Below are 44476 nucleotides of genomic sequence, written 5' to 3' on the forward strand. Positions count from 1 at the left end.
GCGGGCGCGCTCTGGCCGCGTAGTAGGTGCTCGGGGCGACCTGCAACGCCGCGCAGATCGGCTCGACCCCGAACTTCTCCCGGTTGGCCTCGACGTAAGCGACTACCTGCTATGTGGGCGGTCGAGCTCCGCCGCGAAGAAAGCCGACGCCGACTTCAAGATCGCATTCGCCCGGCGCAGCTCCTTGACCTCACGCTCGAGCTCGGCGAGCCGTTCGGCGTCGCTGGTCGTCGTTCCGGGCCGGGCGCCGGCATCGATCTCCGCCTGCGTCACCCAGTTCCGCAACGTCTCCGGATTGATCCCCAGCTGCTCACCCACCCGCTTGAGCGCCCCCGGCCTCGTCGCCGGATCACGCCGCGCATCGACCCCCATACGGATCGCTCGCTCCCGAAGCTCCTCCGGGTACTTCCTCGGTGCTGCCATGACTCTCATCCTTCCGTGGAATGAAAGCCTCCATCAACCCCGGTACGCGACACTGGTCACAGCCGAACCCATGCGCGAACAAGAGCACCGGCCCGTCGGATCGACCACTTATTCGGACGTTGTGCCGTTCGATGACGTTAGAGGTGCCAGCATGCAAGGCGAAATCACTCTCTGATGGGGGGCAGGAGGCGTATGGCGCACAGCCATCTCCGACTATCGGCAAATACACACCGACTGTGAGCACCTATCCGGTCATCATCGACTCAACGAAGAACAGCGCCGCATGGATGTGGCCGGTGTTGAATATGGGTATCAGCCCGTTGGGATGAAAGCCGCAGCTGCCGTCCGGGATTAATCCCTCGTCTATCCGTCCCGCCGAGGGATTGGAATGGGAAGTATCGGGCATGCGAGGGTCAGTACGCTGGAGCAGAACGCTGATCTGGAGCACGCAGCGCTCACAGCGGCGGATGCGGCCGGATTTTCACCGACCACGGGGTGAGCGGGATGTGGGCGAGTCGGCCCGAGCTGGAAAAGCTCCTTGATCATCTCCGGGCGGGGGATGAGGTGGTGGTGTGGAAGTTGGACCGGTCAGGACGGAAAACTCGGAACCTGTTGGTCCTGATCGATGACCTCGAGCAGCGGGGAGTGTATTTCCGCAGCATCACCGAGGATCAGCACCACCGGTTTCATGGGACGGGCGATGCTCACCATAATGTTCGCGTTCGCGCAGCTCGAGCGCGACCAGCTCGCCGAGCGGACCAGGGCAGGCGTGGCCGCGGCCGCCGAACGCGGGCGAAAGCCGGCCGGCGGGAGACTACCGCCGATCGATGAAGGTGGTGCTGGTGGAACGCGTCTTGGCACTGGTAGTTAAAGAGTATGGCCGTCGATGCGTTCGAACCTCATCCGATCGTCCGTCTGCTCGGCAAGCCGTCGGCGGAGTTCACCGGCGGCGACCTCGTGCGGGCGGTCGAACAATTAGGGCTACACCAGGTGAACCTGCGCTACGTTGGCGGCGACGGGCGCCTTAAGACTCTGGCTTTTCCGATCAATTCGCGTGAGCACCTTATCGAGGTGCTGACACGAGGTGAGCGTGTGGATGGCTCGAGTGTCTTTACCGGCACTGATACCGGTAGCAGTGACGTTTACATCGTTCCGCGTCACCGCACCGCCTTCGTCAATCCCTTCGGGGAGCGGTCCTCGCTGGATGTGTTGTGCTCCTTCTACGACGAATTCGGAAAGCCGCTGCCCTACGCGCGCGAGCAGGTTGTGCGCCGTGCTGCCGAGGTGCTGACGCAGGAGACCGGCATGACGCTCGAGGCCTTCGGCGAGTTGGAGTACTACCTCGTCGACGAGCCCGAGCGCATCTACCCCGTGGAGGAGGAGCGCGGCTATCAGGAGTCGGGACCCTTCTCCAAAGGCGAGAAAATCCGGGAGCAGGTGCTGGGTCACCTCTGCGCCATGGGGGTGTCGTTGAAATACGCCCACGGCGAGGTTGGCAACATCCTCGAGGACGACCGGCAGCTGGTCCAGCACGAGATCGAGCTTCAACCCGTGCCCTTGGAGCAGGCAGCCGACAACCTCGTCCTGGCGAAGTGGGTGGTGCGCGAGGTCGCCCATGCCCACGGGCTCGAGGTGACCTTCGCCCCGTCGGTGAGTGGCAAGGGTGCGGGAAACGGCCTGCACATCCACAGCCGGCTGGTACACGAGGGCGCCAGCGCCATTGTTGGCAAGGAGGAGATCAACGACACGGGGCGTCGGCTGATCGCCGGTTACCTCTCGGCGGCCCGGGCGCTGACCGCGTTCGGTAACACGGTCCCAACGTCCTACCTGCGGTTTACCGACGGTGATGAATCGCCCGAGGGTATCTGCTGGGGTGAGCGAGACCGCACCGGTCTGGTCCGGGTCCCGCTGGCGTGGAGCAGGGATGTGCTGGCCGGAATGGTTGCCCATGCCAACCCTGGCAGCACCGAGCCCGCTCCTGAACCCGCCATGCACCCCCAAACCGTCGAGCTCCGGCTCGGGGACGGCTCGGCCGACGTGCACTTGCTATTGGCGGGGATGGCCGTCGCGGCGAAGCGCGGGCTGACTGATCCGGGCAGCCTGGAGCTGGCCGAGCGGCTCAGCACCGCTAACCACGACGACTTCGAACAACTGCCTACCTCGTGCGCGGAGTCGGCTGACGTGCTCGAGGCAGAGCGCGAAATGTTCGAGGCCAACGGGGTTTTCCCCGGTGCCCTCATCGACGCTTTGCTTGTGGGCTTACGCGACGCCGACGACGCCACGCTGGACGGGGAGCTTGCGAAGGATGAAGCTAGTCGTGAGGAGCTCATTCGCCGTTACTGGCACGTTGGCTGAGCTCGCAGGGCGTCCTACTGAGTAGCGTCAGCAGGCCGTAATCGGTTGTCAGCATGGCCCACGGAGCCATTGCCGCGATGTTGACGCCTCTTGGTCTGTGAATGTTCGGCTTACGAACGGGGCGCGTTATTTATCTACGCAAAGAGGTGGCCACTTATCGCTGCGACCCACACGAGTCCGCCCCCGCGTTGCTAAATCCCGCCATATCGCTGCGACTAGCAGTCCCGTTGTTCAGGTGCGCGTCCGGAACGGGAAGGGTAGACGGTGGAGTGGCTGCGTGTTGCTGAGTGTGCCCGTAAGGTTGCTCCTACCAGCGGTATCCGAGATTACAACGACTTGCAGGAGGCGTTATGCCCAATGTTGAGATGGCCGCGGCGAAGGCCCTGCAGGAAGCCGCGACTACCGATAAGGGCAGGTCCGCCACGATCCTCGTTCATGACGGGCCGCTGCGTCAGACCATTCTTGGGCTTAAGGCGGGCCAGGTTCTCGCCGAGCACAACTCGCCACCTGCTGCGAGTATGTATCTTCTCCATGGACGGGTGCGTGTTACCGGTCAGGACCAATCCGAGGTGGCCACCGGGGAGATCGTCGCTCTGACTCATGTGCGCCACGGCGTGGAGGCGTTGGAGGATTCCGTGTTCCTGCTCACGACGGTCACTAGCCAAGCCGGCGACAGCCACGGGGCCAGCCCCGCCGGGAAGCACTCCTCCTGATCTAGGTGACGTGCGTCGGCTCTGCACGCACTCCGTGCGGTCATCATCGCCCTTCACCGCCTGCTGCACAATGTAGCGACGGACAGGGTGCACACTAGGGGTAGCTAGCTGGTATCGGACGCGGCACGTGAAATCTCACCTAAGCACTGCAGCTACCCGACGTAGGAGTACCCACATGAACACCAGCACTTCACCCAAACCGGTCATCGTCGGATACGACGGCTCCGACGGATCCCAGCGAGCAGTACGCTGGGCGGCCCAGCATGCCTCAGTGACCGGACTACCTCTGCTTGTCGCCCACTGCACACCATGGCCACTCTTCACCGACGACCTCGGCCCAATCGAGGGCATCAAGGACAGCGGTCTGCAGAACGCAGCTGAGAAAATGGTTTCTGAAGGCCTTGAGCTCGCAGCACACGTCGCGCCCCACGTCGAGATGACGCACCGCCTCCTCACCGGCTTCCCGGCCGACGTGCTGACCAAGCTGTCAGCAGATGCATCGTTGCTGGTCACGGGAACCCGCGGTTTGGGCGGTTTCGCGGGATTGCTTGTAGGGTCCGTCAGCCTGCACCTTGCAGCAAGTGCATTCTGCCCGATCATGGTCGTGCGCGAAGATCAACCCGCTGAGGGCAATGTCCTGGTCGCCGTCGATGGATCACCCGAAAGCGACCGCGCCGTGCTTCAGGCTGCGGACCTGGCAGAAACCCTGAATCAGTCCCTTCACCTCCTCCACGTACTCCCCTACCGCAGGCACCTGGCCGATGTCGCCGCGGAGGTCGCCGCCGACTCCGAACGCGACCCCATCATCCAGCAATCCCTGAACCTGCTGCCGACCGACACGAAACTCACCATCGCGGAGGAAGCGACAACAGCCACCTCGACACCAGGGGCGATCGTCGAACGGGCTCGCACCGCGTCCTGCGTCGTGCTCGGGGCAAAAGGCCGCAACACCCTCGGCGCCCGACTCGGCTCCACCGTCCACGCCGTCCTGCACCACGCCACGGGCAACGTCATCATCGTCCGCTAGTTTCCCCGTCGATTCGAGGACAAATTGTCCACTGCTGTGGCGTCGTGACATACATCAGAACCCGTGACGAGCCGCTTCGAGCTCGACCCGTTAGGCAGTTGGACCCTGATTCTCCGGGGTCCCCGTCACCATTCGTGGTGGCGGCGCCAGGGAATCTGTTCTCCTCGCCGCAGAAAATTAGCGGACTTGGTCGACACCACACGGGTACTCACGGCGGCACTACTGACCCGAAACCCACCTCTTTAGGAGCCCGATCATGCTTTCCGACACGTCCCGCCCCGTCATCCAGGCCACCTTGCCCGTCGTGGGTGAGAACATCAAAGACATTGCGGAGCGTTTCTACGCGCACATGTTCGCTGAACGCCCTGAACTCATGGACGGGCTGTTCAACCGGGGTAATCAGGCTGATGGGCGTCAGCAGCAGGCTCTGGCCGGTTCCGTCGCTGCTTTCGCGGGCTTCCTGATCAACACACCGGATGAGATGCCCGATCATCTCCTGGCCCGCATTTCCCACAAGCACGTGTCGCTGGGTTTGCGGCCTGACCAGTACCAGATCGTTCACGATCATCTGATGTGGGCAATCGTTGACGTGCTCGGCGACGCTGTCACGCAAGAGGTCGCGGCAGCCTGGGACGAGGTCTACTGGCTGATGGCTAATGTCCTGATCAACAAGGAACGCGTCATGTACGGGGCGCTCAATCTTGCCCCCGAGACCATTTGGCGGACCTGGCGTGTCGTGGAGAAGATCCAAGAGACGGACGACGTCGTGACCTTCGTGGTCGAACGCACTGACGAGCGTGACGTCAAACCCTCACTGCCCGGCCAGTACGTCACCGTGAAAGTGCTCATGCCCGACGGCATCCACCAGCCGCGCCAGTACAGCCTGACCCGGGCAGATGACGGGCACCACCGCCAGTTCTCCGTCAAACGCGTCCACGGACTGTCGACACCCGACGGGGAAGTCTCCAACCTGCTTCATAAGAGCGTGAACGTTGGCGACGAAATGGTTCTCTCCGTTCCCTCCGGCGACGTCGTCACAACAACCACGGACCGGCCCATCGTCTTCGCCAGCGCCGGCATCGGTATCACACCCATGGCCGGCATGCTCTCTCACCTCGTGCAATCCGGCTCCCAACGACAGGTGATGCTGCTGCATGCCGATAACTCCGCCGACACCTTCGCCCTGCGTGGCCAGGTCCAGGCGGACCTCGCGCAACTCCCCGACGCCTCCATGCTCACCTGGTTCGTCGAACCCTCAGAACCAACCCTGGTCGTTGAGGATGAATTGGTGGGCTTCATGGACGTCAGCACCATGAACCTTCCAGCCGACGCCGAATACTACCTGTGCGGCCCGCTGGTCTTCATGCAAGCCGTCCGCAGCTCCCTCATTGGCCGCGGCATACCCGCCCAGGACATCCAGTACGAAGTGTTCGGACCCGACCTATGGCTCGCGGATTTTCAGTAACGGGACGAGCCGACGGCTCACGGCGGGCTCCACACCACTGCCCGAGTCGTAGGCACCCACCAGGCACACAACAACCTTGCGCATAGCGGAGGTCCTTCCATTGCGAATGATCAAGTCACTTCGACAAACGCAGGAACTCTTCGGGAATCATCCTCGGCCGCCCCCAATGACCCCCGAGAGTCGCGCTGGAGGCTGGAAACAGCCCGTCCTCTCAGAGCCACATGAACCGGACAGAGCCAGGTACGTCGTCCTTGAGTCGTCGACCCCTGATGGGAGACGGGTAGACTCTGACTACTAAGGGTACTGATTATTCTGGTCTCAGCCGCACCTCGCTCGAGGGCCAATGAGATGACGAGGGGGAAGGGTGTGAGGCGCTGATGGATGGGCATGTACAGATCAGGATGATTACTTTCGCCCTGGCAGAAGCGAATCTGAGCATCGATGATCTATGGGTTCGGTATTACGGGCTGGGAGGTGCGACCTCCGCCTTTGAGTTGCACGCCTATCTATCCAGCTTGTTGTCTCTGCCATCGAGTGAGCGGAACCTGGTGGCTGGCGCCACAAATGAGTTACTCGAGCTGACACCGGTGCAGATCCGGGTGCCGGTCGACGTCGACGATGCGGTGGCGCAATCGGGCGGGGACTCCCGGCGCGAGCTCGGCGCTGCCGGTGCGTTCCTGTTCAACGCCGAGGAGCAGGAGGGCGAACGCCTGGCCGCCGTGGAGCGAACCCAGCTGCTCGACTCCCCCCCCTGAGGACCGGTTCGACCGATACACGCAGCAAGCCAGGGACTACTTCCAGGTCAGCTCCTCGACCATCGCCCTGCTCGATGACCGGCACATGTTCCTTAAATCGGTGCTCGGACCGGTGGCGCAGGACCTACCACGGGACGTCACGTTCTGTCATACGACGATCCGCAGCGCCGGGCCTCTGATCATCAAGGACGCACTCAAAGACGATCGGTTCAGCACCAACCCCCTGGTGACCGGCGATCCCTTGATCCGCTTCTACGCCGGCTATCCACTGCGGGGCCCTGGCGGGTGGACCGTCGGCGCGCTCTGCGTCATCGATCAGGAACCACGTGACTTCTCCTCCAAGGACGGGCGGTTCCTGCGCACACTGGCCAGACTCGTGGAGAACGAGATCAACGACTGATTACTATCAGTCCTGCCGGGACGCCCAGCAGGTGCCCCTGGTGCTGCTTCTGCTCCGATTACTGAAGCTGCTCAGGTTACTCTGACTGGGAGTGGGACTGCTCTGGCGGACCGGACGGAGTTGAGGTGAAGTGGGTCCGGATCGGGCCCGTGTGACCGAGGGAGGTTAGGATGCCTTCGGAGAGGTCCTTGAGCTTCACATTTCTGGAGTTTGATGCCCGCCGCAGGATGCCGATGGCTTCGTCCTGCCCGCACCGGTTCTGCGCCATGATCGCGCCGACCGCCATATCAATGGCGGTACGAGACTCCATCGCCGTCTGGCGGTTTCGCGCCTCCTCGCCGAGGTGCGCGATCCGCACCGCAAGGCGCAGCGACCGCGAGGCATCACGGGCGAGTCCTTCCGCGACCGCGATCGCCTTCTCGTCGAAGGTATGCGCTTCGGTGGAGTAGAAATCCAGACCCGCACTGGCTCCCGCATCGAGTCTGATCGGGACACCCAACGCGGAACGGATACCGTTGGCCGCGATGGCCTTCCTGTACTCCGGGAAACGGGTCTCTGTCAGGAAGTCAGCGATATGCACGGTTTCTCCCTCGCGGGCGGCACGCAAACACGGACCGTCATCGAAACCGTACTGGATCTCATCCATCCGCTGAGCTTCCTCGCTGCTGCTGGCGACCGTCACCATGGAGTGCGGCCGGAGCAGCGTCACCCCGCAGAGCACCTCCCCGTACGCGCCGGAGAAAGCTTCGGAGGCGATGGTCACCAGGCCGGTCAGGAACTCCTGGACGTCATCGCTTTCCATCACCAGGTCCTGCAGCAGTGCGGTCACAGTGTCTTGCTCGACTTCGCGGGCAAGCTCCCGTTCATCCGGCACGATAAGCCTCTTAATTCTCCTGGTCCGAAACAACACATGCGGACCCCGCCACCAGAGAGACGGAGCCACCCCAAGGGTACGGGCACGGCATGCCGTGCCGCGTCGCGGTCAAAGAGCTCCACCGTCAGGCCGCGAGTGGGGCCCGAAGGATTGAGTTCACGCAATCCACCAGTAGGCGATGGGCATGCGGGCATAGCTACGTAGTTGCTGAGTGCTTAGAAGTTGAGGCTCTGTGCTTCGGTGGTCCCGTCTGTATAGGTCACGATCACGGGCAGGCCTGCGTCAGCTGTGGTGTCGAATTCGTCGCCAGGCAGCCAGAAGGCGAAGTGACCTTTGGAAACGGTTGCGATGACTTCGTCTCCTTCGATGCTCGTGTAGGTGATGCCGGTGACGTCGGAGCCGGCGCGTCCTGATGCCATCGAGAGCGGGCCATCGTCGGAAACCTGTCCCACACCGAGCTGTGTCGCTTTCAGGGCGCGAGGAGCGGGATCGGCGGCAGTTGGGCGACCGGATGAGCCGACCATGTTTCCGCCGCGGATAAGGGCGGAAGCGTCGGTGATGCAAGTAGCTTCGTAGCCGTCAGCGCCTGTCAGGATGACGGTCACCCAGGCTCCTCGTCGCTCGGCGATGGCGACCTCGACCGTATCGACCACGTCGTCTCCGACGGTTCTCGCAGACCGGCATTCAGCATCCGCTTCTTCCAGGTCGGAGCCGGTCAAAGGGGTAGGCGAGGCAGTCCATGTTGCAAAGGCTGGGTCGCCTGCTGTCAGGGCGGGAACGACGAGAAGGGCAGTGGTTGCAGCGGCTACCAACCCGCCGATCACGAGGCCGCGGTGAGCACGAGATGCCCGGGCAGCCGGCTGCCGGGTCACCTTCGGCGCTGCGGACGGTACGTTGTGCCGGGAACCTGTGGGGCTCTGAGCGATGATGCGCTCGAGGTCCATCTGGGCTCTGTGTGCATTGGCCGGCGGTGCGTCGTGGGCTGCGTCCATGCTCTTGAGCAGCGCGTGGGTGTGGTGGCGGGGTGTCATGATGTGGCCGTCCTTTCAGATATTGGTGCACTAGGACCAGCGGAAGCGGGGAGATGATCGAGGAGCAGCCGTAGCGCCCTACGGGCACGGCTGAGGCGGACGCGGAACGCTACCGGGGAGATGCCAAGTACCGCGGCAGCATGCGGCGCCGCTAGGTCCTCGAAGATGGATAGGCCAAGGACCTCCTGATGTACCTCGGGCAGGCAATGCCACGCACGGTTCAGGTCTACGCGGCTGGCTACCGAGTCATCATGAGAGTCCTCGTGATGGGTGTCGGTGATGCTCGCCAGCCGGACGCCGAGTGCTTCGCGGCGCCGCTCACCACGGTGGGCGTTCAGCAGGATGTTGCGCGCAACCCCGAACACCCATGCCCGGGCGCCATCAATTCCTTGCGGGACGTCGTCGAAGCGACGCCACACAACGACGAACACCTCGGCGGCAACGTCCTCAGCAAGACTGACGTCAGAGCGTCGCTGCACGAACCGGAGAACATCGGGGTACACCGCTTCGTACAGTGCCCGGAACGCATCCGCCCGTTCAGAGGGCGGTGAAGAATCACTCATACCTATACCTGTCCGACACCAACCCAAGTGTGTCGCACAAACACGATCGAATTCCTGCAGGCACGACCCTGAGTAAGACGCGCCCTCAACCGGTCATCCTCGCAACTAAGCCCATGACCCGCAGGAGGATCCTCCAGCGGGCGGCAGTCCCTTATTTGCGATCCGGCAGGAGGAGCGCGAGCCGCTGTTCCGGGGACCATACGTAGGTGTCATCGCAGCAATAGCCTCGCAGCCAGGGCTGCCCGTCCACGACGCGAAGGTAGAACCCCTTGGGGTACTCGACCTTTTCGCTGACAGGCTCGGACGCGATGTGGATTGCTCCGGTTGGGCCGCGACCTGCGGACAGGATGGAGTCAGGTGCGTTCGCCTGATCCATCACCGCCAACCGGAGGTAGGGGCCAGTCACCAAGGGGCAAAGCTCAAGACCCTGATGCCTCGCGGCGGCAAAGATCTGGGATTGGACGCCACCGTGCTCGAAGCCAAGTTGCCCCACGGTTCGTTCCACGATCCGCAGTATCCGACTCGCGGGGGCATCGAAGGCGGGATGGGCAAGCAGCGTCTCCGCATGGGCGTTGAACTGCACGCCCGCATCCTTCAACGACTGCAAGACCTTGGGTCGGGACTGCCCGCCCACCTGGACAGTGAAGGGCTCGATAACCGCTGTGCTCGTCATGAGGCTGATTCTCCAGCACACCCCGGTGGGCCAGCCAGTTGACGACTCGTCGTCGCGACCGGGGCGTTCGATCGACGATCCCTTGCTGGAATCTGCTCAGCGTTCGGTGAACGCCATCGTCAGCTCGGACAGGGACCCGACCCGCAAGTCGGCCAGCTCGGCCTCGGGGCGGTGGGCGTGGAGGTATCCCCATGGACCGCGGCGAAGGAAGGCGGTGCGCATACCGGCTTCCCGCGCGGGCAGGATGTCGTTGTCGAGGCGGTCCCCGACGTACAGGATCTCGCGGGCGTCGAGCTGTGCGGCTTGAACAATCCGGGCGAAGAAGACTGCCGAGGGCTTCGCTACGCCCCAGGCGGCGGAGGAAGCGATGAAGTCCGCAGCGAAGCCGAGCTCGTGGAGCTGGGATTCGACCCCGCGTGGCTGGTTTCCGGCGATCCCCACGACGAGGCCGGTGTCCCTGGCAGCCCGCAGACATTCAAGCGCGTCCGGGTACAGGTCGGCTCGTTCGATGGTTGGAGGCTCCGCGGGGCGCTCGACTCCCAATAGATCCCATACCCGACGGTGGTCCTCGTCCCGGGCAATCAGCGCGCCCAGGAGCCCCATCAACGCGAACGGCGTCACTCCCGCCCGCTTGGCCTGCATCGTCCAGCCGCGGGACTCATCGACCAGTGTCTCGCCGACGTCGAACACCACCCCGCGCACCCCGGCAGGGATCCTCATCGTCCTCGGCTTCCCGTCCAGTCGGCGCGTTTCGTACGGAAGTGCAGGTAGTGACTGTCCTCACCCAGGAACACCCCGTGCCCGCCCTCCCCTGTTTCCTGCATCTGAAGGGAGCGAAGGATCCGCACGGACGCGGTGTTCGCGGCCAGGGCTTCGGCCCAGATACAGTCCAGGCCCAGTTCCTTGAAGCCGTAGGTGAGACCGGCTTCGGCGGCGCGGCGGCCAAGCCCGGCCCCCCAGCGGGGTGAGGGGCCGATGACGAACCCGAGCTCCTTCTCGCCGGGGTTCGAGCCGTGAAGATCCACGTATCCGACCAGGTAACCGTCCGCGTTCTCGACGGCCAACCGGATCAAGCCGGTCGGCGGGTCCTCGACCTGCCGCACCCAGAAATCGTGCAGGGTGGCGGGCGAGGTCGCGGCCCATCCCGCGTGCCGGCAGAAAAGCTCATCCCGGCCCCAGCCGGCCAGGGCATGAGCATCCCCGTGCTGCAGAGGCCGCAGATGCAGCACGGTGGGGGTCATACCCCCAACCTATCGGTCGACCCGACGACCGGCCCATCGGTCCTGGGGGCGCGATGCTGGCAGACTCCGAGGATGGACCTGCCCGATCTCACTGACCTGTGGCCTGCCGTCGACCCGGTCTGCGGGAACGTGACGCTCCGGGCGTTCCGTCCCGAGGACGCACCCATGGCTATGGAACTCTCCCAAGACCCCTACGTCCCCACGACGGGGACGCTGCCCCTGAATGCGACACCGGATCAGGCTCAGCACTGGATTCACCGGCAGCAGACCCGGCCCATGGACGGCGCAGGGTTCTCCTTCGCCGTCGTCGACACCATCGACGGGCGCTGCGCGGGATTCGCCGGTCTGTGGGTGCGCGAGCTGCCCGCCGGCCGCGCGCAGATCGGCTACGGCATCGCCCCGTCTTTCAGGGGCCGGCACCTTGCCGCCGATGCGCTGCGCGCTGTCACGTCCTTCGCCTGGACGATCCCCGAGCTGCACCGGACGGAGCTCTACATCGAGCCGTGGAACACAGCCTCCATCAGGACGGCCGAGCGGGCCGGGTACCTCCGTGAGGGACTGCTCAGATCCCACCAGGAAATCGCCGGCCAGCGACGCGACATGCTCCTGTACTCCACCGTGTGCGACCGAGACGTCAGCTGAGCAGCTCCAGCCCGTTGCGGAGCTGTTGGGCCGGCCCTTCGAGCTGCTGCAGGGGTACGCGCTGCCAGTCGGCGTCGATACGGAACGAATCCCCCTCGAACCGCGGGAACACATGAAGGTGGGAGTGGAACACTTCCTGGAACGCGGCCTCGCCGTCCGCGAGGAACATGTTCACTCCCTCGCATCGCAACCCGCTGCGACGTAGCGCTCGGGCGAGCCGATGGGCGACCCGGAACATCTCGGCCCCCACCTCAACACTGACATCCTCCAGGTAGGCGCAGTGCTCCCGCGGAATGACCAGTACATGCCCCGGCGTGACAGGGCTCGTGTCCATGAAGGCGGCGACAACATCGTTCTCGTAGACCATGTTCGACTTAGTCTCCCCGCGCACGATGTCACAGAAAATGCAGGCATCCGTCTCGGCTCTCATACGACGAGAGCCTAATCCGCTCCGTCCGGCAGGTAGTGGGCGGCTGAAGATCCGCTACGGGGCTGTGTCTTGTTCCAGCATGGTGCCGAGGAGGCCGCCGAAACCTGCGGCGAGCACATGGGCGTTGACCAGTGGCATCCACCAGCAGGTCCAAGTGACGCTCGCTCCACCGTGGGAGGGATCCGTTTCTCCCGCCGTCCACCGCTCTGTTACATCAGCGTCTTCCATGCTCAGGTGGAAGTAGTGCCGTACGGCGATCTCGTCTCGACTCGGCCGTACATCGTAGTGCTGAGTGCCGATCCCTCGTACCAGGTGACCGCGCCGGCCGGTTTCCTCGAAGAGTTCGCGGACCGCGGCTTCCTCCGGGGTCTCGCCGGGTTCGATGGAGCCGGCGGGCACTTGCACGCCGGCATCCGTCATCGGTACTGCGTCATGGGTGAACACCAGGAGGTGCTCCTCCTGCACGACGTAGCAAACAACTTTCCGGACTTTACGGGTCACCGCTTCACTCTACGGACCTCGTGCTGTGCGCCCGCCCGACCCCGTTCAGAAGGCCCCTGCTGGCGCTGCCCGCAGAACCGGATAGCGTCGACCTCATGGGAATGCATGACGATGAGCTGCACATCGATGAGGACATGGCTCGTCGGCTGATCGTCGGTCAGTTCCCCCAGTGGCGTGATGAACGCGTGCAGCACGTGACGACGGACGGAACGGTCAACGCCATCGTCCGGATCGGCACCGGTTTAGCAGCGCGCTTCCCGCTCCGCGCAGCCGACCCATCCGCGGTTCACGACCAGCTCGCACGCGACGCCGCCGCGATGCGCGAGCTCGCAGCGTGTTGTCCCTTCCCCTCACCAGCCCCCGTGGCGATCGGGGCGCCGGGTGACGGCTATCCGCTGCCGTGGTCCGTGCAGACCTGGCTGCCAGGAGACGTCGCAACACCGGACGGGCTGGAGTGCTCTGACCGATTCGCCCACGATCTGGCCACCCTGATCCGTTCCCTTCGCGCCGCTGACACACGAGGTCGGACGTTCACGGGTGCCGGCCGTGGCGGAAACCTGCAGGATTCCGACGGGTGGATGGAGGTCTGCTTCCGTCAGAGTGAAGGGTTGTTGCCCGTCGATCGTCTTCGTGACCTGTGGGCAGCCTTCCGGGTCCTCCCAGCTGCTGATTCCACCGTGATGACCCACGGGGATCTGATACCCGGCAACCTCCTCGTTGAGGGAGACCAGCTGGTCGGCGTGCTCGATGCCGGAGGTTTCGGTCCTGCCGATCGTGCACTGGATCTCGTCGCCGCGTGGCACATGCTCGATCACCCACGCCGAGAACTCCTACGAGGTGAACTGGCGAGCGGTGAGCTGGAATGGCGGCGCGGAGCCGCCTGGGCATTCCAGCAGGCCATGGGATTGGTCTGGTACTACCGGCAAACGAATCCGACGATGAGCGGCCTCGGGCGAACTACCCTGGTTCGGATTACCAACGACCCGCTTTTCTCTGCATCCGCTTTCGCTGGCTTACCTGCCTACTAGCCCACGTCCACCTTCTCTCCGACGCGCTTTGAGGGGGTTACGGTGGATCTCATGATTCCTGGACCGGCTCAACGGGTGCTTTTCCATGGTGTGACCGGCAGTGGGAAGACCTCGGCCGCGCACGCCTACTCGGTCCTTACGGGTGTCCCTGAGTTCTCGGCCGACGACGATCTGGGGTGGCTTCCCGGCTGGAAGGGCCGCCCGATCGAGGACCAGTACCGGATCGCGGCCGGCATCGCCGCCCAGGACCGGTGGGTCCTGGACAGTGCCTACTCGTCCTGGCGGGACATCATCCTCGCCCGCACCGAGCTCATCGTGTTCCTCGACTACCCCCGGTGGCTCTCCCTCGGACGCCTCACCCGCCGGACCGTCCGTCGCATCATCGGCAGGGACCGGGTGTGCAACGGCAACACCGAGACCCTCCGCCGTGTCCTCGCGAGGGACTCCATTATCGGCTGGCACTTCAAGACCTTCACCCGGAAACGGCACGCGATCGAGAGGATCCGGGCTGATCCGTCCATGCCACCGGTCTTGTCGTTCCAGCATCCCCGCGACCTTGATGGCTGGATCGCGGCAGGCGCCCCCGCGCCACCGGCCGTTCGAGGCGCACGCAATGGATGCGACTCTAATGGCTGATCGGTACCGGGACGGCATCACCGTTGAGCCCTACTCACCGGACTGGGCGCGTCAGTACCGCCTCGTCGCTAACGCCCTGGAGACCGCTTTGGCCGGGCTTCGGGTCGCCTCGATTGAGCACGTCGGTTCGACCGCGATCCCCGGCCTGCCGGCGAAACCCGTCCTCGATATCGATGTCATCGTTGCGCGCGACGTCGTGCCTGGCGCCATCGAAGCGCTCGAAAGTGCAGGTTACGCCCACCGCGGGGATCTGGGGCTAACGGACCGTGAAGCCTTCGAGGCACCGGATGGGGCACCGGCCCGCAATGTCTACCTCTGCGTGGCCGGCACTCTGCACGTCCGCAACCATCTGGCCGTCCGGGCGGCACTGCGTGCGCACCCCGCCCTGCGGGATCGGTACGGCGCGGTGAAACAGCGCCTGGCCAGCGAGCCCGGCATGGACATCCGCCGCTATATCGCCGGCAAATCTGCTGTCCTGCAGGACATTCTGGCCGTCTCAGACCTCACCGCCGAGGAGAAACAACAGATCTACGCGCTGAACACGACGATGCCGTAGTTCACGGCGGCCGATCACGGGCTCATGTCAGCGCTCACCTCAGCGCAGTCCGCAGTGATGCAGCGTTCGCGGTCAACCATCTGTCTGCCCGTGGCAGTTTGTCCTTCAACCCTTCGTCCCACCACCGGCGGAAGACAGGGTCCGAGTCCGCTGCTGCTTTCATGGTGATGGCGGAGTTCCTTTGGCGGCGGAGTGCGACGTCGACGATCTGGCTCCTCTGCAGGGCGTTCATCCCGTAAGCGTCGGCGAAGATCCTGACCCGGTGTGGGACATCGACGTCGGCCAGGGCGGGCCCGCGATCCTGCGGGTGACTGAGTGGGGCCCACCAATACAGGGCGTTGACGGTGTCGGCCACCCGCGTCGTAGGTCTCGCCAGGTCGAAGTCGATCAACGCCACGGGCATGCTGTTTCGGAAGACGACATTACCTGGACAGTAGTCCTGGTGAGCTACGAGTTCCGGTTCGTTGAACAATGGCTCGACCCCCGGTTGCGGGGGGCCCGGGATGGCCCCGAAGGTCGCATCGGGGGGAGGATTCCACCCCTCGGCGGCATCATGTGCCCGCCGGATCAGTCGGGCAAGCCCCACGAGCTGTTCGTCCCCCACGGCCCACGCCGGCAGAGGCTCGGTCGGTACGTCGCCCTCGACATAGCTCAGGACCTCCCGGCCCTTCATGTCGTACCCCTGAGGGAGGGGCGCGTCGGTGAAGCCCCGCTCGTGAAGGTGCTCAAGAAACAGATGAAGTGTTGCCGTGTGGGCTCGTACCGGCCGGTGGACAGAGTTCCCCTTCCGGTAAACCTCGGTCCATCCCTGCCCGGCCAGCAGCACCTCATCCGCCAGATCCTGATGCTCCACCACTTTGGCCTCCATTTCGCAGTCACCCATCGTGCATCACCAGGACCTTCCAGAGGCAGCGGTGGTGGAGATATTCGCTGCTGCGGGGTGGGCAGTCAGGTGCACACCCTCGTCATGCCGGCACGAGATCGATGAGTGCCCGGTTGCGCGGTGGGCGATGATCGCTGCGTGCGGCCGCTGGCCGCCGGTCGTCCTGGTGTGGGTTTCGGCGACCTCGAAGCCGGCCGAGATCAGTTCTTCGCTGAGGTCAGTCACCGGCCAGCGGTACGCCGGAGCCACGGCATGAGCAAACTGCTCGACCACAGGGCCCTCGAAGAACCCGATCAGGAGCACGCCACCAGGGCTGAGGACACGGCTGAATTCCTGGAGGGGAATCCTGATCGTGGTTGGCTCGTGGTGGATAAGCGAGTACCAGGCAAGGATCCCGCCGACCGTTGCTGCTGCCACATCCAGGGCCTCGAGGCTGCCGACGTCGAAGGGCACGCCCGGATAGGTGCGGCGTGCACGCTCGATGAACTCGGGCACCAGATCCACGCCGCGCGCATCACGCCCCTGCTGGGCAAGAAAGTTCGTCCACTGGCCCGGACCGCACCCCGCGTCGATGACAGGGCCCTCGATACCCTCAGCCCAGGCGGAGACAAGCTGGCGGTCGGACGGGTGCACCGCGTCCATTGAGCCGAAGAGCTCCCCGTATTCCGTTGCCCGCCCCGAGTACGCGCCGCTGACCACATCCATCATGTGAGCGAGTCTAGGCACGCATCAGATGAGTGCCCGATGGCGAAGCGTCACCGGGAGGATGCCAGGAGCGTTTCCGCCCAGAGGTCGTGGTGACGCTTGGCGTAGTCGGTGACGACCCGCCAGTGCTCGCCGTGACCGTCGGCGTACATCGAGCCCCACGGCTCACGGCCGGACCGGTGGGCCGTTTCCAGGAGGTGATACATGGCTTCGGCGCGTCGGCCCAGTGCCGCGGGCAGTGCTTCGCGCAGACGCTCGTCGGCGTCGTACCCATCGATGAACGCCGCGAGATTCCGTGCGGCTTCCCGCGGGGGCTGCCCGGTGTCGGAGAGCGTGAACGCTTGAGCGGCGTACGCCAGATCCCAGAGCCGGGTGCTGGGCGCGGCCGCGTCCCAATCGATGAAGACCCAGCGATCGCCGATAATCAGATTCCAGGGAGCGAGATCGTTGTGACAGATGAGTTCCGCACCCGGTGCCGGGATAGCCGTCGTCCACCACGCATCAGCGGCCGGAATGTAGGTTTCGCTCGCGTCGTGGATCCGCCGGACCATGGCCCCGACCCGGTGCAGTTCGGCGTGCGTGAGGGGACCGGCGTCGAGGGCGAGTGGCCCCGGCACGAACTCGGTGACCTGCCGACCCTGCTCGTCTCGGCCGAGAACCTGCGGGACGTCGACCCCGGCTCCCCGGATGGCGGCCATGAACTCGACGACGCTCGGTGTCGAGGACGTCCAGGGTTTGCGCACCGTTGCCCCGACACGCACCACGCCGCCGTCGGTCGCGTTGCCGCCCGTAAGGACCTGCTCGTCATCCATCCCTCGAGGCTAGCCCGCGGGATGGATCTCCCCGACCCGCCACGACCACCCGGCGAGCAAACGCGGCCCAGTCCGTCCAACGTGCGTATGCCCCGAGCGCATTCGCCGACGTCAGGCGCGTTCGAGGGCGAAGAAGATGAAGCCGACGAACGCGGTACGGTCGCGGAGGTGCGGCGGAAGCAGGTCCCGGGGCGTGTCCGGTGCGATCGGGGGCTCACTGACGACCGTGACGCGGAATCCGGCCTGGGTGAACGCGTCGGTCATGGCGTGCAGCGGGCGGTGCCAGAAGGTCAGGGTCGCGGGCTGGCCGTTGAAGACGTAGTCCTCCGAGTACTCCGTGAGCGCGAAGTAATCGGCCGCCGGCTCGATCACCTTGTAGATCAGGGGATGATTCACGGACAGGACGAGACGGCCGCCGGGTTTCAGGACGCGCCGCAGTTCGGCTAGCGGGGCAGACCAGTCCCGCAGGTAGTGGAACACCAGGGACGCGGCCGCAGCATCGAAGACGCCATCCCGGAACGGCAATGGCTGGCTGAGATCGGCCACGTGCAGGTCCGCGTCAATGCCTAATCGTCGGTGTGCCAAATCGATCATCGCCGGGCTGGCATCAAAACCCGTCACCGTCGCACCCTTCGCCGTCAGGGCAGCGGACAGGGGCCCGGCCCCGCAGCCGACATCCAGGACTCTCTGACCGCTCACGTCGCCGAGGAGATCGATGGTCGCCGGCCGCTCGTAGTAGGCGTTCATGAGGCTGGACTCGTTCTCGGTCGAGTAGTTCTCAGCGAACGCATCGTAGGGGGCTACCTTCACTGCTTGCTGCTCCTGGGGGTGGTGACGTGCAGGACGTAACGGCCGACTCTACGGAGCACGCACCGCCCGGGGTCCGCAGGCACACCGCAAACGCACCGTGTCGCCCTACTCCGCTGCGCTGGCCGCCAACCCGAGATACCGGTACACCGTCGCCCGGCTGGCTCCGATGATCTTCCCGATGTCCGCCGGCGCGACCCCTTGGGCCTTCAGGTCTCGGGCGCGTCGGACGTTCGCGTGGTCGGCGGTGATTTCCCGTCGGCCGGCCTTTCGTCCGTGTTCGGCGGCCGCGGCCATACCGGCCCTGGTCCGCTCGGCGAGTTGATCCCGCTCGAGCTGGGCGAAGGCCGACATCACGGTCAGCATGGCCCGACCCATGGGACCAGTGGTGCTGATCCCTTCGGTGACGCTGCGGAAGTGCACGCCACGGTGTTCGAGGTCGTCGATCAAAGCCAGCAGGTTCCGGGTGTTGCGCCCCAACCGGTCCAGCTTCCACACCACCACCTCATCCCCGCTCCGGAGATGATCGAGAAGCTTGTCGAGCTCGGGCCGGCTCGCCCGCGTCCCGCTCACTCCGTGGTCGGTGAAGATCCGGTCACACCCGGCCGCTTTCAGTGCTGCCTGCTGTAGGTGGGCGTTCTGTTCCAGAGTGCTGACCCTGGCATACCCGATACTTCCCATTTTACCGTCTCCCGCACTCATCAAAGGCCCTCTTCTGCTTTATTGAGAATAGCGGGTGTGAGACACATTGTTGGGACGGGACGCGGGCGCCCACTCCCCCGCCGATCCTGAAGGAGCCAGACCTGCCGCCACGTGCTGCCGGTCGTCCAATCAAAGGATCCTTCGCAAGAACGGTCATTCACTGCATTGTTGACCGCATACTCTTTGCGCTTGGAGGGGTCGGCTTGTTTTTCATCATCGGTTTCTGGTTTGCCGCCATCTTCAAGCGGTACGGCAACGCGGTCCAAACGATCGTCTTGATCGGCCTCGGCCTCGCCTTCGTGGGGCTAGTGGCGCTCACAACCTGGCGGCAGGCCTGACCGCACGTCGGACAGTGGGTTCTCGACGGGGCTCGCTCGGACTGACCCTTTGGGCGATCATCGTGGGCGCGCTGCTTGCTGTCGGCTCCTATCTCACGCTACGCAGGATGCCCGCCTAGTACCCCCAGGCCCAGTCGACACCCGCCACCATTTTCATCGACGGCACCCTCAACACGAAAGCGCCGTAGGAGCGTCCGGGGTCAATCGTCCCGCTCGCGAGCCAATCCGTGACCGGTCTTGCTCGTTAGATCAGCTAACTTACGCGCCGAACAGTATGCGGCAGCGGCCGCATCAGACTGGCTCCGGTCCATTGGCTCTGTTCCTGACCCGCCGATCCCCTATGCGAGCCGGGCGGATGTGAACAGGAGTGCAAGGCGGTGCGCCCTGCACTCCTGCCGCCCTCGGTGCCGTTTGCTCGACCCTAGGACTCCCTCCAGTCAAGGGAAAAGCGGTCAACGGATCAATCAATAATTGCTGGGCCCGGACTGCACAAAGTGTGCATCCCGGCGCATTACGCCATCTTGCGACGTGCGCCGCACCTCGTGTGAGGCCCACTCGGCGGAGAATGATCCTCCGGTGGCAGCTCACAGTCCCGCAAGGGTGTTGGCGCGCGAGGCCGAGGATTACAGTAAGCCCCAGCCGTCAACGCAGTAGACCCCATCGTGAGAGGGTGTGAAAGATGAGCGAGGAGCCCGTTGTGACCAGGGGTATGCCGTCCTCCCATCACGGCGGCAGCGAACGTGAGCGCGATCTCGCCACGGAACTGGCGGAGCTCGCCCGGTCGCTGCAGCGGGAGCCGGACTCGGACGCGATCATCGCGGGGTTCGTCCACGCGGCCTTGGATTTGATTCCCGGTGTCGACGAAGGCTCCGTCAGCGTCGTCCTCGGGCGTAAACACATTGGTTCGCGGGGCGCCACCGGGTCCCTGCCCGCGCGGATCGATGCGCTGCAAATGGAGACCGACGAGGGCCCGTGCCTGGAAGCGGCCTACAAGCACCGCACGGTGCGGGTCCCGGACATGGCGCACGAAACGCGGTGGCCGCTGTTCTCCTCTCGGGCCGCCGAGGCCGGCGCCCGGGGCATGCTCTCCATCCAGCTGTGGGTCGAGGGCGACGACCTCGGAGCCCTGAACCTCTATTCGTACGAAGCGAACGCGTTCACGGACGAGTCGGAGAACATCGGCCTGCTGGTCGCCTCCCATGCCTCCGTCGCCTTCGCCGAGGCCGAGAAGAACCGACAACTCAACGAGGCGGTGGCTTCCCGGGATGTCATCGGCCAGGCCAAGGGGATCCTGATGGAACGCCACAAGATCACCGGCGAGGAGGCGTTCATCGTGCTGTCCATGGCCAGCCAGCGCACCCACCTGAAACTCTGGGACGTCGCCGATCGCCTCATCAGCAGCGGTGAACTTCCAGAGCAAATCAGGACGCCACACTAAGAGGATCGGTGTCTGTTCGTGCGGTGATGAACATTGCTTGCTTGCGGTGACTGCTGGGGTAAGTGCAATTCACTGCCTGCAGCGTGGGGAATGCCGGGAACCGCGGACGACGGATCAAAGCTTGGAGGGCATAGATGGTGCGAGGTCACTGCATCGTGCTCTTCGCAGCATCGTCCTCAGCGCAGTGGGGGCGAAGATTGGGAGCGAAATCATGGAACTGATAGGGTCAGCAGCGGTTCAGAAGGGAGCCCTGCTTCATCATGCTCTCTTTTCGTCGAAAGGCGTTCCATGACCACACGTCTGAGCCCGTCCGAATCCTTCCCCGAAGACCTGTCCGCGTTAAGCCTTCCGCAGGTTGAAGTCCTCAATAGCAAGATTCAGCGCGAGTTGTCCCATGAGTACGTGCAGGACGGAGAACCTCATCCCGAGACGGAATCCCGCAACGAGGAACTGACCGAAGAGCTCGATCGCCGGGACGCCACGGAGATCACACCATCACAGGAATCTCCACGTCCTCGGCCAGTACTCGGCATAGCACGTCGTTTGTGAGTAGCTCGCATTATTCAGGTCTTCTTCAAAAGATCGTGCAGTGAAAAGGACATCCCCGATGCACCGGAACCTGATCGACGATAATTATGTAGAGGAGAATGTTGTGCCGGATGAGAGAGAGTTAGCTAAGGAGGCCGCTGATCACGAGGTAACGGCCTTGTTGCAGGACATGGTCCTGGACAGCCAGGACGTCCAGGAGTTCCTGGAGGGGTTGATCTCCGTCGCGGCGGCAGCGTTCACTGGGGCCCACGGTGAGGTGTTCTGCGGTGTGACCCTGCTGCGGCCCCAGTCGATGACCACGGTGGCCAGCAGCAGTGAACGGGCGCGTGTCATGGATGAGGTGCAATACGGGTTCGACGACGGCCCGTGCCTGCGCGCAGCCCGTGAAGGGTACACCGTGCACATCCCCGATTTCCTCACCGAGCCCCGGTTCCCCGAGTACCGGCAGGCCATCGCCGGACACGGGATCCGCTCGGCCCTAGGGATCCCCATCCGGCTCGATGCAGGCGCCAGTGCGGGCCTGGATTTTTATGCGGTGACACCCAACGCCTTCGACGAGACGAGCATCAAGGTCGCCGAGGGCTTCGCGCGGGACGCGTCGAAGTCCCTGCGCCTGGCGGTACGGATCGCCGCCCTGAATGAGAACTCCGCGCACATGCGGGCTGCCATGGAAACCCGGACCGTCATCGACCTCGCGGTGGGAGTCATCATGGGACAGAACCGGTGCAGCCAGGACGAGGCGGTCGCGATCCTGCGCACCGCCTCCCAGAGCCGAAACATCAAACTCCGGGACCTCGCAGCGAACCTGATCGCCTCCCTCGGTCAGACCGCGCCCGTCCGTACTCACTTCGATCTCTGAGCGATACCCCACTGACCGTGAACCTCGCCCGATGACCTGCCACAGTCAGGCGATGACCGCTCCGGTGGACATCACAGCTCTGGCAGGATACGCGGCCCGTTGATCTCATCCTCCACCCGTTGCGCAAAAGCGCGGAGGATACGCCCGTCATCGGCCGTAAAAATTCGAGGGGTTTGATCCGCGATGCACAATGTCCCGATCATCCATCCGCGCGGTCCGCGGAGAGGATGCCCTGCGAAGAAGCGTAGGTGCGGGTCGCCGAGGACAAACGGGGTGTCCCTGCACTGATAATCCGTTGTTGTGTCATGGATAACCGTCGGGCGGGCGCGGCGGAGCGCAAGGTCAGACAGGGACACCGCTCGAGAGACCTCACGGCGCAGAGGGCCGATCACTGACTTCCCGAAACACCGGCGGTCATCGATGACCGTGATCATCGCCGCGCCGACACGAAAATGATCACTCACCTGCCGACTGATCCGATCGAACCGATCCTCCGGTGCCGTATCCAGCAACCCAGTCCGGATGACCGCTTCCAGCCGCTCTCGCTCCTGCTCCTGGGGAGTGAGAAGGAACGCCCCCACAGCGCCCATTTCATGCTCGGCATGCCAGAGCAGCCTTCCGAATGACGAATCAGTACAGTCGGCGATCCTCATCCCGATGTGATTTTGAGCCAGCCGCGTGTTCGTCGCCTCGACGAGCACCTCACACTCGCCACCGTCCAAGGTTAAGACCCCCGCCAAGCACGCCTCGAGCTCGAATCGCGACGCCGCACCTCCCATCGCGTAATACGCGATCCACACATCCTCCAAGCACAGCTGCGTCGACATCAAAACCTCCCGGACCTGCCGGATCCGCGCCCCTGTACTCATCTGCCGTCCCCTCCTGATGAATCTCTACTCAACACAGGCGCCTCTCCATCGGCGACCCACCACAAACTATCAGTATGCTTACTATCCTCGTGGTGGCAAGCCCCCTCAAGCTTGAACCAGACGGCGCGAGACGCAGACGCCGCGCCGGGGGTGCTCTGCACAGTAGATCGACGGTACCGTTCCGTACTGTTGGTGCCCGGTCAAACTAATCCCGGTCTTACCTTTCGCGTCCACCTCGAACATCACATAGCCGACACTGAGGAACAGTTACCGGGCGTAGAGCTGCGCCCAAGCGGGCGACCTCACGCCGAAGCTTGTTCAGTCGCTTTATCTCGTTCCCAAATTTCCTCACCGCAAAGGATTGCGCCTCATGCCGGCGTATCTCGCTCTGGCCCTTATTCGCACTCTCATACCATCGCTTGCTCTGCCCAGCGGCGAGCTGGTGATCGGCGCATACGGCGCCGTGCTATAGATCGAGGAGAACTCCCGACCAGGGTCCACACCACACCGAACAGCCACCAGTAATACGTCGACGGCACCTGGACCCGCGTCGATCGGTCCCCCACTACGGTCATCTGCGCGTCCCCCACCTCGACTGATCCGCGGTTCCGGATCACTACTGATCCAGAACACTAGATCACTTCCTGGGTGGCGTCTATGCTCGGATGGTGGGATACGAGGATCAGCCGGCACGAGAGGCCACCGCGGCGGAAGCCAAAGCCCTGGCGCATCCGGTCCGCATCCGGATCCTGCAGGCTCTCCGAGGCGAGCCGAAGACCAACAAGGAGCTCGCCGAGGATCTGGGAACGAGTCCCGGAGCGACTTTGCATCACGTCACCGTGCTCCTGGACCAGGGTTTCGTCGAGATGCAGAAGGAGCGGACCGGCCGTCGAGGCGCCCGCGAAATCCCTTACGAGACGACGGGCAAGACGAGAATCCTTTCGTTCCAGGACACCTCACCGGGTTCGGTCGATGTGCGCAACGCGATCCTCCGGTCAGCTCTGGACGGGTATACGGCTGCGCCTCCCCAGGCTCGCTTCGGCGAATCGTCTGTGACCTTGTACCTGACCCCGGAGCGCCTCGATGGGTTCGAGAAGCGACTACAGGACGTGATCACCGAATACGCCCAGGACGCCCCCTCCCCCAACTCAGAGAAGTACGGGTTCTTCGGGGCCGGCTACCGCCATCCAAAGTCCTAGGGCTGGAGCTGCACGGCAAGGTGGCTCACTGGACGGCGCCGGACGGCGCAAGGAGGCCTTCGATCTCATCGGCCAGTTCCGGGACTGGTCGACGGCCGTCGAGTTCGACCGAGGCGCTGCGGCGCAGCAGCGGTTCGACCTCGAGAATGTGCCGGCGAATCGCGGACTGGTCTGCTTCCGAGTTGCCGTAGGGATTGGTTCTCCGTACAGATACCCGCTCGATGAGGACTTCGATCAGGGCACTGAGGAGAACGACGGCATTGAACCGATCGTAGAAGCGGCCCTGGTTCTCAACAGTGCCCGAGACGAAGAGCGGCGAGTCAGACAGGAGAAGGGCCGCCATTCGGGGTTCGTCCCATGTTCGATCCGGAAGAACCCAGCCGTCGTAGTCGGTGTCGATCGTCCGGTAGCCCCGCCGGGACAGCTCGTTCAGCACCGTTGTCTTCCCTGCCCCCGACATGCCGGTGATCAGAATCCGGGACATGAAGGCAGCCTATCGGTGTGCCCATACCCGATGGCGGATCTTGGCGGGACGGACTGAATGAGGGATCAATCTTGGACTGCGGCTACGGCTTCGATCTCATCGACGGACTGGTTCACCGGGAGGATGTCAAAAGCGTTTCCGCCCAGAGCTCGTGGTGACGCTTGGCGTAGTCGGTGACGGCCCGCCAGTGCTCGCCGTGCCCGGTGGCGTACATCGAGCCCCACGGCTCACGGCCGGACCGGTGGGCGGTTTTCAGGAGGTGATGCAACCGGCGACGCGCATGGGCGCACCTCGAGCCGGTAGCAAAACCCGTCGCAGTCACTGCAACCTGCCGACGACGCTTCGCACGCGGCTTGTGCACCACCGTCAAGCCCGCATACCTGTGTGTGACTTTCTGTAGGAGTGGCGGGGTTTTTGCGCGCTGATTGGCGGGGTTGATTGATCAAGTAATTCCGATGACGAGTGTGCTGCGGGCTGCTTCGACGACGTCGTTGGTGATGACGTGGAGGTCGTTGATTTTGAGGATGCGTTCGATCTGGGGGAAGAGCCTCTCGAGGAGTCGGAAGTTCCCTCGGGTTATGCGTTCGATGGTGGCGGCTGCTTGGGCATCGGTGAAGTCGTCCGGATCGAACTTTTGGCCCAGGCGGGACCATTGACGATGTAGGACGAATACGAGCTCGTCGTGTCCTAGTGGTCGGTATTGGTGGGCGAAGCCGAGCCGGCTGTAGAGCTGGGGGTAGCGGCTGAACTGTTTGTCGAGTCCTGGCATGCCGATGAAGATCACTGCTGTGTTTTGGCGGTCGTGGCGGTCGCGGAGGATTTCCAGTGCCGTGGAGTTGAGGCGGTCGGCTTCGTCGACGATGAGCAGTTCGACGAACTTGTGCCATGCTGCTGCTCGTCCGGAGATGGGTGGCTTGTATCCGGTGGTCATCATGTGGTGTTCGATGCAGATTCCGGTGCGATCGATGTAGAGGTCGAGTTCGTCCCGGAGTTGTTTGGGTCGGGCGAGGACGGGCGGCGTGTAGAGGACGGTGCGGGTCTGATGAGCTGCCGCCCACGCCTTTTCGTCGCTTTCGTCGCGGGGCCCCCAGGTGTGGACGAGAGGTTCGACGGTGTCCCAGTGGGCGTAGCGACGGGCGGAGAGGGTCTTGCCGACGCCGGCGGGCCCGAAGCAGATCCCGATGGTGCGTTGCTTGCGCACGGCGCTGGCGAACTCGACGAATCGACGATGCTCCTTAGTGGGAAGACGATGCTCCTTAGTGGGAATGAAGCGACCAGGCATTAGTCCTCCTCGTAGAGGCGCAGCCGTGGCCGCGGCGTGCTGTGCGGTGATGCGGCGGGTAATGGATTGGGAGGTGCGGCAGGAAATGTCGGTTCGTCCCGCTCGGGTTGTGGAAGGTGGACGGGGAAGGTCGTGATGCGTTCGTTGATGTGGGTGCGCAGCTGGCGGCGGCGGGCAGTTCGAGCGGCTTGGATTTCCTTGATACTGATGCTTGTGTGCTCGTACTGGGTGTTGATGGCGTTGCAGACGAAGCTGTCGCGGTGGAAGACGCGGATCTCGCTGATGTCTCTGGGGTCATATCGGAGGGTGATGGTCTCTCCGACGTAGCTGGCGAGGATCGGGCTGATGTAGCGCAGGCCCTGGAAGCGGATGCCGTCGCGTTGGACTTTGCGCGGTGCCTGGACTGTCAGGAGGAGTTCGTCGAGTTGCTCGAGTGTGTCGGGTAGGCGCGGCATCCAGCCGTCTGCGATCCACGCTTTGGTGGGGGTGAGCTTTGTTTCGCTGTGTCGGCGGTGGTTGTAGGTGTTCACGATGAGCTCGTGCAGGGCGGTGGTGAGGTCGCCGAGTGTCAGTATGGGTGTTGGGTGGGGGCGCCCTGCTGTGATGTGTCCGGGCAGTTCGGCGAGGAGTTCGGTGTTGATGGTGCCGAAGAATCGTTCCACTTTCCCGCGGCCTTGCGGTCGGGCGACGGCGGAGTGGATCATCCGGATCCGCAGGTCGTTGGTGACGTGGGTGAGGTGGTGGCTGGTGAAGTCGGAGCCGTGGTCGACGTAAAGGACGTCGGGTATTCCACAGATCGGCCACGCGGGGTCGCTTTTGGGCCAGATTGCCTGACGCAGTGCGAGGGCTGTGTTCATGGAGGTCGGTGCGCCGAGAAACACCATGTAGCCGGCGATTGCCCGGGAGTGGTCGTCGAGGATAATCGTGAGCCAGGGCCGTATGGGTTTTCCGTCGGCGCTGAGGATGAGGATGTCGAGCATGGTGTGGTCGGCTTGCCAGATCGCGTTGGGTTGATCGGCTTGGCGGCGTAGCGCCAGCTCGTATCTGTCGCGGTACGCCACCGGTCCTTCGAGGGCAAGCACTCTCATCCCGGGATCGAGGTGAGCCACAACCCGGCGGACCTGCGCATAAGCCGGTATCGGCCAGCCCTTCTCCGCGCAGATCTTTGTCACAGTGCGGGTGATGGCGGCAATGGATTGTCGGGGTCGGATGAGGGCGAACCCTTCGATCATGCGCACGACGTCCGGGTTAAGTGATTCAGGCTTGGCGCGCTGTTTCGGTTTGAGCCCCTGTAGCCCGTGGACTTTGTAGGTGTGTTTCCAGCGTTCGAGGGTCCGCAGCGGGATGCCGCTCTCGCGGGCGATGGCCGTCAGGGGGACATCGTCTTCGACGTTGAGGCGGAGGTAGGACCAGCGTTCAGTGACCACGTCCGCTGGGGTGGACGAGGAATCCTTCGGGGCCTGACCTTCTGCCATCTACACCGCCGGCTTCACCTTCGGTTTACGGCCTTTGGTCGGTCACATGGTCTCGCTTCAACGTCCGGTAAATGGTGGTCCTGCTGACACCGAGGACCTTCCCGATCTGTTCGACGGTCATGTCCTGCTGCTCATACATGCGACGCGCGGCAGTGGCTTGGTGAGGACTCAGCCGTGGTGGTCGTCCACCGGTGCGACCTCGAGCACGGGCTGCTGCGAGGCCGGCGTTGGTGCGCTCCTTAATAAGGTCTCGTTCGAACTCGGCCAGCGCCGCGAAAACGTGAAAGACCAATCGGCCGCCCGGTGAGGTCGTATCGATAGTTTCCTGCAGGGACTTGAACCCGATGCCCTTGTCCTGAAGTGCGGTGAGCTGATCGATCAGGTGGCGGATGGATCGGCCGAGGCGGTCGAGCCGCCACACCACGAGCGTGTCACCTGGGCGAAGCTGATCCAGAAGTTTGGTGAGTTCCGGGCGCTGATCGAGGGACCCCGAAATGGTGTCGACGAACACCCGATAGCAGCCAGCAGCATTCAGTGCATCGACCTGCAGCGCGGCATCCTGATCGGTGGTCGACACTCGCGCGTAACCCAAAAGGTGACCCATGCCCTCCAATGTAGCGGAACCCGTCAATTCGGGGCAGAAGTGGAGCATAGATTGTAGCACTGAGTATCGCTACAGGAAACGGGCTTCTAGGAGCCGATCAGCGGCACCTACGTCGCCTGTAGCAAATACGGTCGTTTAATACGCAGCTTCCGGACACGGTTCATGAGACACGACGCGCCGCTGTCAGCTCTCTCGGACTGCAGTGTTCTCCGGACGGTCGTTGATAACACATTCATGTATCCGAGCTTTGCGCCGGGCCCTTAGTGAAATAGCAGCTACGGATTCTCGCAGAACAACTTCAGTGGTGAGAACGATCGATATCTGTTTGGAGGGTGGTCGCACCGGTAGTTGGGCGGTTTTTGTCCTCTGGGGTCAACCGGGCAAATGTTTGGGTTTTAGATTTCTCCGGTCCATTTCCCGTCGTAGGGAGCGAACGCTTGTTCCCATCGTTCCCGCTCGGGGGGAGGCAGGGGCCCTTTATCGATCGCGGTGGCTGCGGCTGTGAGATTGCGTTTGTTGGATGTTCCGACGATGGCGGTGCTGACTGCGGGGGCGAAGGCCGAGAATCGCAGGGCGGTTCCAGCCCAGTCGCCGTCGGCAGGGTGAAGGCCCATACGTTGGAGCCGATCCCAATAGGTTTCTCCGTAGATCCCGGTGGGTCGATGGGTGTGGCGCCAGGGGGCATTTGCGAGGGGACGTTTGGCGACCACCCCGAGATGGTGTTCCTGAGCGCGGGGAAGCATGTGCCTTAGTGAGTGCTGATCTGCCAGATTCACCGAGGTTTGGAGGGCACCGAAGACTCCGGCGTCCGCGGCCCATGCTAGTTCAGCGTTTTCGCCGCTGTAGCCTGGGACCCGGATTTTTCCGGCGTCGCGGGAGGCGAGCAGAGCGTCGATAACCTCTCCCTGCTGAAGGACAGGCAGGGGGCAGGAGTGCAGGAAGACCACATCGATGACATCAGTGTTCAGTACTTTCAGGGCACGGTCGATGCCGCCTGTGACGGCTCCGGCGGTCCAGTCCTGGTGTCCTGGAACGTCGTAGCCGACCTTCGTGGACAGGACGACGCGGTCCCGGTGTGGGGGCAGCCATCGTCCCAGCCGTTCTTCGGACGCACCATAGCCACGGGCGGTATCAAAAAAGGTGATGCCCAACCCAAGGGCTGTATCAAGGAGGTCCTGGGCGGTCTTCTCATTCAGATTCGTCGTGTCGATATGGCCCGCACCGAAACCAAGTGCAGAAACGCTTAGGGATGAGTTACCGAGCTGTCGCGAAATCATGCCGCTTTCGTGCTCCATTCTGAGGTGCATTTTAGGAACCGTTGTCTATGTTGCATCATGCCGACGGCGGCCGGAACCTTGGGGTTTCGGCCGCCGTCATTCCTGTGGATTGGTTACTGCGTGGTGATTACATGCGTCCGGTGATCGTAGGTGAAGGTTATCGGGCCGCCAGCGTGGTTGAGTGCGATGTTGGTGCCGTTGGGTGCGCCGCCGGCTCCGTAGTTCTCGTCCCAGCCTCGGTTCAGGGCAACCTTGTACTGGTAGCTGCCGGCGGGCAGATCAGCGACTTCAAGAACCCAGGTCTGCGATGCGTCGTCGAATATCATTTGTGCCTGGTCGCAAGCCGGGTCCCAGTCGGTTTCGCAGCCCAGTTCCGAGTCGAGGCTGCCGGCCACTGCGACCGTGCCCGGCTGCTCAATGATCGAGCCGGTGGTCACGGTCCGGATGTCGCTGATCGAGGTGCCGAGCACGGCCCGGTAGCTCACCTGGGTGCCCTCAGCAAGGTCGAGCGCCGCGAGGTCGTCAATGGCGGTATAGGTCGGTGATGAGTCATCGGTGCCGATGGCGGTCCACGCTCCACCGGCCACGCTCCGTTCGAGCGTCACGGCGTAGTCGGAGTTCTCCGGGCTCGCCGTTGCGGTCACCTCGACCTCGCCTTGGACTTGTGTGCCTTCGGTGGGCAGGCCCATGGTGAGCCGGGGCGCTGGGACGGTGGCCGGTACCGCGGCCGAGGTCCGTGTGTGGCGGCCGTTGTCGAGGACCACTGCGCGGTACTCGACGGCCGTGCCTGAAGGGAGCGCGCTGGTGTCGTGGTACACGCTGTAGGGGGCATTATCGTCCGTGCCGATGCTTGCCCAGTCTGATCCTGCCACCCGAGCCTCGAAGGTGACTTCGTAGAACGAGGACCCGGCGACGTCAGCGGCGACCTTCATACGGCCGTTGTCTTCCGCACTGGGAGCAGGTTGCTGCAGTGTGATGGCTGGAGCCGCCTTTGAGTGCGGAATTTTCCCGGAGAGTTCGTACACCACTGTGGATAGTGCGGGTACGGTGACGTTGAGCGTGCCGTCGGCACCTGACTTCAGGCGGGTGGGTGCCTCGCCGTAGACGAGTCCGAAGCTGCGCTTGGCGGCGTAGGTGGGGATGGCCGCAGTCTGCGGTTCGGTGCTGTTGTTGAGCGCCACAACGTACTCGCGCTGGTCCTTCGCATCTATGCGGGAGAACGCGTAGATGCCTGGGCCGTCGGAGGCGTAGCGGTGCTGGTGGGCGCCGTTGCGCAGGGCAGGGTGTTCGGCGGTGACCCCGGCAAGGGTCGCGATGCCCTGGTAGAGCGGGTGGTCGGGGTCGAAGTTGTCCGTGGCGTGGGTCGCCGTGGTGCCGAGGAGGTTGTCGTCGAGGTATTCAGGAACCTGGCTTGCGAACAGGCTCTGCCGGGATTCCTTATCGCCTCCGACGCCGGTGAAGCCCTGCTCATCGCCGTAGTAGATGACGGGGTTGCCGCGGGAGAAGTACATCAGTTCGTGTGCGAGGGTGTCCCGGGCCAGCAGCTCGTCCTCCGCGGCGCCCGGGTTGTCCGAGGTGATGAAGCTGCCGATGCGGCCCATGTCGTGGTTCCCGAGGAACGTCGGGAGGCTGTAGGCGTTGGAGTCCGCGTCCGTGTACCAGTCGTCGCCGGCGAAGAAGGTCTCCAGTTCGGACGCCGGTGCGCCCTGCGACGCGTAGCCCCGGGCTGCGGCCTGGAACGGGAAGTCGAGGACGGACTGCATCCGGTTCCGGGTAGTGAACTGGGAGGTGAAGGACTTGGAGGCATCGAAGACTTCACCGAACATGAAGAACTCGTCCTTGCCCTGCTCCCGTGCGTAGGAGAGCACCTCCGGGCCGAACTCCTGCCAGAACTCGTCGTTCACGTGCTTCATGGTGTCGATCCGGAAGCCGTCGACACCGAAGTCGGCAATCCAGGTCTTGTAGATGTCGATCATGCCGTCGACCACACGCGGGTGCTCGGTGGAGAGATCATCGAGCCCGAAGAAGTCTCCGTAATAGGCGTCCTCGCCCGCGAAGGTCGTGTCGCCGCGGTTGTGATACAGCGTGGGATCGTTGAGCCACTCGGGGACCTTGAGGTTCCGGTCGGCTTCGGGCACCACCGGAACGTACGGGAACGAGGTTGTAGCATCCAGCTCCGGGAAGGTGCCCGTGCCCGCGTAGTCGCGGTCGTCGAAGGCGTTGCCGTCCGCGTCGCGGTACGGCTTCTCGTCCTTTGAGATGTACGGGGCACGCTCTCCGGCGTCGTAGCCGATGACGTCGGCGGTGTGGTTGGTGATGATGTCGAAGTACACCTTCATGCCACGCGCGTGTGCTGCGTCAATGAGGGCCTTGAGGTCGTCGTTCGTGCCGAGGTGCGGGTCGATCTGGGTGAAGTCCGTGATCCAGTAGCCGTGGTAACCCGCAGTTCCGTCTTCTGGCTGCACTGCACGGTTCTTGAAGCTCGGGGTGAGCCATATGGAGGTGGTGCCCATGCCCTGGATGTAGTCGAGTTCCTGGAGAAGGCCTTTGAGGTCCCCGCCGTTGTAGTAGCCCATCTGGGTGGGGTCGAAGCCGGACACAGACGGGTCAGATCCGAGACCGCCGTCGTCGTTGGCCGTGCTGCCGTTCTGGAAGCGGTCGGCCATGACGAAGTAGAAGTTCTCGTCGGTGACGGCCGGACGCAGGGAATGCTGCGCAGTAGCGGGAGGGGAGTCGCCGGGATCCTTCGGGGCGGCATTGGCGGGCAGGGACGTGACGGAACCGGCAACGAGGGCGGTCAGTACGGCTACGGTGGCGTGGCGGGGTTTCACAGGGTCTCCTCTGGAAGGGCGAGTTATGGCGAATGCTGTGTCGCTGTGCAGTGAAAGGGTCAGCTGATTACGGTCGGGCTCTCTGGGCCGCCTTCCTTCATGGACATGTTCGGGCCGCTCACCTCGGCTCAACCATCGGGGAACGACTGTCGGTCCTGAACCACTTGGCCGCTTGCCACTGGGTGAGCAACTAGGGCGTGAAGGGCTCCACAATCGATGCGATGCCGTGCTGGTCGCAGGTCAAGCCGACGCGTAGCGCGTGATCTACAACAATGGGCTCGTCATGCAGGACCTGCCCGCAGTGCGGGCAGGTCTGTGGTTCTTCGCGAGCCTTCTCCGTTGACATGAGGATGCTCCTCTTGCTGTCAGGGGGCCGTGACAAGCCGGTAGACATGAGCTGCCGGTCCGCCGGCCGGCAGCCGCACGTTGTCAGCGTCGATCGATGTACCGGGTTCGCCGAGAAGGGGAACCAGATGGTCTACCGATTCGATGCCGAGAGCCCGTAGGGGCAGGGCCACCGGTGGGTGGCCCGCACGGGCGGCGTGCACGAGAATGCGCTCATCGGCGTGCTCGCGCAGGTACGTCATCGAATCGTCGCCAACATAAACCCAGCGCAGGCCCCCGTGGCGTAGCGCGACGTGCTGATGCCGCAATGCGATCAAGGCCTTGTAGGCGTCCAGGGTCTGCCCGTCCCAGTCCTCGCGGCGGTGCCAGGGGAACGGTGTGCGTGAGTGCTCGCCATCCACTCCAGTGAGGCCGATTTCGTCCCCGGCGAAGATCGACGGGACGCCGGGCATGGTCAGTTGCAGCGCCAACCCCACCAGGTGTTTCTCACGGCCCCGCTTGGAAATGTCCCCGGAGCCGTCACCGCCGGTCGCCGTCCGGAACCGTGGCAGGTCGTGGGAGTCGAGGTGGAGTGTGGATGCGGCTTGCGCCCGCCAGGGCATCACGGCGTGCACCTCCCTCATCCCGGTGACGACATCGATGCCACTGAGGACAGGTGACGCCGCTGGTTGACCGAAGAACGGGCGGGTCGAGGTTTCGGCCCCGCCCAGCCACGTCCATATTGGTCGGGTGAATCCCGCGTAGTCCATGGTGCCGTGCCAGCCATCACCCTGAAGGTCCGGGCTTGCGTCGTGTCCGTGTTCGGCGAGCACCCACGCCTCCGGATTCGTCTCGCGGGCTGTGGCGACCAGGGTCCGGGCGACGTCGTGAGTGAGGTCCTGCGCGCCGTGCCTGCCGGTCATGTTCGCCACGTCAATCCGCCACGCGTCGAGCCCGGCTGTGAGCCAGTGCGCCACGATGGAGTCGGCTCCTTCGTACATGCGCCGGCGCAGTGCGGTCGATGAATGGTCGAGCTTGGGCAGGGACGGCAGTCCGAACCAGCAGGCGTACTGGTCGGGGTGTTTCTCGAAGAAGTAGTACTGAGCCTCGGGTGCCTTGGCGTTGGCTTGGGCGGCGAGAAACCACTCGTGGGAGTTACCGGTGTGGTTCGGTGTGAGATCACCCATGACACGTAGGCCGCGGGAGTGTGCGTCCCGCACGAGGTCTGCGAATGCTTCGTCTCCGCCGAGGAGCGGGTCGACGTGGTCGAACGTGGAGGCGTCGTATCGGTGGTTGCTGTGCGCCGGGAAGATCGGGGTGAGGTACAGCACCGTGACCCCGAGTTCGATGAGGTGGTCGAGGTGCTCGGCGATCCCGGCCAGGTCCCCGCCGAAGAGCTGCAGCGGGGTATCCGGCCCCTGGTGGATGACTGCGTCGTCCCAGGCGGCGGGTTTGGCCCACGCCGGGAGGGTCCGGGTGTCGGCGGCGGCCGAGCGGGCGAACCGGTCCGGGAACACTTGGTAGACCACCGCGTCGGCGACCCAGTCGGGCACCGGTGGGTGCGCTACAGCCCGGAAGTCCGCGGTGTCGGTGACCTCCCGCCGGTGGATCCCTGTGGCGTTCAGCCAGGTGTACGCGCCGGCGAAGGATCCGGGCGGCCCGGTCAGCAGGAATCGGTAGCGGGTCACCGGGTTGACCACCCGCAGCGGTGCCCGCCACCAGGTCCCGGATGCATCGCTGGCCTCCGGCTCAGCGGTCTCGAGGTGTGGTTCGCCGTCGTGTACCGCACGTAGTGTGACCGCGGTGGCCCCGGGCGACCCGTCGGCGCCGTGGGGCACGAAGAGGCGCACCGGGACAACATCTCCCAGGGAGGGTGCCTGCTCCGGGACATACAGTGCGGATCCGTCGTGGTGTGGCTGGTGGAGCAGGTGACGCAGGTGGTGGGGGGATGCGGGGCTCTGGCCCTCCGTGTGTGATGCGAGGATTTCCATCAGCCTTTCACCGCGCCTGAGGTGATACCGCCGACGATGTACTTCTGCAGGTACTGGAAGAGCAGGATGACCGGGATGGAGGTGAGTACGGCTGCCGCGGCGAAGATTCCGAGGTTGTTGGTCCGGTCGGCGTCGAGGAGTCCGTACAGGCCGACGGCGAGGGTTTTGATTTCGTTGTCGCGCAGGAAGATCGACGCGAGGATGAACTCGCCGAGGACACCGATGAAGGAGAGCAACCCGGTGACCGCGAGGATCGGGGTGACCAGCGGCAGGATGATTTTGAAGTACAGCTGGGTATGTGTGGCACCGTCCATGAGGGCGGCTTCGTCCAGTTCGCGTGGAATCGTGTCGAAGAAGCCTTTGATCAGCCAGACCTGGCCCAGTGCGCCTCCGAGGAGCACGATGATGTAACCGGCAAGGGTGTCCAGACCGATGGCCGGCATCACCTCACCGATCTGGGTGAACAGTAGGAACAGCGCTGCGGCCGCAAGGAACTGCGGGAACATCTGGATTAGCAGCAGTGTGAGCAGGCTGCCGCGACGGCCCTTGAAACGGAATCGGGAGAACGCGTACGCGGCCAGTGCGCTGCAGAAGAGCGACACGATCACGACAACGACCGCCACGATGAGGGTATTGAGGAACCAGCGGGCGAACGGGCGATTCGGGTCGTTGAAGAGGGCGGCGTAGTTTTCGAAGCTGATGGCCTGCGGCAGGATGGACGCTGACGATACGCTGCCAGCCGGGTTCAGGGACGCCGAGAGGATGTACAGGATCGGGATGATCGCGTACACGATCGCGATGATGCCGACGAGGTGACGCCAGCCGACCTCTTTGAACCATCGGCCGCGGGGGATTTTGTTCGCGGGTGAGCTTTTGAAGGGCTTGCCGCGCCTGGCGGGGTCGGTGAGATCGGACGGTGATACAACCTGACCGGCCTGCGGATTTACCTGTGTCATGTTAGCCAACCTCCTCGAGTGCCCGGGTGGCACGGAATTGCAGTGCGGCGAGGACGCCGGTGATGATGAACAGAATCACCGAGATCGCCGAGGCGAAGCCGATCTGCTGTGCGCCGCCTCCGAACGCCAGACGGTACGTGTAGCTGATCAGGATGTCCGTTCCACCGGCGGTCGGGTTGTCCGGGCTGAAAGGCCCGCCCTCGGTGAGCAGGAAGATCGCGTTGAAGTTGTTGAAGTTGAAGGCGAAGGCAGCCACCAGGAGAGGCGCGATCGAGACCAGCAGCAGGGGGAAGGTGATCTTGCTGAAATTCGTCCACCCGGTGGCGCCGTCCAGCGACGCGGCTTCCTTGTAATCCGACGGGATGGCCTGAAGTGCACCCGTACAGACCAGGAACATGTACGGAAAGCCAAGCCAAAGATTGGCCAGTAGGACAGCAACTTTCGCCCAGAACGGGCTACCGAGCCAGTTGATATCGAGGTTCAGCAGGTTGTTGATCAGGCCGAACTCCGAGTTGAAGAAGCTCGACCAGACCAGCAGTGCAATGAACCCGGGGATGGCGTACGGCAGGAGCAGGATCGACCGGTACGCCCGCTGGCCGCGTACCCGGGCGTCATTGAGGACCGTGGCCAGGAACAGGCCCAGCGCGAAGGTGGTGCCCACGGACAGGACGGCAAACACGAGAGTCCAGATGAAAATGCCGACGAAATCGCTACTGATGCGTGGGTCGGTGAACGCCCGCACGTAGTTGCCCACACCGACGTTTTCGCCCCAGGACTGGTCCGACAGGCGTTCACCCTCGGCGCTGGTGAAGAACTTCCGATCCCCGGACTGGACGGGCGTGTATTCCACGCCGGTCTCGACGTTCGTGATCGTGTCCTTGGCTTCGTCGTACTCTAGCGGCGAGAAAAGTTCGACGGCGCTGAAGCCCTGAGCTGTAATGACGCCATCCTCCGTCGGCACGGCGAACCCCTCGAGCTCACCGCCTTGCTGGCTGAACTCGTTGATCTGGCGGCGGTCCAGCAGAGTGAACCCTTCCGCTTCGGTGATCACGCCGTCTTCTACCGTGACCGTGTCCGGGTCGAGCTCGCTGAGTCCGTCCGGCGTCCCGGCGAAAACCTCGTCGGTTGCAGTATCCACAAGGAGAAACGTGTAGGGGCCGGAAGTGGCCGTACCTTCGCTGCCGACAGAGAGCCCGAAGGTTTTGGCGCCCTGGACCTGCTGCGCCGCGTTCCCGATGATGCGCGAAACTGTCACTTCCTTCGTGGTCCGAGTCCCGTCCCCGTAGTTCGTCGTCGAGAGTTGGAACGTCATGAGGATCGGGTACACCACGAACAGCACGAGCAGGAGCGTGCCCGGCACAAGGTATTTGGCTGGAATGAAGCGGCGGGTCGCATACGTCACCGCGAGCACGGCAACAATGCCCCAGATAACGATGAGGAAGGCCCACTGCCCGGTCCCTACCAGGGCCGGGGTCAGCATGACCGCCAACCCGATGATCGTGCCGAGAGCGACGATTTTGACCAGCAGCCCCACTACACCGCTGGATCCTCCTTCTTTGCTGCCAAGGCCACCACTCCGTGCCTTCTTCTCAGCCCTGCTTGCTACACGCTGGTTCACACCGTCACGCTCCAAAGTCGCTTCAGAAACCTCTACGGGTCAGATAAGTGGGGCCGTCGAGGGTCCCGTGGCACCTGTGGGCCGGGCCGGTCGCCCGGCCCACGGGTGTGAGCGGATGTCACTGACCGGCGATGGCCTGCGCGATTGTCTCGTGAGTCTGGTTCATCGTCTCGGTCGGATCGGCGCCGCCGATAATCGCTGACCAGGCCTGGCCGAGTGGGGCGAACACTTCAGCCATCGCGGGAACCGCTGGCATCGGAGCGCCCTGGTCTGCAGCGGTGGCGAACGTCAGCACGTCCTCGTCGGTGACGCCTTCGCGTACTGACTCCATGGCTGGCGGCTGGTTGCTCGCCTCGAACAGCGACCGCATGGCCTCTTCATTGTTGACACCGTTGGCGACGAACTCCTGAGCGAAAGCCTTGTTCTGGCCGTTGGAGGCGACCATGAAACCCTGGCTGCCCATGAACGGTTCCGTCGGCTGCATGCCCGCGAAGCCCGGAACGGGCTGAATCGAGTAGTTGTCTCCCAGGGCTTCCTTGACATCAGGCAGCGCCCACGGACCCGAAACCATGCAACCCGCCCGGCCCTCGGTGAACAGCGAGAGGTAGTTATCGGGGCTGATTGACCGGCGGATGGTGTCCGCTCCGGTTTCGCCCAGTGAGGCGATCTTCTCGGCCGCCGCGATCGATTCGGGCTTGTTCAACCCCAGATCGGTCGGATCGTAGTTGCCCTCCGCGTCACGCCCGAAGACGTATCCTCCGGCGGAGGTGAACAGTGGCTGCATGTGATACGCGTCGCCCGGTTCGCCCTGCTGCAGGATGAGCGGAACGTCCAGGGTGCCGGCATCCACGGCTGGCTGGCCGGCCGCGATGACGTCCTCGATCGAGGTGTAGGTGTCCGGGGCGTACTCGGTATTGCAGTACAGGGCCACAGCCTCAACTGCGTACGGCAACGCGTACAGCTGGTTTTCATACGTGGATGCGTCGACCGCCGTTTCGGAGTACCCGGCCAGGGCGTCCGGTGAGAGCTGAAGCGGATCGACGGCGCCGTTCTGCACGAGCTGCCCGATCCAGTCATGAGCACCGACGACTACGTCAGGCCCATTTCCTGCCGAGTTCGCCGTGATGAAATCCTGACGGGTATTGACGATCCCCTGGACGCCGACAGTGATGCCGTTTTCCTCCGCGTAGGCGTCTGCGATCTTCTGGATGTATTCAATCCGGACCGGGTCGGCCCAAATGATGAGGTCCTCATCGCCGCGAACAGCAGGTGCGGCGCTCTCCCCGGCCGCGGGGGTCGCTGCGGTCGATTCAGTCGGCGTTGATTCTCCACCTCCACCAGAACAGCCGGTGAGAAGGAATGAAACGCTGGCTACGACGGCGAATGACCGGACAGTGGTGCGCGTAGTTTTGTTGCGCATGGTGCTCCTCAAGCGTAAATCGGTGGGCGCGGGCCCCGATTATGGCGAGAGCGCTGCGCTGCGGACAGGACGACAGTAGCGCGCCAGAAACCAGAATGGAAGCGCTTGCGCAAAAACCCTTGCTAACGAGTTGGTCTCGGTTCTCCTAGAGAGAAATCTAAGGATCTTACGGTGAACTCCGCTCAGTACTCCCGCTCCTGATGGCTCGAAGCAACTCCAGGTGTTCGGACTCCAGTAGCCCTAAGTTCCGTTTATCTGTCCGCTATCACTGAAAGGAGCGGTCTGGTATAAGTGCCCCAGCTCACTTGGCCGTCTTCCATGACCGTTGGCAAGCGAGCAGCCGAAATCAACTGGTCGATCTGCAGACTCCAGTCTGGAAGCGGTTCCACTTAGGCGGCACATTCGCTACACTCGCCATCATGTCGATCGACGCCACTACCGCATTGCCAGATACCACCACACCCCTCGTCGTCCGCCTGTCGGACGACGAATCACACCGCGGCGACGAATGGTGGCGGTCCTCTGTGATTTACCAGATCTACCCCCGCTCGTTCCGGGATGCGAACGGTGACGGGGAGGGTGACCTCCAAGGGATTACGGCAGAATTACCGAGTATCCGGGAGCTCGACGTGGATGCTATCTGGTTGTCGCCCTTCTATCCCTCGCCGCAGCGTGACGGCGGGTACGACGTCAGCGACTACCGCGACGTCGACCCCATGTTCGGCACACTCGATGATTTCGACACGCTGATCGCCCGCGCTGATGAGCTCGGCCTCCGCGTCATCGTCGATCTGGTCCCCAACCACTGCTCCTCTGAACATGCGCTGTTTCAAGCCGCACTCACCGCCGGACCGGGAAGCGCCGAACGGGACGTGTTTATCTTCCGGGACGGCAAGGGTAAGAACGGCGAGCTGCCGCCCAATAACTGGCAGTCCCACTTCGGCGGTTCCGCCTGGACTCGGGTCATCGAGCCCGGTGGCAGTCCGGGCCAGTGGTATCTGCACCTTTTCGACTCGACGCAACCAGACTTCAACTGGCACTCACCGATCGTGCATGAGGAATTCGAACAGACGCTCCGTTTCTGGCTCGACCGCGGTGTCGCTGGATTCCGTGTGGACGTGGCGCATTCGCTGGTGAAGCATCCGGAACTGCCGGACTGGGGTGGACGAGCGGACGGCGGCAGCACCAAAGGGTTTCCCGGACATGAAGCGCCTATGTTCGGGCAGCCCGAACTGCACGATATTTACCGCCGTTGGAACGCGATCATGCGCGAATACGACGGAGAGCGGGTGCTCTGCGCCGAAGCGTCGATCTCCCCGGTAGAGAGGCTTGCGGAATGGGTGCGGCCTGACCAGATGCAGCAGGCGTTCAACTTCGCCTTCCTCGGCGCGGACTGGGAGCCGGAACCATTGCGTTCGGTGATCGAGACTTCTCTGCGGGGTTTCGATGCCGTCGATGCGCCCACCACCTGGGTCCTCTCAAATCACGATGTCGTGCGTCACGCCACGCGGTTCGGCTACCCCAACGGCGGACAACCCGATGACACCAGGGCAGGCGACGGAATCGGCTTGGACGATACCCAGCCGGACGCCCAGCGTGGCCTTGTCCTTGCTCGCGCTGCAGCGATGCTCATGCTCGCCCTCCCCGGCGGCGTCTACCTCTACCAGGGTGAGGAACTGGGACTGCCCGACCATACGAAACTCCCGGATGACGTGCGACAGGATCCAACCTTCGGTCGCACCTCCGGCGCACGTCTCGGCCGGGACGGGTGCCGGATCCCCCTCCCCTGGACACAGGATGGCCCCACTGCCGGTTTCAACGACACCGGCGCCTCATGGCTTCCCCACCCGGAAGGTTGGAGCAATTACGCCCGCTCGGCACAACAGGGCGATCCTCGTTCAACGCTGTCCCTTTACCGTGCCGCGCTGGATAAGAGGCGAGCCCTGAAGTTAGGCTCGGGATCCTTCTCCTGGTACGACGGCTTCGGTGATGATGTCGTCGCGTTCGTGAACCGTGACGTGCTGGTGATTCTGAACCTCGGACCCAAGGAAGTTGCCCTTCCCCCGTTCGATGTGATCCTTGACAGTGTGGGCGTCACCAAAAGCGCGCCAGGGACGAGCCATATACTGGTCCCCGAGCAGTGCGTCTGGCTGCGATACAGGTGAGCCCACGTGGCGGTCGCGGGCAGTGACGACCGGGAGGGAACGTGGCCGTGCTCGGCATTAAGGATGTGGCACTTGCCGCCGGTGTCTCCCAGGCAACCGCGTCCCGCGCACTAAGTGGACGCGGAAGCGTGTCCCAAAAAACCCGCCACCGCGTCCAGGCCGCCGCAGCTGATCTCGGTTTCCAGGTTTCCTACCACGCGTCCAGTCTCGCGACAGGCCGGAGCCGCAACATCGGAGTCGTTCTTCCCTACGTAAACCGCTGGTACTTTTCGACGATTCTCGAGGGTCTCACGCGGCAACTGATCGACGCTGGCTACGACCTCACCCTGTATGACTTCCAGGGTGATCGACACCGCGAAAGCGTCCTGAACGACTTCCTCTTGAGGAAACGACTCGACGGGGTGATCACGGTCGGCCTTCGACTGGCCCACGACGACGTCACCAGGCTCCTCTCACTAGGCATTCCGGTCGTCAGTATCGGCGGACCGCTTCCCGGCATGGCCTCGCTGATCGTGGACGAACACGCCATTGGACGCCTCGCAGCAGAGCATCTGATTAGTCTCGGCCATACCCGGATCGCGCATGTCGGCGGTGAACAGGAGTCCGACCTCTACTTTCATGTCTCCCGGGGCCGACGAGAGGGTTACCGTACGGCGATGGAAGCCGCCGGCCTCGAACAACGACCCGCATGGTCACTCATCAGTGATTACACCGCGAACAGCGCGTACACGGTGGCAAAGTCACTGCTGGCCGACCCGCACAACCGGCCGACCGCAATTTGCTGTGCCTTTGATGAGATGGCCATCGGTGTGATCCTCGCAGCCCGTGATCTTGGGCTCCACGTCCCAAAACAGCTATCCGTCATCGGCGTCGACAATCACCCTCTCGGCATGATCTTCGGACTGACAACCATCGACCAATTCGTCCAGGACCAAGGGACACGAGCGGCACGGATTCTCCTCGATGAACTCGCCGAGGCCCAGGAAGGCAGCAGTGGCTCACTACCCGCGTTGACCGAGCTCCCTATCAACATCGTGACTCGATCGTCTACAGCAGCCCCGACTACGAACCGGAACTCAACCTTCCACTGAGCCCCTACCCCTGCGCCGCGAAAGAAAGTCCCCGACCTATCACTCCATTCCGGATTGGCGGACCCGCAGAGCTTAGTGAACCAGCCTCACCTCGCGGCAGCTGGAGGGAAAATTCCTTCCAGCACTTGGCCACGGCTGTTGCTTTTGCATCTAAGTACCTAGCGTTATCCCTACATCGACTAGCCGGCGGTGAATCCGACACATCCTCGCTTGGCTCGGCCCGCGACGAATCGTGAGCGGACTTATCGCAGGCGGAGTCAACCGAATCACCAGGAGTAAATTGTGCAGGGACTGAAGGTACTCTTCATCGGCGGCAGCGGAATCATCAGCGCCCACTGTACGAAACAGGCAGTAGAAGCAGGGATGGATGTCTATCTACTCAACCGTGGAATCAACACTCTGCGTCAGGTACCCGCGGGTGTCACCACGTTAGTGGCGGACTCCCGAGACAAGCAGGCCGTCCTCGATGCTGTAAGTGGTCACAACTTCGACTGCGTCGTCAGCTGGGTCAACTTCACTCCCGAGCAGGTGAAGCAGGACATCGAGATATTCGCCGGACGCATCGGACAATACGTCTTCATCAGTTCAGCATCGGCCTATCAGACACCGCCTACACACATGCCCGTACTGGAATCTACTCCGTTGAAGAATCCCTTCTGGGAGTATTCGCGCAACAAGATCGCGTGTGAGGACCTCCTCACTGCGGCCTACCGCGAAGAGGGATTCCCCATCACGATCGTCCGTCCCTCTCACACCTACGACGAAACCCTGATCCCGTTCGACGGAGGATGGACAGTTGTCGAACGCATGCGCGCCGGGCGACCCGTCATCGTGCCCGGAGACGGAACCTCGTTGTGGACGATCACCCACAGCCGCGATTTCGCACAAGGGTTCACAGGTTTGCTGGGAAATACCTCCGCGATCGGTGAAGCTGTGCACATCACCGGCCAGGAGACGCCGTCCTGGAATCAGATCTATACCCAGGTCGCGGCGGCTGCCGGTGTCCCGGACCCCGTCCTGGTCCACGTCGCCTCAGAATCCATCGCCGAAGCCGACAGTTAATGGGGTGCTGGCCTGTTAGGCGACAAATCGCACACGATGATCTTCGACAACACGAAAATCCGTTCCCTCGTTCCCGGATTCACCGCCACCACCCCGTTCAGCCAGGGAGCAAGAGAAATGATCGCCTGGCATGACTCCGACTCCACACGTCGGGTCGTGGACGCCCACATGGACGCCCTGATGGACCGGCTCGCCGAAGCATACGCACCACGCCTACTCTGACTCCCTCCCCCTCCGAGCCCCATCCCACAATTCCTTATCGGACGGGTCAACAGTCCTGCGATGTTGTGGAGTCAGACCCTGTTCGATACCTACATCCTCTGTCTCTACTGCATGGTCGTGTGGGCGGCGATGATCCCCCTTTTCACCCTCACCACTGTCCGCAACATGGTCCACGCGATCGTTCCAGCCCCCGTCGCCCTTACCCGCGGCCTCGCTGCGTGGGTCGGACCGATCATCGTCCTGACATGCATCGCTGTCGCCGTGTCCGTGTTCTTCCGCTTCCTTCACGTGTCACCTAGGGCCACTGCTAACCGCCCCGGCGCCTCCGTAAACCCACCCAGCCCCGTGCAGTTAATGGAATTGAGGCCACCCATGTCCCTCCAGGCAGTAGCACTGCTCGCGCTGGTCCTTTACGTCATCGGCGTTAGCGCTACATTCGGGATCCGGTCCTGGATCCATTGGCGCAGAACCGGGTCCACCGGTTTCCAAGGCATCAGCGGAAAACCCGGGTCCCTCGAGTGGTGGGGCGGCATCCTATTCATCGCAGCCATGGTGCTCGGCGCCACAGGTCCCGCCCTGGCCCTCGCTGGCGTCGTCGTCCCGCCCCGGCTACCCGGCCTCGCCTGGGCCGGAACCTGCATCGCGATCATCGGCTTCCTAGGTACACTGGCCGCCCAAAGCGGGATGGGCGCCTCCTGGCGCATCGGCGTCGACGCCACCGAACACACCGACCTCGTCACCACCGGCCTGTTCGCCGTGGTCCGCAACCCCATCTTCACGGCCATGCTCACAGCCATGACCGGCATCGCGATCATGGTCCCCACCCTGGTCAGCGCAACTGCTCTGGCCTGCCTGTTCCTCGCCGTGGAAATTCAGGTCAGACTCGTCGAAGAGCCCTACCTGAACCGCGCCCACCAGCGCGCCTACGCCCGCTACACCGCAAAGGTCGGTCGCTTCCTGCCCGGTATTGGCCGCACACGGGCACGCAACACCGCACCGCACTAGCCCCCCGCAGCGTCCCAAAAGCGATCACCCTCACTGCCCAGGACGGCATAACCCCGCCGACCACGCGTGAGAAACCCCGCCACCGGGACTGTCTGAATAACGGTGTGTGAGGGTCCGGCCTGATCCGAGAGGAGATGGCCGTGAACGACTTCACGACCGAAGCATCAGAGGCGATGATCGATCCTGTGACAGGAG

The 44476-nt window shown here is 63.5% G+C and carries 44 protein-coding genes, 3 pseudogenes and 1 other annotated feature; of the genes and pseudogenes, 21 read left to right on the forward strand and 26 right to left on the reverse strand.

What is annotated here, in order from left to right:
• Positions 1-432 (reverse strand): annotated as a pseudogene (locus ACX80F_RS15815) (transposase); the annotation flags it as partial.
• Positions 32-145: a sequence feature (AL1L pseudoknot), on the reverse strand. (Overlaps the previous pseudogene by 114 nt.)
• 235 nt (positions 433-667) lie before the next feature.
• Positions 668-829, reverse strand: a complete 162-nt coding sequence (locus ACX80F_RS15820) for a hypothetical protein (protein ID WP_459337350.1) — start codon at positions 827-829, stop codon at positions 668-670.
• 98 nt (positions 830-927) lie between these two features.
• On the opposite strand from ACX80F_RS15820, the pseudogene ACX80F_RS15825 reads away from it, so the two are divergent.
• From ACX80F_RS15825 to ACX80F_RS15860, 8 genes and pseudogenes are all read left to right on the forward strand, one after another.
• Positions 928-1170: pseudogene (locus ACX80F_RS15825) on the forward strand (recombinase family protein); the annotation flags it as partial.
• A complete protein-coding gene (locus tag ACX80F_RS15830; RefSeq protein WP_459337351.1) occupies positions 1136-1294 on the forward strand; it encodes a hypothetical protein in 159 nt (52 codons plus the stop codon). The pseudogene ACX80F_RS15825 and the gene ACX80F_RS15830, both read left to right, overlap by 35 nt.
• Before the next feature lie 5 nt (positions 1295-1299).
• Positions 1300-2778, forward strand: a complete 1479-nt coding sequence (locus tag ACX80F_RS15835; protein WP_459337352.1) for a glutamine synthetase beta-grasp domain-containing protein — start codon at positions 1300-1302, stop codon at positions 2776-2778.
• Positions 2779-3128: 350 nt separating this feature from the next.
• Entirely contained in the window at positions 3129-3491 is a 363-nt protein-coding gene (locus tag ACX80F_RS15840; RefSeq protein WP_459337353.1) for a cupin domain-containing protein, read from the forward strand.
• A 175-nt stretch (positions 3492-3666) separates the two neighbouring features.
• Positions 3667-4518, forward strand: coding sequence for a universal stress protein (locus tag ACX80F_RS15845; RefSeq protein WP_459337354.1), 852 nt, complete (start codon positions 3667-3669; stop codon positions 4516-4518).
• 256 nt (positions 4519-4774) lie between these two features.
• Positions 4775-5983, forward strand: coding sequence for a globin domain-containing protein (locus ACX80F_RS15850; protein WP_459337355.1), 1209 nt, complete (start codon positions 4775-4777; stop codon positions 5981-5983).
• Between the two features lie 401 nt (positions 5984-6384).
• Positions 6385-6738 (forward strand): hypothetical protein, encoded by a 354-nt coding sequence (locus tag ACX80F_RS15855; protein ID WP_459337356.1) that lies wholly within the window; start codon positions 6385-6387, stop codon positions 6736-6738.
• Positions 6653-7138: a GAF domain-containing protein gene (locus ACX80F_RS15860; protein ID WP_459337357.1), complete on the forward strand. Its 486-nt coding sequence runs from the start codon at positions 6653-6655 to the stop codon at positions 7136-7138. The genes ACX80F_RS15855 and ACX80F_RS15860 overlap by 86 nt, the downstream gene beginning before the upstream one ends.
• Before the next feature lie 76 nt (positions 7139-7214).
• Here ACX80F_RS15860 and ACX80F_RS15865 read toward each other — a convergent pair whose 3' ends face one another.
• The 6 genes from ACX80F_RS15865 to ACX80F_RS15890 all read right to left on the reverse strand — a co-directional run bounded on the left by ACX80F_RS15865 (position 7215) and on the right by ACX80F_RS15890 (position 11520).
• Positions 7215-8012: an ANTAR domain-containing protein gene (locus ACX80F_RS15865; protein WP_459337358.1), complete on the reverse strand. Its 798-nt coding sequence runs from the start codon at positions 8010-8012 to the stop codon at positions 7215-7217.
• Between the two features lie 215 nt (positions 8013-8227).
• Positions 8228-9043 (reverse strand): hypothetical protein, encoded by an 816-nt coding sequence (locus ACX80F_RS15870; RefSeq protein WP_459337359.1) that lies wholly within the window; start codon positions 9041-9043, stop codon positions 8228-8230.
• A complete protein-coding gene (locus tag ACX80F_RS15875) occupies positions 9040-9606 on the reverse strand; it encodes an RNA polymerase sigma factor (RefSeq protein ID WP_459337360.1) in 567 nt (188 codons plus the stop codon). Before ACX80F_RS15875 ends, ACX80F_RS15870 begins: the two co-directional genes overlap by 4 nt.
• A 151-nt stretch (positions 9607-9757) precedes the next feature.
• Positions 9758-10279 carry a hypothetical protein gene (locus ACX80F_RS15880; protein ID WP_459337361.1) on the reverse strand — a complete coding sequence of 174 codons (522 nt, stop codon included), beginning with the start codon at positions 10277-10279 and terminating at the stop codon, positions 9758-9760.
• A gap of 96 nt (positions 10280-10375) precedes the next feature.
• Entirely contained in the window at positions 10376-10999 is a 624-nt protein-coding gene (locus ACX80F_RS15885) for an HAD family hydrolase (RefSeq protein WP_459337362.1), read from the reverse strand.
• Positions 10996-11520, reverse strand: a complete 525-nt coding sequence (locus ACX80F_RS15890; protein WP_459337363.1) for a GNAT family N-acetyltransferase — start codon at positions 11518-11520, stop codon at positions 10996-10998. The genes ACX80F_RS15885 and ACX80F_RS15890 overlap by 4 nt, the downstream gene beginning before the upstream one ends.
• Before the next feature lie 72 nt (positions 11521-11592).
• On the opposite strand from ACX80F_RS15890, the gene ACX80F_RS15895 reads away from it, so the two are divergent.
• Complete coding sequence (locus tag ACX80F_RS15895; RefSeq protein WP_459337364.1) at positions 11593-12162, forward strand: GNAT family N-acetyltransferase; 570 nt, start codon at positions 11593-11595, stop codon at positions 12160-12162.
• On the opposite strand, the gene ACX80F_RS15900 is transcribed toward ACX80F_RS15895, so the two are convergent.
• The gene (locus ACX80F_RS15900; RefSeq protein WP_459337365.1) at positions 12155-12592 is read right to left on the reverse strand and encodes an HIT family protein; all 438 of its coding nucleotides are present in this window, start codon (positions 12590-12592) and stop codon (positions 12155-12157) included. The genes ACX80F_RS15895 and ACX80F_RS15900 overlap by 8 nt on opposite strands.
• Positions 12593-12646: 54 nt before the next feature.
• Positions 12647-13093, reverse strand: coding sequence for an NUDIX hydrolase (locus ACX80F_RS15905; RefSeq protein ID WP_459337366.1), 447 nt, complete (start codon positions 13091-13093; stop codon positions 12647-12649).
• Positions 13094-13194: 101 nt separating this feature from the next.
• Here ACX80F_RS15905 and ACX80F_RS15910 point away from each other — a divergent pair, with 101 nt between their 5' ends.
• The 3 genes from ACX80F_RS15910 to ACX80F_RS15920 all read left to right on the forward strand — a co-directional run bounded on the left by ACX80F_RS15910 (position 13195) and on the right by ACX80F_RS15920 (position 15313).
• On the forward strand, positions 13195-14121 hold the full coding sequence (locus tag ACX80F_RS15910; protein WP_459337367.1) for an aminoglycoside phosphotransferase family protein: 927 nt from the start codon (positions 13195-13197) through the stop codon (positions 14119-14121).
• A gap of 75 nt (positions 14122-14196) precedes the next feature.
• Entirely contained in the window at positions 14197-14757 is a 561-nt protein-coding gene (locus tag ACX80F_RS15915) for a P-loop NTPase family protein (RefSeq protein WP_459337368.1), read from the forward strand.
• Positions 14750-15313 (forward strand): GrpB family protein, encoded by a 564-nt coding sequence (locus tag ACX80F_RS15920; protein ID WP_459337369.1) that lies wholly within the window; start codon positions 14750-14752, stop codon positions 15311-15313. Before ACX80F_RS15915 ends, ACX80F_RS15920 begins: the two co-directional genes overlap by 8 nt.
• A 34-nt stretch (positions 15314-15347) precedes the next feature.
• On the opposite strand, the gene ACX80F_RS15925 is transcribed toward ACX80F_RS15920, so the two are convergent.
• The 5 genes from ACX80F_RS15925 to ACX80F_RS15945 all read right to left on the reverse strand — a co-directional run bounded on the left by ACX80F_RS15925 (position 15348) and on the right by ACX80F_RS15945 (position 19201).
• Positions 15348-16139, reverse strand: coding sequence for a phosphotransferase enzyme family protein (locus ACX80F_RS15925; RefSeq protein WP_459337370.1), 792 nt, complete (start codon positions 16137-16139; stop codon positions 15348-15350).
• Between the two features lie 63 nt (positions 16140-16202).
• Entirely contained in the window at positions 16203-16904 is a 702-nt protein-coding gene (locus ACX80F_RS15930; protein WP_459337371.1) for a class I SAM-dependent methyltransferase, read from the reverse strand.
• A gap of 47 nt (positions 16905-16951) precedes the next feature.
• A complete protein-coding gene (locus ACX80F_RS15935; protein WP_459337372.1) occupies positions 16952-17713 on the reverse strand; it encodes a phosphotransferase in 762 nt (253 codons plus the stop codon).
• Positions 17714-17824: 111 nt separating this feature from the next.
• Positions 17825-18523, reverse strand: coding sequence for a class I SAM-dependent methyltransferase (locus ACX80F_RS15940; protein WP_459337373.1), 699 nt, complete (start codon positions 18521-18523; stop codon positions 17825-17827).
• 105 nt (positions 18524-18628) lie between these two features.
• Positions 18629-19201, reverse strand: a complete 573-nt coding sequence (locus tag ACX80F_RS15945; protein WP_459337374.1) for a recombinase family protein — start codon at positions 19199-19201, stop codon at positions 18629-18631.
• Between the two features lie 224 nt (positions 19202-19425).
• Here ACX80F_RS15945 and ACX80F_RS15950 point away from each other — a divergent pair, with 224 nt between their 5' ends.
• The 4 genes from ACX80F_RS15950 to ACX80F_RS15965 all read left to right on the forward strand — a co-directional run bounded on the left by ACX80F_RS15950 (position 19426) and on the right by ACX80F_RS15965 (position 22406).
• Positions 19426-19560: a hypothetical protein gene (locus tag ACX80F_RS15950; RefSeq protein WP_394253175.1), complete on the forward strand. Its 135-nt coding sequence runs from the start codon at positions 19426-19428 to the stop codon at positions 19558-19560.
• A 697-nt stretch (positions 19561-20257) separates the two neighbouring features.
• Positions 20258-20998: a GAF and ANTAR domain-containing protein gene (locus tag ACX80F_RS15955; RefSeq protein WP_394253173.1), complete on the forward strand. Its 741-nt coding sequence runs from the start codon at positions 20258-20260 to the stop codon at positions 20996-20998.
• A gap of 288 nt (positions 20999-21286) precedes the next feature.
• Positions 21287-21547 (forward strand): hypothetical protein, encoded by a 261-nt coding sequence (locus ACX80F_RS15960; protein WP_394253171.1) that lies wholly within the window; start codon positions 21287-21289, stop codon positions 21545-21547.
• A 157-nt stretch (positions 21548-21704) separates the two neighbouring features.
• Entirely contained in the window at positions 21705-22406 is a 702-nt protein-coding gene (locus ACX80F_RS15965; protein ID WP_459337375.1) for an ANTAR domain-containing protein, read from the forward strand.
• A gap of 71 nt (positions 22407-22477) precedes the next feature.
• On the opposite strand, the gene ACX80F_RS15970 is transcribed toward ACX80F_RS15965, so the two are convergent.
• Positions 22478-23233 carry a GAF domain-containing protein gene (locus ACX80F_RS15970; protein WP_459337376.1) on the reverse strand — a complete coding sequence of 252 codons (756 nt, stop codon included), beginning with the start codon at positions 23231-23233 and terminating at the stop codon, positions 22478-22480.
• 710 nt (positions 23234-23943) lie between these two features.
• Between ACX80F_RS15970 and ACX80F_RS15975 the strand changes: the two genes are divergently transcribed.
• Positions 23944-24474, forward strand: coding sequence for an ArsR/SmtB family transcription factor (locus ACX80F_RS15975; protein ID WP_459337377.1), 531 nt, complete (start codon positions 23944-23946; stop codon positions 24472-24474).
• Positions 24475-24499: 25 nt separating this feature from the next.
• Here the strand turns inward: ACX80F_RS15975 and ACX80F_RS15980 are convergent, their stop codons facing one another.
• The 10 genes from ACX80F_RS15980 to ACX80F_RS16025 all read right to left on the reverse strand — a co-directional run bounded on the left by ACX80F_RS15980 (position 24500) and on the right by ACX80F_RS16025 (position 38736).
• Positions 24500-24958, reverse strand: coding sequence for an AAA family ATPase (locus ACX80F_RS15980; protein WP_459337378.1), 459 nt, complete (start codon positions 24956-24958; stop codon positions 24500-24502).
• Positions 24959-25400: 442 nt separating this feature from the next.
• Complete coding sequence (locus tag ACX80F_RS15985; protein ID WP_459337379.1) at positions 25401-26240, reverse strand: AAA family ATPase; 840 nt, start codon at positions 26238-26240, stop codon at positions 25401-25403.
• A complete protein-coding gene (locus tag ACX80F_RS15990; RefSeq protein WP_459337380.1) occupies positions 26240-27667 on the reverse strand; it encodes a transposase in 1428 nt (475 codons plus the stop codon). The genes ACX80F_RS15985 and ACX80F_RS15990 overlap by 1 nt, the downstream gene beginning before the upstream one ends.
• Positions 27668-27740: 73 nt before the next feature.
• Positions 27741-28319: a recombinase family protein gene (locus tag ACX80F_RS15995; protein WP_459337381.1), complete on the reverse strand. Its 579-nt coding sequence runs from the start codon at positions 28317-28319 to the stop codon at positions 27741-27743.
• Positions 28320-28714: 395 nt separating this feature from the next.
• Positions 28715-29614 (reverse strand): aldo/keto reductase, encoded by a 900-nt coding sequence (locus tag ACX80F_RS16000; RefSeq protein ID WP_459337382.1) that lies wholly within the window; start codon positions 29612-29614, stop codon positions 28715-28717.
• Between the two features lie 95 nt (positions 29615-29709).
• Positions 29710-32427 carry an alpha-amylase family glycosyl hydrolase gene (locus tag ACX80F_RS16005; RefSeq protein WP_459337383.1) on the reverse strand — a complete coding sequence of 906 codons (2718 nt, stop codon included), beginning with the start codon at positions 32425-32427 and terminating at the stop codon, positions 29710-29712.
• Positions 32428-32792: 365 nt separating this feature from the next.
• Positions 32793-34742, reverse strand: coding sequence for a glycoside hydrolase family 13 protein (locus tag ACX80F_RS16010; protein ID WP_459337384.1), 1950 nt, complete (start codon positions 34740-34742; stop codon positions 32793-32795).
• Complete coding sequence (locus tag ACX80F_RS16015; protein WP_459337385.1) at positions 34742-35698, reverse strand: sugar ABC transporter permease; 957 nt, start codon at positions 35696-35698, stop codon at positions 34742-34744. The genes ACX80F_RS16010 and ACX80F_RS16015 overlap by 1 nt, the downstream gene beginning before the upstream one ends.
• Before the next feature lies 1 nt (position 35699).
• Entirely contained in the window at positions 35700-37232 is a 1533-nt protein-coding gene (locus ACX80F_RS16020) for an ABC transporter permease subunit (RefSeq protein WP_459337386.1), read from the reverse strand.
• Positions 37233-37434: 202 nt separating this feature from the next.
• A complete protein-coding gene (locus tag ACX80F_RS16025) occupies positions 37435-38736 on the reverse strand; it encodes a sugar ABC transporter substrate-binding protein (protein WP_459337387.1) in 1302 nt (433 codons plus the stop codon).
• A gap of 419 nt (positions 38737-39155) precedes the next feature.
• Here ACX80F_RS16025 and ACX80F_RS16030 point away from each other — a divergent pair, with 419 nt between their 5' ends.
• The 4 genes and pseudogenes from ACX80F_RS16030 to ACX80F_RS16045 all read left to right on the forward strand — a co-directional run bounded on the left by ACX80F_RS16030 (position 39156) and on the right by ACX80F_RS16045 (position 44281).
• A complete protein-coding gene (locus ACX80F_RS16030) occupies positions 39156-40901 on the forward strand; it encodes a glycoside hydrolase family 13 protein (RefSeq protein ID WP_459337388.1) in 1746 nt (581 codons plus the stop codon).
• A 41-nt stretch (positions 40902-40942) separates the two neighbouring features.
• Positions 40943-41992 (forward strand): LacI family DNA-binding transcriptional regulator, encoded by a 1050-nt coding sequence (locus ACX80F_RS16035; protein WP_459337389.1) that lies wholly within the window; start codon positions 40943-40945, stop codon positions 41990-41992.
• Between the two features lie 282 nt (positions 41993-42274).
• Positions 42275-43276 (forward strand): annotated as a pseudogene (locus tag ACX80F_RS16040) (NAD-dependent epimerase/dehydratase family protein).
• A gap of 60 nt (positions 43277-43336) precedes the next feature.
• Positions 43337-44281 carry a methyltransferase family protein gene (locus ACX80F_RS16045; protein WP_459337390.1) on the forward strand — a complete coding sequence of 315 codons (945 nt, stop codon included), beginning with the start codon at positions 43337-43339 and terminating at the stop codon, positions 44279-44281.
• Positions 44282-44476: the final 195 nt, after the last annotated feature.

It is taken from the genome of Arthrobacter sp. TMS2-4 (assembly GCF_054511075.1).

Bases quoted from the DNA above. Each gene is read 5' to 3' on its own strand.
- ACX80F_RS15820 (WP_459337350.1), bottom strand. From the start codon at position 829: ATGCCCGATACTTCCCATTCCAATCCCTCGGCGGGACGGATAGACGAG.
- ACX80F_RS15830 (WP_459337351.1), top strand. From the start codon at position 1,136: ATGTTCGCGTTCGCGCAGCTCGAGCGCGACCAGCTCGCCGAGCGGACC.
- ACX80F_RS15835 (WP_459337352.1), top strand. From the start codon at position 1,300: ATGGCCGTCGATGCGTTCGAACCTCATCCGATCGTCCGTCTGCTCGGC.
- ACX80F_RS15840 (WP_459337353.1), top strand. From the start codon at position 3,129: ATGCCCAATGTTGAGATGGCCGCGGCGAAGGCCCTGCAGGAAGCCGCG.
- ACX80F_RS15845 (WP_459337354.1), top strand. From the start codon at position 3,667: ATGAACACCAGCACTTCACCCAAACCGGTCATCGTCGGATACGACGGC.
- ACX80F_RS15850 (WP_459337355.1), top strand. From the start codon at position 4,775: ATGCTTTCCGACACGTCCCGCCCCGTCATCCAGGCCACCTTGCCCGTC.
- ACX80F_RS15855 (WP_459337356.1), top strand. From the start codon at position 6,385: ATGATTACTTTCGCCCTGGCAGAAGCGAATCTGAGCATCGATGATCTA.
- ACX80F_RS15870 (WP_459337359.1), bottom strand. From the start codon at position 9,043: ATGACACCCCGCCACCACACCCACGCGCTGCTCAAGAGCATGGACGCA.
- ACX80F_RS15875 (WP_459337360.1), bottom strand. From the start codon at position 9,606: ATGAGTGATTCTTCACCGCCCTCTGAACGGGCGGATGCGTTCCGGGCA.
- ACX80F_RS15880 (WP_459337361.1), bottom strand. From the start codon at position 10,279: ATGACGAGCACAGCGGTTATCGAGCCCTTCACTGTCCAGGTGGGCGGG.
- ACX80F_RS15885 (WP_459337362.1), bottom strand. From the start codon at position 10,999: ATGAGGATCCCTGCCGGGGTGCGCGGGGTGGTGTTCGACGTCGGCGAG.
- ACX80F_RS15890 (WP_459337363.1), bottom strand. From the start codon at position 11,520: ATGACCCCCACCGTGCTGCATCTGCGGCCTCTGCAGCACGGGGATGCT.
- ACX80F_RS15895 (WP_459337364.1), top strand. From the start codon at position 11,593: ATGGACCTGCCCGATCTCACTGACCTGTGGCCTGCCGTCGACCCGGTC.
- ACX80F_RS15900 (WP_459337365.1), bottom strand. From the start codon at position 12,592: ATGAGAGCCGAGACGGATGCCTGCATTTTCTGTGACATCGTGCGCGGG.
- ACX80F_RS15910 (WP_459337367.1), top strand. From the start codon at position 13,195: ATGCATGACGATGAGCTGCACATCGATGAGGACATGGCTCGTCGGCTG.
- ACX80F_RS15920 (WP_459337369.1), top strand. From the start codon at position 14,750: ATGGCTGATCGGTACCGGGACGGCATCACCGTTGAGCCCTACTCACCG.
- ACX80F_RS15930 (WP_459337371.1), bottom strand. From the start codon at position 16,904: ATGATGGATGTGGTCAGCGGCGCGTACTCGGGGCGGGCAACGGAATAC.
- ACX80F_RS15935 (WP_459337372.1), bottom strand. From the start codon at position 17,713: ATGGATGACGAGCAGGTCCTTACGGGCGGCAACGCGACCGACGGCGGC.
- ACX80F_RS15945 (WP_459337374.1), bottom strand. From the start codon at position 19,201: ATGGGAAGTATCGGGTATGCCAGGGTCAGCACTCTGGAACAGAACGCC.
- ACX80F_RS15960 (WP_394253171.1), top strand. From the start codon at position 21,287: ATGACCACACGTCTGAGCCCGTCCGAATCCTTCCCCGAAGACCTGTCC.
- ACX80F_RS15970 (WP_459337376.1), bottom strand. From the start codon at position 23,233: ATGTCGACGCAGCTGTGCTTGGAGGATGTGTGGATCGCGTATTACGCG.
- ACX80F_RS15980 (WP_459337378.1), bottom strand. From the start codon at position 24,958: ATGTCCCGGATTCTGATCACCGGCATGTCGGGGGCAGGGAAGACAACG.
- ACX80F_RS15985 (WP_459337379.1), bottom strand. From the start codon at position 26,240: ATGCCTGGTCGCTTCATTCCCACTAAGGAGCATCGTCTTCCCACTAAG.
- ACX80F_RS15995 (WP_459337381.1), bottom strand. From the start codon at position 28,319: ATGGGTCACCTTTTGGGTTACGCGCGAGTGTCGACCACCGATCAGGAT.
- ACX80F_RS16000 (WP_459337382.1), bottom strand. From the start codon at position 29,614: ATGGAGCACGAAAGCGGCATGATTTCGCGACAGCTCGGTAACTCATCC.
- ACX80F_RS16010 (WP_459337384.1), bottom strand. From the start codon at position 34,742: ATGGAAATCCTCGCATCACACACGGAGGGCCAGAGCCCCGCATCCCCC.
- ACX80F_RS16015 (WP_459337385.1), bottom strand. From the start codon at position 35,698: ATGACACAGGTAAATCCGCAGGCCGGTCAGGTTGTATCACCGTCCGAT.
- ACX80F_RS16025 (WP_459337387.1), bottom strand. From the start codon at position 38,736: ATGCGCAACAAAACTACGCGCACCACTGTCCGGTCATTCGCCGTCGTA.
- ACX80F_RS16030 (WP_459337388.1), top strand. From the start codon at position 39,156: ATGTCGATCGACGCCACTACCGCATTGCCAGATACCACCACACCCCTC.
- ACX80F_RS16045 (WP_459337390.1), top strand. From the start codon at position 43,337: ATGTTGTGGAGTCAGACCCTGTTCGATACCTACATCCTCTGTCTCTAC.